Genomic DNA, 54,165 nt, shown 5'->3' with positions numbered 1-54,165 from the left:
CAGGCGATGCGTAGCACCTCGGGCGCGACATGGATCCCGTCGGCGATCAGCCCGGCATAGGCGTTGGCGGTGTCGAGCGCCGCGCCGACAAGGCCCGGCTCGCGGTTGCCGAGCTGACTCATCGCGTTGAAGAGATGCGTGGTGCAACGGGCGCCGGCGTCATAGGCGGCCCGGGCAGGGCCGAGCGCAGTATCGCTGTGGCCGAGGCTGACGACGACGCCCGCCGCTGCCAGTGCCGCGATCTGATCCGGCGTCACGGATTCGGGGGCGAGCGTGACCATCAGCGACGGCAGCTCGGCCGCAGCGCGGCAGAGCGCCGCCAAGTCCGCGCCCGTCATCGGCCGGATCAGCGCCGGGTCATGCGCGCCCTTGCGGCGGGGATCGAGATGCGGCCCCTCGATATGGAGCCCGGCGAAACCCGGCACGCCCTCGCGCGCGGCGGCGATGCCGGCGGCGAGGACCCTGGCCGTCACCTCCGGCCGGTCGGTGATCAGCGTCGGCGTCAGGTAGAGCGAGCCGAGCGGGCGGTGGGCGGCGCAGATCCGCGCGATCCCCTCGACCGAGGCGGCGTCGCCCAGCATCACGCCCCCGCCGCCGTTGACCTGCAGATCGACGAGGCCGGGCGCGAGGATGCCACCGGGAAGGCGTTCCAACGCGCCCTCGGGCGCCTCCGACTCGGGCAGCAGCGCCGCGATCTGGCCGGACTCGATCACCAGCGCCATTCCGTCGTGCAGCGTCCGCCCGTCGAACAGGCGCGCCCCGGTGAGGATGGTTCTCATACCGTCTCCGTGACCTTGTTGAGATGCGGCGGGCTGTCGGGATCGAAGCCGCGGCGGCGGGCGAGCGCCTCGATGAAGGCGTAGAAGGTGGTCACGAGGACCAGCGGCGCGACCAGCGGGTGCAGGCCGGTGACGGAGGGCAGTTCGCGTACCGGGGCTTTGGCGCCCGGGGCGGTCAGGAAGACATCGGCCCCCTGCCCCGCCAGCCGCTCTGCCGTCGCGATGACGCCGGGGAGTGCCGCATCCTCGACCCCGAGGGCAAGCACCGGGAAGCGTTCCTGCACGATGGCGGCCGGGCCGTGGAGCACCTCGGCGGCGGAATAGGATTCGGCGTGAAGTCCCGAGGTCTCCTTGCATTTCAGGGCCATCTCGTTGGCGATGGCGAAGCCCGGGCCACGGCCGAGGACATAAAGCGACTGGGCGCGCACCAGCCGGTCGGCGAGCGGCGACCAGTCGCAGGCGAGCGCCCGGGTGAAGGCGTCGGGGAGCGCCTCGACCGCCGCTTTCAGCGCGGCGTCCTGCTGCCATTCGGCGAGAAGAAGCAGCCCGGCGGCGACGGAGGTGACGAAGCTCTTGGTGGCGGCGACGCTTTTTTCCGGGCCAGCCTCCAGCGAGAGGGCGTGGCCCGCGGCGGCGGCGAGCGGCGATCCCGCGACATTGGTGAGCGCGAGGGTCAGCGCCCCGGCATCGGCGGCGCTTTTCATCATTTCCACGATGTCCGGGCTTTTGCCGGATTGCGAGATGCCGAGGCAGACGGCGCCGTCGAGCTTCAGGCGGCGGTGGTAGACCGAGGCAACCGAGGGGCCGATGGAGGCGACGGGCAGGCCGGCAGAAAGCTCGATGGCGTATTTCAGATAGGTCGCAGCGTGATCCGACGAGCCGCGCGCGACGGTGGCGACGAGGCTCGGGCCCCGGGCGCGGATGGCGGCGCCGGCTTCGGCGGCGGCGGGTCCCATGGCGGCGAGGAAACGGGCGGTGGCGGCGGGGATCTCCTCGACCTCCGCCTGCATATGGGTGGTCATGTCGCGGCTCCTTCGGCATCGCCGGCGAGGCGCAGCTCGGCGGCGAAGTCATAGGCGTCGCCCCGGTAGAGCGACAGGGTGTATTCGGCGGGTTTGCCGGTGGCGAGATAGGCGATGCGCTCGATCCGCAGACAGGCGGATCCGGCGGGCACTTCCAGCAGCCCCGCGTCGGCGGGGGAGATGTTGACGGCTGAGAGGCGCTGCACGGCGCGGACGGGCCGGTGGCCGAGGCGGCCGAGTTCCTCGTAAAGCGAGGTCTCCACCGCCTGCGGATCGGGAAGCAGGATGGCGGGCAGGCTGGCGCGTTCGATGGCGAGCGGCACCTCGTCGGCGAGGCGGACCCGGGCGAGGCGGGCGACGCGGTCATGCGCCTTGAGGCCGAGGACCATCACCTCGTCCGGCCGCGGGGAATGGATCGAGCGGTCGAGCCAGACGGAGCGGGCGGCCTTGCCGCGGCGGTGCATGTCCTCGGTGAAGGAAGTCAGCAGCGACAGCGCCTGCTCCAGCCGCTCCACCCGCGGAGCGACATAGGTGCCCGAGCCGCGGCGCTGGATCAGCTGACCGGAGGCGACGAGCGCCTGCACCGCCTTGCGGACCGTGACGCGCGAAAGGCCGGTCATCGCGGCGAGGTCGCGTTCGGGCGGCAGGCTCTCGCCGGGTTGCAGGCGGCCGGAGGAGATGCCGTCGGCGATCCGCCGGGAGAGCTGGCGGTAGAGCGGGCCGTGGCCCGCCTCGTCGAATTCGTCGGGGGCGAAGAGTTCGTTCATGCCGGCACCCCCTGCCGCGCAAGGAGGAGCGCGCCGTCAAGCGCGTTGCCGAGAGCCGGATGAATCCGGTTCCGGTAGCGGGTCTCGAGGCGGCGGGCGAAGCCGGGGCCGAGGCCGCCGAGGAAGGTGACGGGCGTGGCGGGGCCTGTCGCGAGGCGGTCGATGGCCCGCGCGATCCAGAGGTCAGCCTCTGCCAGGATCGCCGCCGCCGCCGGGTCGCGCGTCTCGAAGAGACGGGGCGCGTGGCGCGCGTAATCGGCGGGCGTGGCCGTGCGGGCGAATTCGACCAGCGCCTCGGGGCTGCCGATCTCGGTGGTGAGCGCGGCGAGGAGCGGCGTCATTTCCGCCAGGCCGTCGCGGGCGTGGAGCGCGCGGGAGAGGAGCGCGCGGCCGAGCCAGGCGCCGGAGGCCTCGTCGCCGAGCTGGAAACCCCAGCCGCCGATCTGGGTCACCTGGCCCGCGGACTGGCTGGCGAAGACGGAGCCGGTGCCGATCGTCGCTACCACGCCGTCGGCATCGCCGATGGCGCCCTTCAGCGAGATCACCGCGTCGGAGCGGATGCTGACCGAGGCGAAAGGCAGCGTTCTGGCGAGGCGCTCCGCGTAGACCGGAAGGTTGGCGCCGGCGAGGCCGAGGACGGCGTGCAGATCTTCCATCCGCGCGCCGGTCCCCGCGAGCGCCTGATCGACGGCGGCGAGGATGTTGGCTCGGGCGGTTTCGGGATCGGTCACGATATTGGCGGAGCCGCCCTGGCCCTCGCCCAGACGGCGGCCGGACACATCGGCCACCGCGGCGCGGCAGCCTGTCCCCCCTCCATCGACGCCAAGAAGAAATGACATGACGACTCCCTTCTCGAAAGATAATACCAAAAGCATACCTTTCCGCAAGAGTATGCTGATTTTCCTTATTTTTACACCGAGTTGCAAAAGTATTTGGCATATTGGTATTAGTTTGGCATTATCGACGCAAAGGGAGATTCGGATGGCCGCCACCACCGAGCAGCAACATTCCGCCGCCGCGGGCCTGCAGGTCGCCGCACCGCAAGAGGTGTTGCAGCGTCTGTTCGAGGCCCAGCTCGGTTCTGCCCGCGCGCTGGAGCACGCCCTGCCCGCGCTGGCGCAGGCGGTGGAGCTTGGGGCTGCGGCGCTCGGCGGCTCCGGGCGGCTGGCCTATGCCGGGGCGGGCAGCTCCGGCCTGATGGCGCTGGCCGACTGCCTCGAACTTTCCGGCACCTTCGGAATTCCGCCCGCGCGCACGCCGATGCTTCTGGCCGGTGGACGCGAGGCGCTGCTGCATCTCGAAGGCGCGACCGAGGACGACATCGACCTTGCCGAGGCGGATCTTCACGGCCTCAGGCTGGGGCCGGGAGACGTGGTGATCTGCGTCTCGGCCTCTGGCGGCACGCCTTACACTGTGGCGATCGCCCGCAAGGCGCAGGCAGCGGGCGCGAAGGTGATCGGCATTGCCAACGTGGAGGGCAGCCCGCTTCTGGCCTGCGCCGATGTGGCGGTGCTGGTCGATACCGGCCCCGAGGTCATCGCCGGATCGACCCGGATGGCGGCGGGCACGGCGCAGAAGATCGCGCTCAACCTGATCTCTACCGGGATCGCGGTGCGGCTGGGCCATGTCCACGAGGGCTACATGGTCAACGTCCGCGCCGATAACGCCAAGCTCAGGGACCGGGCGGCGCGGATCGTCGCCGCGATCTCGGGGGCGGGCGAGAAAGAGGCGCGCGCCGCGCTCGACGAAAGCGAGGGCGGGGTGAAGCGCGCAGTGCTTCTGGCCGCAGGAGCGGGGCCGGTCATGGCCGACACGCTTCTGGCCGCGCATGGCGGGCACCTGGGGCCCGCGCTGGAAGAGTTGAGAAAACTGTAACCAAAGGCCCCAAGGGTTCGGGGCCGCAACAGGGAGACGACAAGTATGAAAAAACCGATCAGCCTCGCCTTGGCCGGGCTTTTGCTGGCCAGCACCTCGGCCTATGCCGCGACCACGATCACGATCGAAAGCTGGCGCAACGACGACCTGACCGTCTGGCAGAAGACGATCATCCCGGCCTTCGAGAAGACCCATCCGGACATCAAGGTGGTGTTCAGCCCCTCGGCCCCGACCGAGTACAACGCCGCGCTGAACTCCAAGCTCGACGCCGGCACGGCGGGCGACCTGATCACCTGCCGGCCGTTCGACGCCTCGCTTGCGCTTTTCAAGAAGGGCCAGCTGGCGGACCTTTCCGACATGGCGATCATGAAGAACTTCTCGGATGTCGCGAAGGCCGCCTGGCAGACCGACGACGGCAAGCACACCTTCTGCGTGCCGATGGCCTCGGTCATCCACGGCTTCATCTACAACGAGGACGCCTTCAAGAAGCTCGGCATCTCGGTCCCGAAGACCGTGCCGGAATTCTACGCAGATCTCGACAAGATCAAGAAGGACGGCACCTACACCCCGCTCGCCATGGGCACGCATGACCAGTGGGAAGCGGCGACCATGGGCTACGAGAATATCGGGCCGGACTACTGGCAGGGCGAGAAGGGCCGCAAGGCGATCATCGCCGGCACCGAGAAGCTGACCGACCCGCAATGGGTGGAGCCCTTCAAGCAGCTGGCCAAGTGGGGCCAGTACATGGGCGACGGCTTCAAGGCACAGACCTATCCCGACAGCCAGAACATGTTCACCCTCGGCCGCGCCGCGATCTATCCGGCCGGCTCCTGGGAGATCTCGGGCTTCGAGAAGCAGGCCGACTTCAAGATGGGCGCCTTCCCGCCGCCGGTGCCGAAGGCGGGGGACCAGTGCTACATCTCCGACCAGCCGGACCATGCGATGGGGCTGAATGCGGCCTCCAAGCACAAGGCGGCGGCGATGACCTTCCTGAAATGGGTCGGCTCGCAGCAATTCGCCGAGCTTTACGGCAACGCGCTGCCGGGCTTCTTCCCGCTGACGAACGCGAAGGTCACGATCAAGGATCCGCTGGCCAACGAGTTCCTGAGCTGGCGGCAGAACTGCAAGTCCACCATGCGCTACACCTACCAGATCCTGTCGCGTGGCACGCCGAACCTTGAGAACGCGCTCTGGGCGGCCTCGGCCAACGTGATCAACGGCACCGAGACGCCGGAAGCGGCGGCCGCGGGGCTGCAGAAGGACCTGGCGAGCTGGTACAAGCCGCAGCAGTGACGGGAAGCCGGGCCTGACGGCCCGGCCGAGGCGGGGGGCTCTGCCCCCCGCACCCCCCCGGAGTATTTCCCCCAAGAAGAACAGGGTGTTGGAATGGCTGAGCGGAGACCCGTGCGCTGGCATATCGGCGTGTTCCTGGCGCCAGCGGTGGTGGTCTACACGCTGGTGATGATCCTGCCCCTTTTCGCCACGCTCGACCTGTCGCTTTACCGCGCGGTGGGCAAGACGACCGAGTTCGTGGGCTTGGGCAACTTCGACAAGCTCTTCGGCGATCCGAACTGGTCGGGCCATTTCTGGAACGCGCTGGCGAACAACTTCTGGTTCTTCATCATCAACATGGCGGTGCAGAACCCGATCGGGATCGCGCTCGCCGCCCTTCTCTTCTCGCCCCGGCTGCGCTTTGCCGCGGCCTATCGCACGGCGATCTTCGTGCCGACGATCCTGAGCTTCGTGATCGTGGGCTTCGTGTGGAAGCTGATCCTGTCGCCCCTGTGGGGCATCGCGCCGGATCTGCTGAAGATGGTGGGCCTGCGCCACTGGTTCGCGCCCTGGCTGGGCGATCCGCATTACGCGCTGACCACCGTCGCGCTGATCTCCGTCTGGCAGTTCATCGGCATCCCGATGATGCTGATCTATGCCGCGCTCCTCTCGATCCCCGACGAGGTGATAGAGGCCGCCGAGATGGACGGGATCACGGGCATGAGCCAGTTCTGGAAGATCAAGCTGCCGCTGATCCTGCCCTCGATCGGGATCATCTCGATCCTGACCTTCGTGGGCAATTTCAACGCTTTCGACCTGGTCTACGTGGCACAGGGGGCGCTGGCGGGGCCGAATTTCTCGACCGACATCCTGGGCACCTTCCTTTACCGCACCTTCTTCGGCTTCCAGCTGCAGCTCGGCGATCCGAACATGGGGGCGACGATCGCCACCGTGATGTTCGCGATCATCCTTGCCGGGGTCTGCGTCTATCTCTTCGGCATCCAGCGGCGGCTGCGCCGCTACCAGTTCTGAGGGCTGCGTCATGGCAAACCGCGCAAGAACCTCCCTGCCCCGCACCGCCGCCGCCCATGCGATCCTGCTGACCTATACGGTGATCGCGCTCTTCCCGGTCTTCGTCATCGTCATCAACGCGCTGAAGACGCGGCGGGCGATCTTCGGGCATCCGCTGCAGCTGCCGGGGCCGGAGACCTTCAGCCTGGTCGGCTTCCAGACGGTGCTGCAACAGGGGGACTTCCCGCTATATTTCTGGAACAGCCTTGTCGTTACGGTCGTCTCGCTGGTCTTCGTCCTGCTCTTCGGGGCGATGGCGGCCTTCGCGCTGTCGGAGTACCGGTTCCGCGGCAATACGCTGACCGGGCTCTACCTCGCGCTGGGGATCATGATCCCGATCCGGCTGGGCACCGTGGCGATCCTGCAGCTGATGGTGGCGACCGGCCTCGTCAACACGCTTTTCGCGCTGATCCTGGTCTATACCGCGCAGGGGATCCCGCTGGCGGTCTTCATTCTGGCGGAGTTCATGAAGACGGTCTCGGACGATCTGAAGAACGCCGGGCGGATCGACGGGCTGAGCGAATACCGCATCTTCTTCCGGCTGGTGATCCCGCTGGTCCGTCCCGCGATGGCGACCGTGGCGGTCTTCTCGATGATCCCGATCTGGAACGACCTGTGGTTCCCGCTGATCCTCGCCCCCGCGGAAAGCGTGAAGACCGTGACGCTGGGCGCGCAGATTTTCCTGGGGCAGTTCGTGACCGACTGGAACGCGGTGCTGGCTTCGCTCTCGCTCGCCATCATCCCGGTTCTGGTCCTGTACCTCATCTTCTCGCGGCAACTTATCCGCGGCATCACCTCGGGAGCTGTAAAATGATCCGTACGCTCGTCGCAGGTCTCGGCAACATGGGGCGCAGCCATGCGCTGGCCTATCACCACAACCCGGCCTTCGAGATCGTGGGCCTGGTCAACCGCTCTGCGCCCGAGATGGACCCCGCCCTTCATGCCTACCCGCTGAGCCGGGATTTTCACGAGGCACTGGATCGGCTGAAGCCCAACCTGGTTTCGATCGCGACCTATTCCGACAGCCACGCCGATTTCGCCGTGGCGGCGATGGAGTCGGGAGCGGATGTCTTCGTGGAGAAACCACTGGCGACGACGGTGGAGGACGCCCGCCGCGTGGCCGACTGCGCGGCACGGACGGGGCGGAAGGTCGTCGTGGGCTACATCCTGCGCCATCACCCCTCCTGGCAGCGGCTGATCGCCGAGGCCCGGGCAATGGGCGGGCCATACGTCTTCCGGCTGAACCTCAACCAGCAGTCCAAGGGGCCGACCTGGGAGGTCCACAAGGCGCTGATGAAGACGACGCCGCCGATCGTCGACTGCGGGGTGCATTACGTCGACGTGATGCTGCAGATCGCAGGCAGCGAGGCCGTCGAGGTGCGCGGCATGGGCCTGCGCATGACCGACGAGATCGCGCCCGACATGTACAATTACGGGCATTTCCAGGTTCTCTTCGAGGACGGCTCTCTCGGCTGGTACGAGGCGGGCTGGGGACCGATGATGTCGGACACCGCCTTTTTCGTGAAGGACGTGGTCTCGCCGAAGGGCGCTGTCTCGATCCGGATGCCGGAGAGCGCGCGCTCGGACGATATCGAGACGCATACCAAGACATCCTTGCTGCGCGTCCATCATGCGGGCGGGGCGGATGAGGATATCTCCATGGCCGACGAGCCCGGCCACCAGGAGCTCTGCGAGCGCGAGGCGGCTTTCGTCGCGCGCGCCATCGCCGAGGACCTCGACCTGAGCCGGCACATGCGGGAGGCGGTCGCCTCGCTCGCGATCTGCCTCGCCGCCGATGCCAGCGTCCGCTCCGGCCGGACCGTCAATCTGAAGGAGGCCCCATGGGCGCCCTGAACCTTTCCAATGTCCAGAAGTCCTTCGGCCCCGTCGATGTCATCAAGGGGGTCGACCTCGAGGTGGCCGATGGCGAATTCTGCGTCTTCGTCGGGCCGTCGGGCTGCGGCAAGTCCACGCTGCTCAGGATGATCGCGGGGCTGGAGGACGTGACCTCCGGCGAAGTGAGGATCGACGGGGCGAAGGTGAACCTGACGCCCCCGTCGAAGCGCGAGATCGCGATGGTGTTCCAGAGCTACGCGCTCTACCCCCACCTGACCGTGCGCGACAACATGGGGCTTGCCCTGAAGCAGGCGGGCGAGGCGAAGGCGGAGATCGCCGAAGCGGTGGCGCGGGCGTCCGGCATGCTGTCGCTGGAGCCGCTTCTGGAGCGGCGGCCGTCGGAGCTGTCGGGCGGGCAGCGGCAACGGGTCGCCATCGGGCGGGCGATCGTGCGCAAGCCGAAGCTGTTCCTGTTCGACGAGCCACTTTCCAACCTCGACGCGGCGCTTCGGGTGCACACGCGGATCGAAATCGCGCGGCTGCACCGCGAGCTGAAGGCGACCATGATCTACGTGACCCACGACCAGGTGGAGGCGATGACGCTGGCCGACCGGATCGTGGTGCTGAACGCGGGCCGCGTGGCCCAGGTCGGCGCGCCGATGGAGCTTTACAACGACCCCGCGAACACCTTCGTCGCGGGCTTCATCGGCTCGCCGCAGATGAACTTCCTGAAGGCCTCGGCGCTGGGGGAGACGGGCGAGACGCTGGGCATCCGGCCGGAACACCTGGAGATCAGCCGCGAGGCCGGGCGCATCCCGGGCACGATCAGCCATGTCGAGCATCTGGGCGGCGAGACCAACGTCTATATCAACACCGATGTGCACGGGCTGCTGACCGTGCGGCTGTTCGGAGAGCACCGCTTCGAGGTGGCCGAGGTGGTGCATCTGACGCCGGACGCCTCGCGGCAGTTCCTGTTCGACGCGGCGGGGGAGAGGATCCGGGTTTAGGCCGGGGTTTCAGCCCCCGGACCACCGTGGGATATTTGGCCCAAGCTGATATGAGGGCGGAATGATCCTGATCGGTATCCTTGCAGTTTTGGTCCTCGCCACGGCCGGGTTTCTCGCCTTCGGGCCCGGGATCGCGGAGGCCGGGATGAACCGGGTGCTGCCGCATCGGCTTTGGCCGGTCTCCGATCGCGCGCGGGCGCTGCATGCGCGGCTGGTGATCGGCGACTGGCATTGCGACAGCCTGCTGTGGAACCGAGACCTGACGAAGCGCGGCAAGCGCGGGCATGTCGACATCCCCCGGCTGATCGAGGGCAATGTAGCGGTGCAGGTCTTCACCACCGTGACCCAGGTCCCAGCCGGCATGAACGTGGAAGAGAACCTCCGCCTCGGGCGCGACCGGATCACGGCGCTGGCCATCGCGCAGCTCTGGCCGGTGCGGAGCTGGGGCAGTCTCTGCGCGCGCGGGCTGCACCAGGCGGCGCGGCTGCACCGCTTTGCCCGGCGGATGCCGGAGGGGCTGAGGATCCTGCGGACGCGGGGCGATCTGTCCCGGCTTCTGGCCGAACGCGCGGCCGGGGCGCAGGTGGTGGGCGGGATCCTCGGCGCCGAAGGCGCGCATGTGCTCGAGGGGCGGCTGGAGAACCTCGACCGGCTCTGGGACGCCGGATTCCGGCTGATCGGGCTTCACCATTTCCTCGATACCGAGGTGGGCGGATCGCTGCACGGGGCAAGCCGGGCGGGGCTGACGGACTATGGCCGCGATCTGGTCCGGGCGCTGGTCGCGCGGGGGTTCATCATCGACCTAACCCATTCGAGCGAGCAGACCGCGCGCGACGTGCTGGCGATGACCGATGTGCCGCTGGTGGTCAGCCATACCGGCATCTGTTCGCATTGCCAAAGCCCCAGGAATTTCCCGGACGACCTGATGGTCGAGATCATGTCCCGCGGCGGGGTGGCCGGGATCGGATACTGGGCCGAGGTGATCGGCGACCCCTCGCCCGCCGGCATCGCCGGGGCGGTCAGCGCGGCGGTCGCGCTGCTGGGCGAGGACGCGGTGTCGCTCGGGTCGGATTTCGACGGGGCGGTGCCCGAGCCATTCGATGTGAGCGAGCTGGCTGCGGTCACCGAGGCCCTGCTCGCAGCGGGCCTCGATGAGGCGGTGATCGAAAAGGTGATGGGGGGCAACATGATGCGGCTCCTCGACCGGATGCTGCCGGAGGCATGAGCCCACCGCCCGGTCAGAACATCGTGCCCCGGGTGAAGAAGGCCGGCAGCCCTTCGGCCGGGACCTCCATCAGGTCGCGCTCGATATCGAAGACCAGCCGCCGCCGCATTGTGCGCGGAAGCGCCGCCCGCAGCAGCGAGAGCACCCGCGGCGGGGCCGCGATGACCAGCCGGTCGAAGGGCGCGGAGCATGCCCGCTCGGCCAGGATCTCCGCCAGGTCGCTGGCGAAGATCTCTCTCAGCCGCTCCTCCGTCCGCGTGCGTCTTTCGTAGACATGGGGCGGAGCGCCGACGGCGATGCGGCCGACCTCCTCCTCCCGGGCCTCCTCCAGTTCCGCGCGGGTGACGGTGAAAACATCCGTCAAACCCCGCCCGGCTCCTCGATTTTCAAGGAAGCGCACCCGATCCTCATTGGCAAGAACCAGAAGCGTTACCGTTTCATACATCCCGAACTCTCCTTTCTTTGGGCGGAGAGTTCTTTGCCCGGATTCGACGGGCGGACTTTGATCGAGATCAACTTTGTGTGATCATTCTATATCCAAGATACACTTTTTACGTGCGGCCGTTTCAGGGGCGTCCGGCGGCGGCATAGATCATGTCGATCATACGCTGGTTGCCGCGGGAGAACTCCAGCGGGCAGTCGTAAGGCGCGCCGTCGAGGACCGTCGCGTTGAACGCGTCGATCTGGACGGTGTACTGGTCCACCAGCGGGAAACGCTCGATCCGGGTCGCGCCGGAGCGGTCGCGGATCTCCAGCACGTCGTCGCCGTAGAGCTTCGCGTTGAAGGGCGTCGCGACCCGGATCCAGCCCTTGTCGCCGTGAAACAGCATGGACTGGTAGGGATGCATCCGCATCGAGACGTAGAAGTCGAGCGCGAAGCCGGGGAACTGGGCCGCGACCCGGGCGGTGGCGTCGATGCCGTGGTCCCAGTCGATCGAGGCGGTGATGGCGGTGGGCTCGTGCAGGGTCACGAAGCGGGTCACCACCGAGGGGTAGACGCCGATGTCGCGCAGCGCCCCGCCGCCCTGGGAGGCGTCATTGCGGATGTTGGCCGGGTCGTCGTTGAAGAAGGAGAAGCCGCCCTGGACCTGGCGGAGTTCGCCGATCTCGCCGCGCGCGATCAGCTCGCGGACCCGGTGCCATTGCGGGTGGTGGGTGACCATGAAGGCCTCTGCCGCGTGTTTGCCGGTTTCGTCCCGGACCTTGATGAGGTGGTCGATCTCCCCCGCCTTCAGCGCGATCGGCTTCTCGCAGAGCACGTGCTTGCCGGCGCGGAGGCATTTCTCGGTCCATTCGACATGGGCGCCGTTCGGCAGCGGGATGTAGATCGCGTCCACGTTCGGATCGGCCAGAAGCGCGTCGTAATCATGATGAATGGTGACGTCGCCGTAGCGGGCGGCGAGCGACTCGGCCTTGCCCGGCGTGCGGCTGGCGACGGCGGTCAGGCGGCCGCGGTCAGACATGTGGATGGCCGGGGCGAGCCATTCGCGGGCGATCTTGGCGGCGCTGAGGATGCCCCAGCGGACGGTGTTCGGCATGCTATCCTCCATTGCTTGGCGCGAAGCCTAGTGCGCGGCGGCGGGAATGAAAACGGGGGTCGGTTCAGCGGTCGAGAAAGCCGCGGCCGGCGAGGATTTTGGGCCGGCATTTCTCCACCCGCGCGGCGCGGGTGGCCGATTGCCGGGCCCCCGCGACATGGAGGATGTGGCTGCGGCGCCGGCCCGGGGTGAGCGCGTCGAAGGCGGTCTGGAGCGCGGGGTCCTCCTCGAGCCGGGCAAGGAGCTCCTCGGGGATCTCGAGATCGTCCTTGGGCATGTCGACCTTGAGGCCGGCCTGCTCGACCGCGATGGCGCTGGTGATCAGGGCCCTGAGCGCAGGCTCGGCGTCCCGGACCGCGGCGAGACCGGTGAATTTCACCGCGCGCATGGAACGGGAGTTCTCGCCCAGCGCGACCAGAAGGCCCTCCGGATCCTCGGCGAGGACGCCCTTGAAAAGGCCGATGCCGCAGGCGTCCTTGAAGCGCCAGAGCGTGGCGATATTGCCCCCATGGGCGGTGTAGCAGGGGCCGCGCCATTTGAAGGTTTCCTCGAGCGGGAGGGAGAGGAGGATGGCGCGCAGGGCGGCAAGCTCCGCCTGCCAGTCCGGCTTTTCGAAGAAGGCCTGGGTTCTGGGATTGCTTGCGGGCATCGCGGGCTCCTCCTGCCGGGACGGGCCGAGTGTGACGCGGGGCGGCGGGGCTGTCCACCGGGGGCGGCGGTGACGAGGGCCGGCGCCCGTCCGCGGGTGGTCGCTGACCCGGCCGGCTTCGCCCCCGGTTTCGGGCCGGGGGTGGGTGGTGAGGATGCGCGTCGCAGTGCGCGATCAATGTGCACCCTACGCCCAAACGAATAAGGCCCCGGTCCGTCTGCCAACGGGCCGGGGCCAGTCCGGTCGGAGACCGTCCGGGGGAGGAAAGATCAGGCTTCGGCCATCATGCCTTTCGCCTCGGCCAGCTGGCGCATGCGTTTTTGCAGCTTCTCGAAGGCGCGGACCTCGATCTGGCGGATACGTTCGCGGGAGACGCCGAATTTCTCCGACAAATCCTCCAGCGTCACCGCCTGATCGACAAGGCGGCGCTGGGTCAGGATCTCGCGCTCGCGCTCGTTCAGCACGTCCATCGCCTCGGCCAGAAGGCCACGGCGGGCCTCCAGTTCGTCGCGCTCGGCATAATCATTGGCCTGATCGGCGTCCTCGTCTTCCAGCCAGTCCTGCCACTGCGTGACGCTGTCGCCGTCAGAGCCGACCATGGCGTTCAGAGAGGCGTCGCCGCCCGAAAGCCGGCGGTTCATCGCCACGACTTCATCTTCGGAAACGCTCAGGTCCTTGGCGATCTGGGCCACGTTCTCGGGCCGCAGGTCCCCTTCCTCCAGCGCGCCGAGCTTCGCCTTGGCCTTGCGCAGGTTGAAGAACAGCTTCTTCTGGGCGCTCGTCGTGCCCAGCTTCACCAGCGACCACGACCGCAGGATGTATTCCTGGATCGAGGCGCGAATCCACCACATCGCGTAGGTCGCGAGGCGGAAGCCCTTTTCCGGGTCGAAGCGCTTGACGGCCTGCATCAGGCCGACGTTGGCTTCCGAGATCACCTCGGCCTGCGGCAGGCCGTAGCCGCGGTAGCCCATGGCGATCTTGGCGGCGAGGCGCAGGTGCGAGGTCACCATCTGGTGCGCAGCGCTGGCGTCCTGATGGTCGGCCCAGCGCTTGGCCAGCATGTATTCCTCTTCCGGTTCCAGCATCGGGAACTTGCGGATTTCCTGCAGATAACGGTTCAGCCCCTGCTCGGGCGAGGGTGCCGGGAGGTTGGCATAGCTTGTCATTCTTGGTCCCCCTTCCGCCCGGCCTCCCTGGCCGGGCCACACTGTCAATCGGCGACTTCGAACCGATCGGTTCAGATCTCATCTAGGCAGTCGAACCGATCGGTTCAAGGCCACATCGTCTCGTTTCGATAGTACAACGCGCGAGCGGCGGAAAACCGTCGCCCTTCACGGGAAACTTACCTGCGCCTACCGCGCGGCGCTGGCCGCGGCGCGAAGTTTGGCGGCGAGATCCGCCATATCCGCCGGCAGGGGCGCGGCAAAGGAAAGCGCCTCGCCGCTGACCGGGTGGACGAAGCCGAGCGTGGCCGCGTGGAGCGCCTGGCGCGGGAAGGCGCGCGCGGCCTCGACCGCCGGGCCCATGGATTTCGGCAGGCGGCGCTGACCACCGTAGACCGGATCGCCGATCAGCCCGTGGCCGGCATAGGCGAGATGGGTCCGGATCTGATGCGTGCGCCCCGTTTCGAGCCAGCAGTCGAGCAGGCTCGCCGCCGGGGGTACGCCGAAGCTTTCGGCGGCGCGGGCGCGGGTGACGGCGTGGCGGCCCCCCTCGAAGGTGACCGCCTGGCGCTGCCGGTCGGTCTTGTGGCGGGCGATCTGGGTGGCGATCTTCAGGATCCCGCCACCCTCGAAAGAGATGCCGCGCAGCCCTGCGAGGCGGGGATCTGCGGCGTCGGGCATGCCGTGAACGAGGGCGAGGTAGTGGCGGTCCACCGTGTGCTTCTCGAACTGGGCGGCGAGACCGTGGTGGGCGCGGTCGGATTTCGCCACCAAGAGCAGGCCCGAGGTGTCCTTGTCGATGCGGTGGACGATGCCCGGCCGCTTCTCGCCGCCGATGCCGGACAGGGTGTCGCCGCAATGGTGCAGCAGCGCGTTGACCAGCGTGCCGGTCCATTGCCCCGGCGCGGGGTGGACGGTCAGGCCGGCGGGCTTGTTCAGGACGATCAGCTCGTCATCCTCGAACACGATGTCGAGGGGGATGTCCTCCGCCACCGTCTCAACCTCGGTGGCGGGGCCGAGGCGGATGGCGATCTCGTCCCCCTCCGCCGCTCGGGCGCGGGGGTCGGTGGCGGGCGCGCCGTTGACGCTCACCGCACCCTCGGCGAGGAGCCGGCCGAGGCGGGAGCGCGAGAGGGCGGCTTCCTCTGGCACATCGCGGGCCAGCGCCTTATCAAGGCGCGCGGGCGGCACGGGGCCGATCCGGAAGGTGACCAGGCGGTCGGAGGGCGGCATGCAGGACTCCCCGGTGGACGACACGATCAGCCGAGACCCCACCCTGCGCCTTCTGAGGCGGCTGGTGGTGGGGCTGACGGCCACCATGATTGCGGGGCTGATAATCGTCGTGGCGGTGATTGTCATCCGCTTCCCGTCCTCGGGCGGCGATCTGGTGCTGCCGAAGGACATCCACCTGCCCGCCGGAGAGCAGGCGAGCGCAGTGACGCAGGGCCAGGGGTGGGTGGCGATCGTGACGGTGTCGGGCAAGATCCTCGTCTTCGACGGTCGCACCGGCAAGCTTCGCCACAGCTACGCCCTGGGCAAATGAGGGGCTGCGCGGGGCGCGCCCGGCAAAGCCATCCGGGGGCCTGGCGGAGCAAGCGATCGTAGTCTGATCCCGGCCCGGATGGCCGGCCCAGCAGTCTGCCGCGGCCGGGACATGACGTCGCATGACCTTGATAAAGCTGCAAATGGTGCGCCGAAGCCGCCCTCCGCGGCAGGCAACACGTTTGCGTGAGAGCGGGCCAACTCCACGAAATCAAAGGAAAGAAATATCTTGCGAAAAGGATATTTACACAATTTTCCGGATTTTAGTTCAAAGATTTACTATTTTTCTCTTTCTTATCAATTAGTTATTGAATTTTTTTCGCCATCAGGGCAGCATCCGACAGCTCGCGGCACGGCAGGAGGAGGCCAGGCGGCGGGCACGTCGAGCAGGCCCTGGGAGGAGTTCATGCCGACGTCGAACCGATCCCGCGCGGCGCCTCGCCGCGGGAAGGTCCATATCCCCTCCCGGCCGCAGATGGCGGCGCAACCGGAACCGAACGGCCCGCGCGGCCGACACTGAAGGATAGGAACGATATGGCTGTGACCGATACGACCGCAGAGCATTCCCAGCTCGCCCCCGCGCTCGGCAACCCCGCGGTGGTGGGCCTTGCCGGCTTCGGCATGACGACGATGGAGCTGCAGTTCCACAACCTCGGCTGGATCGGCGTCGCGCCGGTGATCTGGATCGGCTTCGTCTTCGGCGGCGTCGCCCAGCTGATCGCGGGCTTCCAGGAGCAGAAGACCGGCAACAACTTTGGCTTCTGTGCCTTTTCCGGCTACGGCGCCTTCTGGATCGCGCTCTGCGCCTATCTGCTGGGCTCCACCTCGGGCGACGGGATGCTGAAGCTGACCGACCATGACCTCGGCTTCCTGCTGTTCGGCTGGACGCTGTTCACCGCCGGACTCTGGATCGCCTCGTTCAAGATCTCCAAGGCGATGTGGTTCACCTTCCTGACCCTGCTTCTGGGCTTCATCGGGCTGGACCTCACGGTCTGGGGCATCGCGAATGTCGGCACGCTGGCGGCCTGGGACCTGATCGTCTGCGCGCTGGCCGCCTGGTACATGATGTTCCATGTGGTCTTCCTGAACACCTTCGGGCGGGACGTCCTGCCGGTGGGCAAGCCGCTCGCCTGAGCGCCGCAGAATCCGAATCACACCGCCGCCGGAGCGCTGCCCGGCGGCGGTTTCCTTTTCGGCGACCTCTCCGCCAACGCCCGGCGGAGAGGCCGTGCGCGCCGACCCGCCCCGACGCCGGAGGCGATCACGGCGGCACTCACGCAAGATCAAAATCTTGTGAATCCAATGGCCTTCTGCGGGCGCGAGAAAATTAGTTTTCAGATTGTCGCCGGAAATTGTTTATAGATTTTCATAAAAATCCTTAACTTTTAAAGGGTTGTTGCCAAATTTTCGCATTCATCGCATGATCTGAAGGTCCATCACGGGACCGTGAAGCGCGGTGAGGAGTGCGCGTCACGCAAAGCTCATGGGAGGAAATTCATGATCAAGAGGGATTTCACCCGCCGAGGTCTGCTGAAGACAGGCTCGGTGGCTGCTGCGGGGCTCGCCCTGCCAACGATCTTCACGTCGCGGGCCTCCGCCTTCACCAATGAACCGAAAGGCAGCACCGTCACCTTCGGCTTCAACGTGCCGCAATCGGGCCCCTATGCCGACGAGGGCGCGGACGAGCTGAAAGCCTTCCAGCTGGCCGTGAAGCATATCAACGGCGAGGGCGACGGCGGGATGCTGTCGACCTTCTCGTCCAAGGTGCTCGACGGCACCGGCCTTCTGGGCAAGAAGGTGGCCTTCGTCACCGGCGACACCCAGACCAAGACCGATGCCGCCCGGGCCTCGGCCAAGTCGATGATCGAGAAGGACAACGTCCTGATGATCTCCGGCGGGTCGTCCTCGGGCGTGGCGGTGGCGGTGCAATCGCTCTGCCAGGAAGCCGGCATCATCTTCATGGCCGGCCTGACGCATTCGAACGACACCACCGGCAAGGACAAGAAGCGCAACGGCTTCCGCCACTTCTTCGACGCCTACATGTCTGGGGCGGCACTTGGGCCCGTTCTGGCCAGCATGTACGGCAAGGACCGGAAGTTCTACATGCTGACGGCGGACTACACCTGGGGCTGGACCCAGGCCGCCTCGATGAAGTCCTTCATGGAGAAGGAAGGCTGGCAGATGGTCACGGACGTGCGCACGCCGCTCGCCGCGACCGACTTCTCGTCCTACCTCGCGCCGGTAATCAGTTCGGGCGCAGATGTGCTGATCCTGAACCATTACGGCGGGAACATGGTGAACTCGCTGACCCAGGCGGTGCAGTTCGGCATGAAGGACAAGCAGGTCAACGGCAAGACCTTCGAGATCGTCGTGCCGCTGATCTCCGAGCTGATGGCCAAGGGCGCGGGCAAGAACATTGCCGGCATCCCCGGGTCCTCGAACTGGAACTGGAAGCTGCAGGACGCGGGCACCAAGGCCTTCGTGCAATCCTACGGCAAGGAATACGGGGTTCCGCCCAGCCAGGCGGCGCAGACCTGCTACGTGCAGACGCTTCTCTACGCCGATGCGGTGACGCGGGCGAAGAGCTTCAACCCCTGCTCCGTCGTCGAGGCGCTGGAAGGCTACAAGTTCGACGGGCTCGGCAACGGCCCGACGCTCTACCGTGCCGCCGACCACCAGTGCTTCAAGGACGTGCTGGTCGTGACCGGCAACGAGAAGCCGGAGAACGAGTACGACCTTCTGAACGTCGCGCAGATCACACCGGTCGAAAAGGTGATGTACGAGCCCGACAACGAGTTCTTCAAGGGCGGAGATCTCGGCCAGTGCAACCCGGGCGCGTAACGAGGGCCTGAGTAGGGGGCCGGCCGGCGGAGATCGCCGGCCGGCCATTTCCGGTTTCGCGGCGAGCGGCGGCTTGCCCCCTGACGGGTGGGGATATGGACGCAATCATTCTGCAAATGCTCAACGGCCTCGACAAGGGCAGCGCCTATGCGCTGATCGCGCTGGGGCTGACGCTGATCTTCGGCACGCTGGGCGTGGTCAATTTCGCGCATGGCGCGATGTTCATGATCGGCGCCTTCTGCGCGGTGACCATGCAGCGCCTGCTGCATCTGAGCTTCACCGTGCTCGACCCGACGAAGAAGGACTTCCTCGGCAACCCGATGAAGGTCTCCACCCCCTATATCGAGCACTGGTTCGGCAAGGCCACCGGCGCCGCGATCCTCGACTGGTCGGTGCCGATCTCGATCCTGCTGGCGGTTCCGGTGATGGTGATCCTCGGCGTGGTGATGGAGCGGGGGCTGATCAAGCATTTCTACAAGCGCGCGCATGCCGACCAGATCCTGGTGACCTTCGGCCTGGCGATCGTGCTGCAGGAGATCGTCAAGCAGGTCTTCGGCGCCAACCCGATCCCGACGCCCGCGCCGCATGCGCTGGCCGGCGCGCTCGACCTTGGCGCGATGCTGGGCTTTGCCGCCAACACCATCGTCTACCCGGCCTGGCGGCTGATCTATTTCCTGTTCTCGCTGGTCATCATCGGCGGCGTCTTCGCCTTTCTGCAGTTCACCACATTCGGCATGGTCGTGCGCGCCGGGATGGCGGACCGCGAGACGGTGGGGCTTCTGGGCATCAACATCGACCGGCGCTTCACCATCATGTTCGGCCTGGCCGCTGCCGTCGCGGGGCTCGCCGGCGTGATGTACACGCCGATCAACTCTCCCAACTACCACATGGGGATGGACTTCCTGGTGCTATCCTTCGTCGTCGTCGTGGTCGGCGGGATGGGCAGCCTTCCGGGCGCGGTCGCCGCCGGGTTCCTGCTGGGGATCCTTGAAAGCTTCGGCTCGATGAACGCGGTGAAGGACCTGATCCCCGGGATCGACCAGATCATCATCTACGTGATCGCGATCGTCGTGCTGCTGACACGCCCGCGCGGGCTGATGGGCCGCCGCGGCGTGATGGAGGACTGAATGCTGGGCCTTGGCAAGAGAGACCTGATCTTCCTGGCCGTCGTGCTGGCGCTGACGCTGGCGGCGCCGGTCCTGCTCAACCCCTTTGCCGAAAACTCGGGGCTGGCGCAGTTCAACGCGGGCTACCCGGACCTGATGCAGCGTATCGCGATCTTCGCGATCTTCGCGGTGGGGTTCAACATCCTCTTCGGGCTGACCGGCTACCTGAGCTTCGGCCATGCCGCCTTCCTGGGCGTGGGGAGTTATTCGGCGCTCTGGATGTTCAAGCTGCTCAGCCTCAACATCATCCCGGGCATCATCCTTGCGGTGATCATGGGCGGGGTCTTCGCGCTGGCGATCGGCTATGTCTCGCTGCGCCGCTCGGGGATCTATTTCTCGATCCTGACGCTGGCCTTCGCGCAGATGTCCTACAACCTCGCCTATTCGGTGCTGACGCCGATCACCAATGGCGAGAGCGGGCTGCAGCCCGACCTGGGCGATCCGCGGATCCTGGATGCGGCGAGCAGCTCCGGTTCCGTGCCGCCGACCAATATCTTCGGGCTGGCGATGAGCGAGACCTGGAAGGTGGATTTCCTCGGCCGGGTCTTCCAGTTCAATGCGGGCTACTATGTCTGCGGGCTGATCTCCGTCCTGATGTTCTATCTGGCGCTGCGCATCTTCCGCTCGCCCTTCGGGATGATGCTGAGGGCGGTCAAGTCGAACCAGAACCGGCTGAACTACACCGGCCTGAACACCCGCCCCTACATGCTGACCGCCTTCGTCATCTCCGGCATGTATGCCGGGCTTGCCGGCGGGCTGATGGCGGCGATGGACCCGCTCGCCGGGCCGGACCGGATGCAGTGGACGGCCTCCGGCGAGGTGGTGCTGATGACCATCCTCGGCGGCGCGGGGACGATGCTGGGCCCGGTCCTTGGCGCGGGATTCATCAAGTATTTCGAGAACATCTTCTCGAAGATCAACGACCATGTGCTGCAGGGCTGGTTCTCGGTCTTCCCGCACTGGCTGCAGGATCTGCTTGTGACGATCTTCCACCCGTTCATGGGCAAGGGATGGAACCTGACGCTGGGGCTTCTGTTCATGCTGGTCGTCATCTTCCTGCCCGGCGGGCTGATCGAGGGCGGGAACCGGCTGATGCGGCTGACACGCCGCAGGCGGCGGGATGACGGGCCGCGGCCCAGCGAAGCACCGGCGGAGTGAGCGCGATGGGGATTCTCGAGGTCAAGGGCGTGGGCAAGCGCTTCGGCGGGCTGCAGGCGCTGGGGGACGTGAACCTGTCGGTGCGGGAAAACACCGTCCACGCCATCATCGGGCCGAACGGGGCGGGCAAGTCGACGCTGCTGAACTGCCTGGTCGGCAAGCTGATCCCGGACACGGGATCGGTGCTGTTCTCCGGCCAGTCGGTGCTGGGCAGGAAGCCGCATGAGATCAACCAGATGGGCATCAGCCGCGTCTTTCAGACGCCCGAGATATTCGGCGACCTGACGGTGCTGGAGAACGTGCTGATCCCCTGCTTCGCCAAGCGCGACGGAGCCTACCGCCTGCATGCCTTCGAAACCGTCGCGCATGAGGCGGAGATCAACGCCCAGGCGGAGGCGATGCTGAAGGGCGTGAAGATGTGGGAGAAGCGCGCGGCCCATGCCGGCACGCTCTCGCGCGGCGACAAGCGGCGGCTGGAGCTGGCCATGTGCCTTGCCCAGGGGCCGAAGCTGCTGCTGCTCGATGAGCCGACGGCGGGCATGGCGCGGGCCGACACCAATGCCACGATCGCGCTTCTGAAGGAGATCAAGGCGCGTGGCGACATCACCATGGTCATCATCGAGCATGACATGGAGGTGGTCTTCTCGCTGGCGGACCGGATCACGGTGCTCGCGCAGGGCACGCCGCTGGTCGAGGACGAGCCGGAGAAGATCAAGGGCCATCCGAAGGTCAAGGAAGCCTATCTGGGCGAAGCGCATTGACCGGCGCGCGGGAGGGAAAAGCCATGACCAAGCCGTTCAATCCGAACGCCAACCATGCCGAGACGGCGCCCGCCTTCCTCTCGGTCTGGGACATCCACGCCTATTACGGCGAAAGCTACATCGTGCAGGGCGTCAGCCTGAACCTGCACGAGGGCGAGATCCTCGCACTGCTGGGCCGCAACGGGGCCGGCAAGACCTCCACCCTGCGCGCCATCGCGCGGCTCGGCAATCCACGGCTCGCGGGGGGCGAGATCTGGCTCGACCATCAGCCGCTTCACCGGATGAGCGCGCATCAGGCAGCCGTGGCCGGCATGGCGCTGGTGCCGGAGGATCGGCGCATCATCCCCGGGCTGACGGTGGAGGAGAACCTGCAGCTGGCGCAGATCGTGCCGCCCGTGGGCTGGTCGCGGGAGCGGCTCTACGAGCTGTTCCCGCGGCTCGGCGAGCGGCGCAAGCAGGAGGGCGTGACGCTCTCGGGCGGCGAGCAGCAGATGCTGGCCATCGCGCGGGCACTTGCCCGGGATATCAAGGTTCTGCTTCTCGACGAACCCTACGAGGGCCTCGCGCCGGTGATCGTGGACGAGATCGAGAAGACGCTGAACGTCATCAAGGCCCAGGGCATCACCACGGTCCTGGTGGAGCAGAACGCGATCCGCGCGCTGAAGCTGGCGAACCGGGCGATCATCCTGGACACCGGGCAGGTGGTCTTCGACGGTTCCGCAAAGGAAGTGCTGGAGAACACCGAACTGCGCCACGAATACCTGGCGATCTGACCCAGGTCAGCAGGGCGTGGTGCTATTCCGTCGCTCCGGGCGCCCTCGGTTGATCCGCGAGGAGGCCCGGCAGGGCCGGCGGGCGGATCAGGCCTCGACGCCGTAACGGCAGAGGAACATCTCCAGCGCAGCATCGACGATGCGGGCGATCTCCGCCTCGGTCGGCGGCTTGGGCAGATGGCCAAAGAGGCGGCGGCGGAAAAGACCCGCCATCGACAGCTCGAAGAACTGCGCGGCGGCAAGCTGCACGTCAGGGATGGCGAGGCGGCCGGCCGCGACCTCTTCGCCCAGAAAGTCCTGGAGGATCTTCGAGCCGCGGGTGTTGCCGCGCTCGTAGAAGCGCAGGCCCATCTCCGGCATCCGCTCTGTCACGCCGATGATCACGCGATGAGCGCGGATCACGGGGTCGGAGCAGAGCTCTGTCGTCTTGCGGATGGCGTAGCGGCGCAGGCGTTCGGCGGTGGTGCCGTCCTTCTTCAGCTCCGCGTCGAGCGCGTCGAAGATCTGTTCGCGCTTATGCGCCATCAGCGCCTCGAACATATCCTCCTTGTCGCTGAAATAGACGTAGATCGTGCCCTTCGACACGCCCGCCTCGCGCGCGATATCGTTCACGGAGGCCGCGTCATAGCCCATGCGCTCGATCACCCGGTAGGCGCCGTCGAGGATCTGAAGCCTCTTCGCCGGGTCCTGCCCCGCGGCCAGCCGCAGCTTGCAGGAGGCCTCTGCCCCGTCGCCCTTCGGCCCGCCGGCGCGGCCCGCGCCCTTGTCTTGGATATTCATGACACTAGTTCCCCTTCCAGGAAAAATCGTCGAACCGCCCGGTTCGATTTCTCTTGAAATGGCATTCGAACAGCGTTATGTCAACGCCTCGAACCAAACGGTTCGGTACATTTTTTATCGGGATACGCGCAATGGACCAAGTGACAAAACCTGCCGGGTCGGCGGAAGACGCCCGTGACGCCGAAGTCAAACCGTTCCCCGGCCGGCACGAGGCCGAAGCCCCTGCCCCGAAGCCGCAGCCCGTCGCGGCCGCGCCGAAGAAGGGCGGCCGCAGGCGCCTGATCCTGGGGGCCGTGGCGCTGGTTGCGCTCGGCTTCGCGGCGAAGGAAGGCTATTATTACTGGACGACCGGCCAGTACCTGGTGTCGACCGATGACGCCTATCTGAAGGCGGACATCACCGCGATCGCGCCCAAGGTGCAGGGCTACGTGAAGCAGATCGCGGTGCACGAGAACCAGAAGGTCAAGGCCGGCCAGCTTCTGATGCGGCTTGACGACGGCGACTTCGTGAACGCGCTGAAGACGGCGCAGAGCCAGGTCAATACCCAGGAAGTGACGATCAACCGGATCGCCGCCCAGGTCGAGGCCGCCCGCGCCGCCGTGGAGCAGGCCGATGCGCAGAAGGTTTCCGCCAAGGCCGGGTTGAAGAACGCGCAATCGAAATACGACCGGGTCCAGGCGCTGGCCAAGAGCTCCGTCGCCGCGCAATCGGCGGTGGATGACGCCTCCGCCGCGCTCGACCAGGCGCAGGCGGCGGTCACCGGCGCGAATGCGGCGATCACGGCGGCCAAGGCCAATGTGAGCGTGCTGCAGGCGCAACGGGCCGAGGCGCAGAGCCAGCTTGCGAGCCTGAAGCTCGCCGTCGACCAGGCCCAGCGCAACCTCGACCGCACGGTGCTGCGCGCGCCGGTGGACGGGAAGGTGGCGAACCTCGCCGTGCATGTCGGCGATCTCGTCTCGCCGGGGCAGAAGATCGCCGCGGTGGTGCCGACGGATGCGATCTATATCGAGGCCAACTACAAGGAAACGCAGCTTCCCGGCATCGCGCCCGGCGAGACGGTGAACGTGACGATCGACGCGCTGCCGGGCCAGCAATTCCCGGGCATCGTGGCCTCTCTGGCGCCGGCGACCGGGTCCGAGTTCTCGCTGCTGCCGCCGCAGAACGCGACCGGCAACTTCACCAAGGTCGTCCAGCGGGTGCCGGTGCGCATCAAGCTGCCGAAGTCGCTGCTCGACTCGGGCAAGCTGCAGGCCGGGCTTTCGGCCGTGGTCAGCGTCGACAGCCGGTCGCGCCCCTAAGCGCGGCCGCAACCGGTTCAGGAAAGGAAGCACGTCATGGCGCCCGAGGGTTCCCTTACGCCGCGCCGGGTCTTCGCCTTCATGGCGATGGTCTTCGGCATGTTCATGGCGATCCTGGACATCCAGATCGTCGCGGCCTCGCTGAGCGAGATCCAGGCAGGCCTTTCCGCCTCGCAGGAGGAGGTGGCCTGGGTCCAGACCGCCTATCTGATCGCCGAGGTGGTGATGATCCCGCTGTCCGGGATCCTCGGGCGGATCCTGTCGACGCGGGTTCTCTTCACCGTTTCGGCGCTGGGGTTCACGGCGGCCTCGTTCCTCTGCTCGACCGCGACGACGATCGACCAGATGATGATCTATCGGGCGATCCAGGGCTTCATCGGCGGCGGCATGATCCCGTCGGTCTTCGCGGCGGCCTTCACCATCTTCCCGCCGTCCAAGCAGAACATCGTCTCGCCCCTGATCGGCCTGATCGCGACGCTGGCGCCGACCATCGGGCCGACCATCGGCGGCTACCTGTCGGACACCTATTCCTGGCACTGGCTGTTCCTGGTCAACGTGCCGCCGGGGATCTTCGTGGCCTTCGCGGCCTGGAACCTGATCGATTTCGACCAGCCGGAGCCCGGACTTCTGAAGCAGTTCGACTGGTGGGGACTGATCGGCATGGCGGGCTTCCTGGGCGGGCTGGAATACGTGCTTGAGGAAGGGCCCCAGCACGACTGGCTGTCGGACGGCATGGTGCGGACGATGGCGGTCATCTCCGTCGTCGGCTGCGTGACCTTCTTCGTGCGGACCTTCACGGTGAAGCTGCCGGTGGTGGATTTCTCCGCCTTCCGGAACGTCAACTTCGCCATGGGCTGCGTCTTCTCCTTCGTGCTCGGCATGGGGCTTTACGGGCTGACCTATCTCTACCCCGTCTACCTGGCCGAGATCCGGGGCTACGACAGCCTGATGATCGGCGAGACGATGTTCGTCTCGGGCCTGGCGATGTTCTGCACGGCGCCCTTCGCGGGGATGCTGTCGTCCAAGCTCGATCCGCGGATCATGCTGATCGTGGGGTTCCTCGGCTTCGCGCTGTCCTGCTGGCAGCTGACCTATATGACCGACCAGTGGGATTTCTGGGAGCTTCTGGTGCCGCAGATCCTGCGTGGCATGTCGCTGATGCTCTGCATGGTGCCGATCAACAACCTGGCGCTGGGAACCCTGTCGCCGATGAAGCTGAAGGGGGCCTCGGGGCTTTACAACCTGATGCGGAACCTCGGCGGCGCGGTGGGGCTGGCGATCATCAACACGCTGCTGATCAAGCGCGGCACGCTGCATTACGAGCGGCTGTCGGAGGGGCTGAACTGGGCCAATGCGCAGGCGATGGGCACCTTGCACACGATCCAGCAGGGCATGACCGCGGCCGGCGTGGCGGATCCCAGGATGGGGGCGCTTGCGCAGCTGTCCGGCATGGTCCGCAAGCAGGCGACGGTGATGTCGTTCATCGATATCTTCACGCTGCTGACGGCGCTCTTCGCGGCCCTGTCGCTGCTGGCGATCGCGATGCAGAAACCCGCCCCGCGCGGGGCCGGAGCGGGCGGCGGGCACTAGCCCGCCCGCCCCTTCCCAGCACACCCCCCATGGCCCCTCAGCCCTGCGCACAGCGTCGAGGCCATGCGTCGGAAGCATGACGGGAATGCTCTTTATCCCCCTTCGATTTCCTGTGGAAAAGCCTATTTCTGCAGTGCAGAAAAAAGACTGCAGAAACGGAAATGACGATGACCACCCTGACCACCAACCTGCCGGCAAACTCCGGCCTCGGGCTGTTCGCCCAACTGCGCGCCAAGCTGCGCCGCCACGCGGTCTATGTCCGCGTTTACAATGAGCTTTCGGCCCTGAGCGACCGCGAGCTGGAAGACATCGGACTGGTCCGCGGCATGCTTCGCGACGTCGCCTCCGAAGCGTCCGCCGAAGCCTGAACCCGGAGGATCGCAAGATGACTGCTACCACCACGACGCTGAGCGAAAACCGCGGCTCGATCACCCACAAGATTGCGGCCCTCCGCGAGACCTGGCGTACTGCCCGGGCGCGGCGCCGGATCTACGAGCGGGCGCTTTCGGAACTCAGCCAGCTTGACGAACGCGAGATGATGGACCTGGGCATCAGCCCCTCGATGTTCCATGAGATCGCCCTGCAGGAAGTCGCGCGCAAGCTGCCGCGGGCTGCCTGAAGACGGCCGGGGCCCGAAAGGGCCCGAGGCACGATACCACGATACCACGATACGACCGGGTTTCCCGCAGGCGGGGGCCCGGTCGATCCATTTTCGGGGGTCGGCACGCGGCGTGCGCAAGGCGCTGATGCGGCCTGAAAAATCCCCTGCCGATTCAGCACAGATTTCACACCGCTTTCGCACCGTAAAATACCGAAAACCGGGACGGTGGGGGGCCGGTTTGCGCAACACCCCTCTCGACGCCCGCCCCGGCGCCCCGCCCCTGAGCGTCCGGCCCGGCCGGGCCGGTCAGGCGAGGAAGGGGATCGGCACGCCGACGACCTGGGCGATCAGCACGGCGTTCAGCAGCAGCACCGCCCCGGCACCGATTACCGCCAGAACCCGCACCGCCGGGCCGTTGGCGAAGTCGCCCATCAGGTCGCGCCGGTTGGTGAAGATCACCAGCGCCACCATCGGCACCGGCAGCGCGATGGACAGAACCACCTGGCTCATCACCAGCGCGCGGGTCGCGTCCACCCCGAGGGCGACCACCACGAAGGCCGGGATCATCGTCACCAGACGGCGCAGCCAGATCGGGATCGTGAAGCGCACGAAGCCCTGCATGATCATCTGCCCCGCCATCGTGCCGACGACCGAGGAGGAGATGCCCGAGGAGATCAGCGACACCAGGAAGACCGCCGCCGCGAAGCCGCCCAGAAGCGGGGTCAGCGAATGATAGGCGGTCTCGATCTCGGCCACCTCGGAATGGCCGGCGTGGAAGGCGGCGGCGGCCATCATCACCATCGCCATGTTGATCATGCCAGCGACACCGAGGGCGAGGACGACCTCGACATTGGAGAAGCGCACGAGCTTTCGCCGGTCGGCGTCATTGCGCGCGACCGCCCGGTGCTGCGTCAGCCCGGAATGCAGGAAGATCGCATGCGGCATGACGGTGGCGCCGATGATGCCGACCGTGATGGTCAGCGCCGCCGCGTCGGGGATCCTCGGCACGACGAGGCCGGTGCCGGCCGCGGCCCAGTCGATGGGCGCGATGAAGAGCTCCGCCAGGTAGCAGAGGCCGATGATCGCGACGAAGGCGGTTATCACCAGCTCCATCGGGCGGAAGCCGCGGCCCTCGACCAGCAGGATCACGTAGGTGACGATGGCGGTGACGCCCATCCCCGCGAGCAGCGGCAGGTTGAAGAGCAGCGCGAGGCCAAGCGCGCCGCCGAGGAATTCGGCAAGGTCGGTGGCCATTGCCGCGATCTCGCTGACGAGCCACAGCACGATCACCACGGGGCGGGAGAACTGGTCGGCGCAGATTTCGGCCAGGTTGCGGCCGGTGACGATGCCGAGCTTGGCCGAGAGCGCCTGAAACAGCATGGCGATCAGGTTCGCCATCAGCACGACCCAGAGCAGGCTGAAGCCGTAGCCGGAGCCCGCCTGGATGTTCGTCGCGTAATTGCCGGGGTCCATGTAGGCGATCGAGGCGATCACCGCCGGCCCGGCAAAGACCAGCATGGAGCGGATGCCCCCGCCCCTGCCCGCCAGCACCTCGGCAATCCGCTGCTGGGTGCGGCTGGTCATCGACGTGTCGCTCATATGCCTGTCTCGCGGTCCCGGCTGCCCTGGCTCCGAAATGTAGCCTTGGCTACAACCTTGTCAATGGGGCACCGGCATTAGCCCCGGCGTCACATTGTGGTGACAGCGTCGTTTACAAGGCCGGGCTGCCGCCGTATGGTCTCGGCCCACTCTTCCGCCGCCGGCCAAGGCCGCCCGGGGCAACCGACGGAGCGGTCATGATGACCCACGAACCCCCCGCCGATCCCGACGATCCGGCACTGGCCGCCGCCCAGGCGGAACGCTTCAGCCAGGCGCGCACCGCGCAGGCGCAGGCGCTGCTGGAAGACTACACCGAGATGATCGACGACCTGATCCGCGAGCATGGCGAGGCGCGGATCACCGACATCGCCCGGCTGATGGGCGTCGCGCATCCGACCGCGACCAAGGCCGTGGCCCGGCTGAAGCGCGAGGGGCTGGCCGTCTCCCGCCCCTATCGCGGGGTTTTCCTGACCGAGGCGGGCGCCGAGATGGCCGAGCGCGTGCGCTCTCGCCACCGGGTGGTGGTGGATCTTCTGATCGCGGTGGGGGTCCCGCCCGAATCGGCCGAGCGCGACGCGGAGGGCATCGAGCATCATGTCTCCGACGAGACGCTGATGGCATTCGAAAGATTTCTCGGCGGGCGGGGCTGAGCGCCTCTTTTTTGACCAAAGGCTTAACGGCTCGTCAGCCGCCTGCGGGTGAGTCGTTGCCCGGCAATCAAATCCGCTCTAGCGTTCGTGATGCCGGGCCCGCTCTGCCCGGCGGAAGCGACCGGCCGCGCGAAGACGGAACCGGCGCCAATGACAAACGAAACAACAGGAGAGATCGAAATGTCGGTTCATTCGCGTTCGTTGCGGGCGCTTGCGCTTGCTGCGCTCGTCACCGTCTCGGGGACGGGCCTTGCCCAGGCGGCGAAGCTGTCGATCGGGCTGTCGACCTGGGTCGGCTACGGGCCGCTCTACATCGCCCAGGCCCAGGGGTTCTTCAAGGATGAGGGGCTGGAGGTGAACCTCTTGAAGATGGAGGACCCGAAAACCCGGATGCCGGCGCTGATCGCCGACCGGATCGACCTTGCGGCGACCACCATCGACACGGTGCTGAACTTCTATTCCAAGGATCACCCGCTGACCTATGTCTTCGCGATGGACGACAGCCATGGCGGCGACGGCATCGTGGCGAAGGATTCGATCACCTCGGTGGCCCAGCTGAAGGGCAAGAAGGTCGGCTATGCCGAGGGGTCGGTGAGCCAGTTCTTCCTTGCGGTGCTGCTGAAGCGCGCCGGGCTGACGCTGAAGGACGTGCAGACCCAGAACATGACCGCGGGCGACGCGGGCGCGGCCTTCGTGGCCGGGCGGCTTGACGCGGCGGTGACCTGGGAGCCCTGGCTGACCCGCGGCAAGCAGGCCAAGGGCGGGCACCTGCTGATCGACAGCTCCACCACGCCGGGGCTGATCACCGACATCATCACCACCACCGACAAGTTCGCCAAGGCGCATCCCGAGGAGCTGAAGAAGCTCTATGCCGCCTGGGCCAAGGCCGTCGAATGGCAGAAGACCCACGTTGAAGCGGCCGACAAGATCATGGCCAAGGGCGTGGGCGGCTGGCTGGACGACCCGAAGACCTTCGCCGAGACCCGCGCGGGCGTCATCTATTACGACGCGGCGATGAACAAGTCCTTCATGGGAACCAAGGCCGCCCCGGGCACGATCACCAAGACGATCGCGGATGCAGAAGAGATCAACAAGCAGGCAGGGCTGAGCGATGTCTCCGTGCCGCCGGCGGACCTGATCACCTTCGGCATCGTTCAGTAAGGCATCGGCAGGCAGCATGGCCCAGAATTACTTCGCTCCGAAGGTCGAGATTCCTCGGCCTCTCTACGTGAGTCTCGGCATCGCCTCGGTGGCGGTCGTCTTCGGGCTGTGGTGCCTGCTCACCTACGGCGGGTTCACCCCGCCGGATTTCCTTGCCCCGCCCGACCAGGTGGCGGCGGCGGCGATCAAGCGGATCGGCAACGGTTCGCTTCTCGACAATACCGAGGCGAGCCTGACGGTGATCCTGCTGGGTTTCCTGTTCGCCTCGGTCCTGTCGGTGCCGCTGGGCATCCTGATGGGAAGCTTCAAGGTGGTGGAGGCGCTGATCGAGCCGATCACCGGCTTCATGCGCTACATCCCCGTCTCGGCGCTGATCCCGCTGCTGATCCTGTGGATCGGGATCGGGGTGGAGCAGAAGATCATGGTGATCTTCCTTGGCACGTTCTTCCAGCAACTCATCCTGATCTCTGATGTTTCCGCGCGGGTGTCGAAGGATCTGATCGACTGCTCCTACACGCTGGGCGCCACGAAACGGCAGGTGATCTGGCGCGTCCTGCTGCCGGCCTGCATGCCAGGGGTGATGGACAACCTGCGCGTCACAATGGGCTGGGCCTGGACCTATCTGGTGGTGGCAGAGCTCGTCGCCGCGAACTCCGGCCTCGGCTACATGATCCTGAACGCGATGCGCGGGCTTTTCACCGACGTGATCCTGCTTGGCGTCTTCACCATCGGGATTCTGGGTCTGATTACCGACATGATCTTCAAATTTGCCCGCCGGCGCCTGCTGCCCTGGTCGGCCGAGTTCTGATATGGCTTTTCTCGACATCACCGACGTCACCGTCCGCTTCACCCCCAAGCGCAAGCCCGCCGTGCTGGCGCTCGACAGGGTTTCCCTCGGGGTGGAGGACAACATGTTCTCTGTCATCGTCGGGCCCTCGGGCTGCGGCAAGTCCACGCTCCTGCGGCTCGTCGCCGGGCTGCAGGAGGCAACCTCCGGCCAGATGACGCTGGACGGAAAGCCGATCCGCGGGCCCTCGGCCGAGCGCGGGATGGTGTTCCAGAGCTATACGCTCTTCCCCTGGCTGACGGTGCGCGACAACGTCATGTTCGGGCCGAAGCTGAAGCGGAAGGGCCCGGCCGAGAGCGGGCGGATCGCCGACGAGCTGATCGCACAGGTCGGCCTTGCCGGCTTCGAGAAGAGCTATCCGAACGAGCTTTCGGGCGGGATGCGGCAGCGCGTGGCGCTGGCCCGCGCGCTGGCCAACGATCCGAGGATCCTTCTGATGGACGAGCCCTTCGGCGCGCTCGACAGCCAGACCCGGCAGCTGATGCAGGAGCTTCTTCTGTCGATCTGGCAGAAGCACCGCAAGACCGTGCTGTTCATCACCCATGACATCGACGAGGCGATCTTTCTTGGCGACGTGGTGCATGTGATGACGGCCCGGCCGGGCCGGATCAAACGCTCCATCCCGGTCGAGATGGAGCGGCCGCGGGGGATCGAGGCGCTGACATCGGAGCCCTTCATGGCGCTGAAGCGCGAGGTCCTGGGCCTGATGCACGAGGAGGCCGTGATCGCCGATCGCGGCTGATCCGGCCGCCCCTCGGGGCTGTCCAATTCCGAACAAATTCGAATGGGCATGGCACGGGAATTTCTTCCCGAGGCCAATTGCGCGCCATATTCCGGAGAATAAATGAAAAATTGTCAGCTTAACGGAACGAATGCATTGTGTCTTCGTTCCGCCATGATTGCGCATGACTTCTCCTAGGTCATAACAAGCGGCGCACATAATTGCGCCTCGAATCGGACGGCATAGTGGGTGTCAGAAGGCAGGCGACGGCACGGAGGCAGATGCCACCCGGAACGGCGCCAAGGCCCGAAAACGACAACAACGCCCGGGTAATCCGGGTATAACACACTGAAAACGCACCCGAACCATCTCTGCCAGGAGAACTGCCATGATCGAGAACTTTGCTGAAAAAGCCCGCCAGGGTCGCATCTCCGCCCTCCGCACGCTCGACCACAACGCCGGTGCTGGCGTCAGCCGCTCGGGCCGCAACTCGGCCAACGCGAAGCTGTTCTTCCTGTCCCGCCGGCACGACCCGAACAAGAACATCTTCGCCTTCTGAGGCGTCCCGTCATTCCCGCCACGGGAATTGCGCCGCGGAATTCCGGCGCGGGCGGGACTCGGGTTACCGAGAATTAAATTCGAATTGCCGGAAATCGCGATTCAGAGGCGCATTTCCGGCAATTCCGCCCCGCCTTCCCTCGCCTCTCCCCCCTTCCCAGCGCCCCTTCGGGGCAGATGCACGCCCGTGACCGGAGATCTCTCTCCCCGGGGTTCGGGCGGCCTCCTCCCCACCGTCCCGCCGGAAGACAGGGCAGCGCCCGGCGGGGCGGTGGGTGCGGATGTCTGCCGCGCCGCAGGGCCCCTGCGGGAGGGCTTTGACAGGTCTCGCGGCCCGTGCGACCGTGCCGAAATCGTGCAGGTGCAGCAACGGGGCAGGCAAGATGAGCGAGTGGTGGCGGGGCGCGACGGTCTATCAGATCTATCCGCGGTCTTTCCAGGACAGCACGGGCAACGGCATCGGCGACCTGCCGGGGATCACGCGGCGGCTCGACCATGTGGCGGCGCTCGGGGTGGATGCGATCTGGCTGTCGCCGATCTTCACCTCGCCCATGGCCGACATGGGCTATGACGTCTCCGATTACACCGATATCGACCCGCTCTTCGGCACGCTGGCGGATTTCGACGCGCTGGTCACCCGCGCCCATGCGCTGGGGCTGAAGGTGATCATCGACCAGGTTCTGTCGCATACCTCCGACAAGCACCCCTGGTTCGCGGAAAGCCGGGCGGACCGGACCAATCCGAAGGCCGACTGGTATGTCTGGGCCGATCCGCAGGCCGATGGCACGCCGCCGAACAACTGGCTGTCGCATTTCGGGGGCGCGGCCTGGGAATGGGACACGCGGCGGCGGCAGTTCTATCTGCACAACTTCCTGGCCGAGCAGCCGGACCTGAACTTCCACCAGCCCGCGGTGCAGGACGCGCTGCTGGAGACGATGGAATTCTGGCTGAAGCGGGGGGTGGACGGCTTCCGGCTGGACACCGTGAACTACTATTTCTGCGATGCGAAGCTGAGGCCCAACCCGCCCTATGCCCAGCCCGACGGGCGGCCGGCGATCATCCCCTATGACATGCAGGACCAGATCTATTCCAAGACCCAGCCGGAAAACATCGGCTTCCTGAAGCGGATGCGGGCACTGACCGACCGGTACGGTGCGCGCACCATGGTGGGCGAGGTCGGCGAGAACCACCGCGCGCTGCAGGTGATGGAGGAATATACCCGCGGCAGTGACCGGCTGCACATGGCCTATTCCTTCGAGATGCTGGGCCCGCGCTTCACGGCCGGGCATTTCCGCAAGCTGATCGAGGGGTTCTTCACCGGCGCGCCGGACGGCTGGCCGTGGTGGAGCTTCTCCAACCACGACGTGATCCGCCATGTCAGCCGCTGGGAGAAGCACGGCGCAAGCCCCGAGGCGCTGGCGAAGCTCGCCATCGCCATGCTCATCGGCTTCGAGGGCACGATCGGCATCTACCAGGGCGAGGAGCTGGGGCAGACCGACACGGACCTTCTTTACGAGGAGCTGACGGATCCGCCGGGGCTGAAGTTCTGGCCCGAGAACAAGGGGCGCGACGGCTGCCGGACGCCGATGGTCTGGGAGGCCGCGGCGCCGAACGCGGGGTTTTCGGCGGCCCGGCCCTGGCTGCCGGTGAAACCGCCCCAGGCGGCGCGGGCGGTCGATGCGCAGGCGGCCGATCCGGGATCGGTGCTGGCGGCCTATCGCGCGGCGCTGGCCTTCAGGCAGGCGGAGCCGGTGCTGCGGCAGGGCAAGACGCGGTTCCTCGACCTGGCCGAGCCGGTGCTGGGCTTCCAGCGCAGCCTGGGCGAGCGGACGCTGACCTGCCTCTACAACCTCTCGCCAAGGGCGCAGACGCTGTCCTTCGCTGGCGCGGGCGACTGGGTCGGGCCTTCCTGCGGCGTTGCGCTGGCGGAGGGGCGGCTGACGCTTGGCCCGAACGGCTACGGCTTCTTCGCGACCACGGCCGGGGCGCTGCCCTCCGTGGGGGGCTGAGGGCCGCGGCCGCGGCGGTCCGTCGGCGGGGGGTCCTGCAGCGACCAGGCGGTGGCGCGGCTGCGGCCGCCGGATTTGGACGCATAGAGCGCGCGGTCGGCATCGCTGAGCATGCGATCCGCCTCCGGCTTGGCATAGAGGCTGGAGACGGTCATGCCGATGCTGGCGGAGAGGCGGCAGGGCTCGCCGCGGTAGTCGATGGGCTCCGACAGGCGGGCGATGATGCGTTCGGCGATGGGGCCCATGGCCTCTATCTGCGCAAGCCCCGGGAAGATCAGCACGAATTCGTCGCCGCCGACCCGGGCGACGATGTCGCCGGTTCGCGTCTCCTCGGTCAGGACGCGGGCGACGACCTGCAGCACGCGGTCGCCCGCGCCGTGGCCGTGGCTGTCGTTGACCTGCTTGAAATGGTCGAGGTCGAGATGGGCGAGGCCGAAGGGCGCGGACCGCCCGATCAGCCGGTCCAGCGCCTGATCCATCGCGCGGCGGTTGGCGAGGCCGGTGAGCGTGTCGGTGAGCGCCTGCTCCTCCGCCGCGACCTTGGCCTGCTGCAGGCGGCGGTTCATCGCGCGCAGCTCCTGCAGGACGGCGGACTTGGCCTCTGACAGGTAGAGCATCTCCACCGTCAGGTCGGTCGGTGCGAAATCGGCATCGGTCAGGTCGTGGATGCGCACCGCCTCTGCCACGCCGATGCCGAAGGAGAGGTTGAGGAGGATCCCCTGCCCCTCCGCCAAGGCAACGGCGATGCCGCGAAAGCTGGTGGCGGGCGGGGATTTAAGCTGCAGCTGCAGGCGGACGCCGGTGAGGGTGGCGAGATCCGCCCCGTCGCCCAGCGCGCGCGGGGGGCGCAGGGTGAAGAGCGCGGAGAGGTTCTGGCCCAGCGGATTGCCGGGCAGGAGCTTTCCGAGCGTCGGCCCGGCGCCGCGGATCACCCCCTCTGCCGAGAGCCAGAGATACATCGGCATGAGCTGCGCCAGCGCCTTCGGCGGAAGGCCCAGCGGGGCGGCGGGCGTGAGCGGCCGGCCCGCCATCAGGGGTGGGTCCCGGAGATCAGGCTGAACGGGCGGCCAGCGGCGAAGCGCGCCTCCAGCAGTTCGATCGAGATCGACTCCACCCCGGCCAGGCGGCCGGCATAGTCGAGCATGGCCAGCGCACCGTAATCGTCGGCCATGGCGCGCAGCACGCCCACCATGACATGGCCGAAGCCGGGCGGCTCTGCCCTGCAGCGCAGCACGAACTGGTTGGGGGCGTAGGAGACAAGCGCGAACTGCGGCAGGTGCAGGTCCGGCACGGCGAGGCGGCCGCGTTCGGGCAGATCGTCCAGCGAATGCAGGAAATCGACGAAGCTGACGCCGCCGAAGCGGAGAAGCCGGCGCAGCGGTTCGAGGTTCGGATGCGAGACGAGATAGGTTCCGAGGTCTTCCAGCAGCGCTTCCCTCGGCCGGTCGAGGGCGGCCGTGGCGGCGTTGAGCACCGCCTCGGTCAGCGCGTCGTCATAGGCGAGCATGGCTTCGAAATTCTCGAAGCCGAGGCGGGCGTCCTGCGCCACGCGCAGCCAGAGCGGCTGGCCGTAGGTATCGCGCAAAAAGCTCTGGATCGAGCGGTTGATCAGGCCGTGCATCTGTCGGGTCCCCTGGCTTCCCGAAGGATCGGCGTTGGAGTTTAATAATTGGCTTATCGGCCTCCGGGCAAGATGACGATGCGGTGACCGGAGAGCGTCAGCGCGTTGATCGGCGCCGGGGCAAGGCGCGCGGTGCCGTCGAGCGCGGCGGCGATCACGGCGCCGGGGTCGGCGGCGGGGCCGACGGGATTGGCCAGGTCCATCGCCGGGGCGCGGGTGAGCGATCCGTCGGGATCGAGAACCACACCCTCGGCCCGCAGCACGCCGGTCTGGGTGCGGTAGAGGAACAGCGCCTGGCTGCCGGCGGCATCGGGCAGGAACGCGCCGGAGAGCAGGACGCAGCCGGGCTTGCCGTCGGGCAGCGGGTGGCGGCAGGCCTGCAGCCATTCCCTCAGATCCGCCGTGCTGGCGCGGGCGAGCATCGCCGCAAGCAGCGGCTGACGGCTGCCGGGCTTCGCCTCGGGGCGCAGCGGCAGGGCGCGGCGAAGCTCGGCCGCGAGCGCCTTGCGAGCGGCGTCGCGATCGTCCGCGCCGGGCTGGGCCGCCGCGGCGAGCCGGGCCTTGAGCGCGGCCTGACCGGGCTTCTGCGCCTCTGCCGTGAGCCGGGCAAGCGCCGCGGCGCCGGGCCGGCCCCAGCGGTCGCGCAGTGCGGCGACGTCGAGTTCGGCCAGGCTGCTCTTGCCGGCGAGGTAGCGCGAAAGCTGGCTTTGCGCCGAGATCCGTTCGGCGTTCAGCGCCGGCGTGAAGGTGAGCGCGAGAACGGCGATGACGAGGACGGCCATGACCGCGTTGCCGGCGCGGATGCGGGCGGCCCATCCGGCGCCGCGCAGCACGGCGAGGGCGTAGATCCCGCCGTAGCCCAGCATGATCGCGGCGATCAGTGCCGAGGCGAGGCGCGGCGGGGTCCAGCCATATTGCGCGACGCGGATCCAGACGGCCGACGCCCCCAGCCCCGCCAGCACCGGCAGCACCAGCGCAAGGCCCTGGGTCGTTCGGCGGAGAAGCCGCCCCGGCGCCACGTCCTCGTCGCTTTCGGCAAGCGCGGCGGAGACCAGCGTGGCGCATCCGATGGCCATGGCCAACAGCGTCTGGGCCGAGGAGATTCCGCCGAAGAAGCTCGACAGCCCATGCAGCGGCAGCGCGGCCAGGAAGGTGAGCGAGACGGCGAGCGCGACCGGCATCAGCATCCGGAGGAAGCGCAGCGTGAGGAAGGGGGAGACGTAGTCCACCACCTCGTTCACCACGGCGAGGCCGAGGCCGAACATCGCGCCGGTCACCGCCCAGGCGGCGCCGTCGACCTCCAGCAGCCGCGCGATGGCGCGGACGCCGACGAGCTGCAGCAGCGTGTTCGACAGGAACAAGAGAAGCCAGAGCGCGCCGACGAAGACCCAAGCGCCCAGCGCGCGGATCAGAAGGCTCCAGGCCTGGGCGAAGAGCGTCGGGTAATGCCGCCAGCCGGGGCCGTTGGCGGCGATGATATAGGGCAGCGGCAGCACGAAGAGGAGCGCCGCCGCCATGAGGCGCTCGGGCGTGGAGAGATAGGCCGCGAGGCTGTCGAAACGCAGGCTCGCCCAGGTGAAGAGCGCGGCGAGGATCAGCGCGAGGGCAAGCGCCGAGGGCAGCGCGCGGCGCAGGCGCAGCGGGCCGATGATCATCAGCGCGGCGGAGAAGAAGGTCGCGGCGAAGGCGGCGGTGAAGAGGAAGGTCTGCGGCGCGCTGGCGGCGAGCGCCATGTTCCGCACCAGCGCCCAGGCCGCAAGCCCCGCCGCCGTGCCGATGAGCGCGAGTCCGACCCGCGCCCGGAATGCCTGACCGAACCACATACCCTGCGCCTCCTGCCTCGGGCCCAGCCTACCCTCCCCGCCCGGGCGGCGCCAGAGGAGTGGGCGGGCATTGGCGGGCAATGCCCCCGCCCGATGCGCGGCACGAAGGGCCGCCGGGCAGCGCCCGACCGCCCGGAGGGGCGGGCGATGCCCTCCTCTGCGCGGGGTGGGTGGGCCGCTCAGAAGTCGGTGGGCGCGCCGCCTTCGGTCTTGCGGCGGGCGACGAAGTCCAGAAGCGCCTCCTTGTGGCCCTCGTCCATCGGCGGCGGGGTGAAATCGTTCAGGATCGCCTTGTAGATCCGGTGCGCCCGCTCCGGGGTCCAGACCGCGCCGTCGAGGCTCCAGGCCTCGAAGTTGCGCCAGTCGGAGACGAAGGGGGCGTAGAAGGCGTCGGTATAGCGCTCCTGCGTGTGCTGGCAGCCGAAGTAATGGCCGTTGGCGCCGACCTCCTTGACCGCCTCGAAGGCGAGGTCGTCCTCGCCCGTGGCCCAGGTCGCCTCTTCGAAATAGCGCTGGATCATCTGCAGCACTTCGCAGTCCATCACGAATTTCTCGGGGGACGCGATCAGCCCGCCCTCGAGCCAGCCGGCGGCGTGGTAGACGAGGTTCGTCCCCGATTGCACGGCCGCCCAGAGCGAGTTGCAGGTCTCCCACATCGCCTGCCCGTCGGGCACGTTGGCGGCGCAGACGCCGGAGGAGCGGAGCGGCAGCTTGTACTTGCGGGCGAGCTGGCCGGTCATCTGCGTGGCGCGCATGTATTCCGGCGTGCCGAAGGCGGGGGCGCCGGATTTCATGTCGACGTTCGAGGTGAAGGTGCCGATGCCCACGGGGCAGCCGGGATTGATGTATTGCAGGAGCGCGATCGCGGCCAGCCCCTCGGCCAGGCTCAGCGCCACGGCCCCCGACATCGTCACCGGCGCCATCGCGCCCGCGAGCGTGAAGGGCGTCACGATCACCGGCTGGCCGCGGCGGGCCAGCCGCATCGCGCCGTCAAGCATCGGGAAGTCGTGCTTCAGCGGCGAAACAGAGTTGATGTTGGTGTACATCCGGGGCGCCGCGTCGAATTCCTCGTGGCTGAGGCCGGCGGCGAGGCGGGTCATCTCCATCACGTCCTCGACCCGCTCGCGGCCGAGCGAGTAGGCGTGGACGACCTTGTCGGTGGTGATCAGCTTCTCGGCGACGCAGTCGAGGTGGCGGATGGAGGGGTGGATGTCGATCGGCTCCACCGGGTAGCCGCCCGCCACGTGGATGCAGTTGAAGTACTGCGTGAGCTTCATGAACTCCTGGAAGGTGGCGAAATCGCCGGGGCGCTTGCCGCGCTCCATGTCCCAGGCGTTGGGCGGAGAGGAGACGTTGACGAAGGCCATGTGCCGCCCGCCGATCGTCACCGCATGGGCGGGGTTGCGCGGCGTGATGGTGAAGCTGTCGGGCGCGTGGCCGACCATCTCCATCACGAAGTCCTCGTCCATCCGGACGTTGGTGCCCTCGACGCGGCAGCCGGCCCGGGTGAGGATCTCGACCGCCTCGGGGTTGAGGAACTCGATGCCGATCTCGCTCAGGATCCGCATCGCCGTCTTGTGGACGCGCTCCACCGCCTCGCCGTCGAGCGGCTCGACGGGGCGGTCGGGGTTCACGGGGATGCGCCAGGGCATCTGCTCGATCACCGATCGCGAGGCCCGGCTCTTGTTGGCAGCATGGCCGCCGGCGCGGCGGCGCCGGCCCGCATCCTCATTCATCGCAAGTCTCCCTTTTGAGGAGATGTGCCAGCAGCGCGGGCGCCGGAGATTTCAATTCGCGACGGGATGCGTCGTTTTTGGGCCGCAGCTCAGCTTTCGACGCGCAGCTGGGCGTCCACCCAGCCGGGCAGATAGCCGATGTCGGGCAGGACGGCCTCGGCCAAGGGCGCGAGATCCTCCTCGCGCGCGGGGCCGGTCAGCACGCCGATGCAGCGCATGCCGGCGGCGCGGCCGGCGACGAGGTCGTGCCGGCTGTCGCCGACCATGGCGATGCCGGCCGGGTCGAGGCCGTGGGCGCGGGCGAAGGCCAGGAGCATCCCCGGCGAGGGCTTGCCTCCATGGCCGCTGTCGAAGCCCGCGACATAGTCGAAGCTGTCCTCTGCCCCGATCTGGGCGAGCTGGGCGCGGGCCGCGCCCTCGGCATCATTGGTGACGACGCCGAGCTTCAGCCCCTCGCGCCGCAGCCGCGCCATCAGCGGCACCAGCGGCACGGCCTGCACCGTGGGCGCGGTGGCCGAGAGCGTGTTCATCTGCGAGACCAGCGCGGCCAGGCTCTTGCCCGGCAGCTGCGGCAGGAGCGCCAGCGCGATCTCTTCCGGCGTATGGGCGATCACCGGGCTGTCGGGCGCGAAATGCCCCGTCTCCATGTCGTAGCCGACCGCGGTGGCGAGGCTGGCCGCGCGCAGCGGCTGGCCCTCTGCCAGATCGGTCAGCAGGGCCCGCGTCCAGCCGCTCCAGGTCTGGTGGAAATCGAAGAGCGTGCCATCCTTGTCGAACAGGATACCGGTGATCATCGCGCGTCCTCCTTGCCGCAACTTCGCCGAGCCGGCGCGGCTTTGCAAGTTGCGATCGCCCCGCTGCGCCGCCGCGCGGCAGGGAGTGGCCGATGCATTGACAGGGCGGTGAACTTGCCCGACACATCCGGGATGGCCATGTCCTACCGCCTTCACAGCTCTATCATGTATCAGCTCACGCTGACCTCGCGCATCCAGGAGCGGCGCCTCGAGGAGGGGCTGCGCCGGCACGGGCTGACCCGGCTGACATGGTGCGTCCTGCTTGCCGTGCAAGTGGAGGGGCTGACGCAGCCCTCGGAAATCGCCCAGTTCATCGGCATCGACCGCACCGCGACCTCGCGCGCGCTGCGGCATATGGAGGCGAAGGGCTGGGTCGCCCGCCATGCCGGCGAGGGTGACCGGCGCACCACCCGCGTGGCCGTCACGCCGGAGGGCGCGGCGCTTCTGGACCGTGCGGTGCCGGTGGCCGAGGACAATGCGCGGCATTTCCTGTCCAAGCTCGAAGGCCAGGGGCCGGAGGCGCTGCAGCAGCTTCTGGCCGAGCTGCGCCAGGGCGAGGCGCACAACCTCGTTCATTTCTGATCGGGCGCGTTCAGTCCTGATGGGGCGCGGCGGGCGCCGTCAGGTCCAGTTTACCGCGGCGCCGCCCGGAAGCTGCTGGCGCGCGGACAGCGGCGCGTCATAGGCAAGCCCGGCGCTGTCGCAGAAGGCGCAGACCCAGGCATCGTCCAGCAGCAGGAAATCCAGCACGGCGGCGAGGAAGGACGGGTCCGAGGCGGCCTCGCGCAGGTTGCCCGGCGCGGCGCCGGTGGTGCCGAGGAACACCGGCAGCAGTTCTTCGTTTCCGGCGAGCCAGGCCAGGGCCTGCAGCGCCAACACCTCGGCTTTCTCCGGGCCAATCACGATTTTTTTCCTCCGCGGCGGGACGTTCGAAAGGTTTTGTTAACCATTTGGCACGGACACTCTGCACTGAACAGGCGCGATCCGCCAGCGCGGGTCTGGCCGCTGGGCCGCACGGGCGGCGGGTGCGAAGGAGAGACCATCGGTGTCGGGGCGAATCCTCATCATCGACGATGTGGCCACCAGCCGGATCGTGCTTCGGACCCGGCTGCAGGCCTGCTGCTACAGGGTAATGGAGGCCGCCTGCGGCGCGGCCGGGCTGCGGCTGGCGCGGGAGCATGCGCCGGATGCGATATTGCTGGACCTCGACCTGCCCGACCTCGACGGAATCTCGGTCTGCCGGCCGCTGCGCGCGGATCCGGCGACGCGGATGATCCCTGTGGTGATGGTGACCGGCAACCCCGACCCGGGCGCGCGGCTCAGGGCGCTGGCGGCGGGGGTCGACGATTTCATGCCGCGCCCGGTGGACGAGCCGCTGCTGCTGGCGCGGCTGCGCAGCCTGCTGCGCGCGCGGGAGACGGAGGCCGAGCTGAGCCTGCGCGAGACCACCGGCCGGGCGCTGGGCTTCGCCGAAGAGGTGCCGGCCTTCGACGGCCGCCGCGCGGTGATCGCGGTCGTGGCCCCCGAGCCGGAGGCGGCACGGGCCTGGCAGGCGGCGCTGGCACCGCATTCGGCGCATCGGATCACCGTGCCGGGGCGGGCCGAGGCCGTGTTCTGCGGCGCGGTGGTGCCGGATGCCTTCGTTCTGGCCGCCGACCTGGCGCGGCCGGGCGACGGGCTGCGGCTGATGTCGGACCTGCGCTGCCGCACCGCCACCCGCCACGCCGCGATGTGCATCGTTCTGCCCGAAGGCCAGGCCGAGCTTGCCGCGATGGCGCTTGACCTCGGCGCCGGGGAGGTGGTCACGGCGCCCTTCGATCCGCGCGAGCTGGCGCTGAGGCTGGACGCGCTGGTGCGGCGCAAGCGGCTGGGCGACCGGCTGCGCGCCTCGCTGCGCGACGGCATGCGGCAGGCGGTGCGCGACCCGCTGACGGGGCTGCACAACCGCCGCTACATGCTGCCCCATCTCGCCCGCATCGCCGAGCGTGCGGGCCAGACCGGCGCCCGCTACGCGGTGATGGCGCTGGACCTCGACCGCTTCAAGACGGTGAACGACCGCTGGGGCCACGGCGCCGGCGACGCGGTGCTGGTGGAACTGGCCCGGCGGCTGACCGACAACATGCGCGCGGTCGACCTTCTGGCTCGGATGGGGGGCGAGGAGTTCCTCGTCGCCCTGCCCGACACCGGCCTCGCCGAGGCGCAGGCGGTGGCCGAGCGGCTTTGCCGGGTGGTGGAGGAACAGCCGGTCCCCCTGCCCACCGGCGGCACAGCGTCGGTGACGCTGTCGATCGGGCTTGCCATCGGCGGCGGCGCAAGACCGGTGGGCGAGGTGCTGGACCAGGCCGACCAGGCGCTGCTGCTGGCCAAGGCGGCCGGGCGCAACCAGGTCACCGTGCACCAGATGACCGCCGCCTGAACCCCGGCCCGGCAGCCGCGCCAGATCAGCCGGGCGCGGCGGACGCGCGGATCAGTTGCCCTGAGCCGGGGGTTGCTGTGCCGGGGGCTGCTGGGCCGGCGGGTTCTGGGGCGGGTTCCGAGGCGGCGGCGGGCGGCGATGCTCGCGCTCGCGCTCATGTTCGCGGTGGCGGGTGACCTCGGTCTCCAGCCGCTTGGCGAAGGCGGCGCGCTCGGCCGGGGTCATGGCGGCGATACGCTCGGCCAGAAGGGACTGGCCCAGCGCCATCCATTCATCGGTCCGGGTCTTCTGCCGCGCCATCAGCGCGGCGAAGCGGGCCGGGTCGTAGGGCGTGGCGTTCAGCGCCTCGATCAGGCTGCGGAAATCCGACCGCATCTGGCGGCGCTGCTCCGAGAAGCCCTTGGCCTGGACCATGAAATCCCGCATCAGCGCCCGCCGGTCCGCGGGCGAAAGCGCCTGGGTGAAGGGCCCGAAGCCGAGCGCGCGCACCGGCGGCGGACCGTGCAGGGCGCGCGACAGCTCGTGCCCGCCGAAGAGGCCGAGGATCACCAGGTTGAAGCCCAGCGATGCGATCAGCAGGATCCGCGTCCAGCGGCGCGGGCTGCGGTCTGGGGTCGGGCCGGAGGGGGTGGTCTGCGTGTCGGTCATTCTCAGCCCTGGGTGGTCAGCACGGTGTCGATCGAGGGGATCAGGTCCAGCCCGTCGAGGCTGGTGGAGGAGCCCAGCACGCTTTGCGTCACGCTCTGCGTGAGCGTGGCGAGCCCCTGCGGCGGGCTGAAGCCGAGCCAGAGCCCGGCGAGCGTGGCGCTCAGAAGCCCGGCCACGGCCCCGCGCCCGCCGAGCGCGGCGCTGATGCCCTGCCAGATGCCGGCGCGCCGGTGCCGGGCCGGGGGCGTCGCCCGCCCCCGCGCAGCGCCGGTCCCCGGCTGCCGCTCTGCCGCGACGCGCAGCGCATCCGCCTCGATCCGCGCCAGAAGCGCCGCTGACGGTTCGGGCGCGGTCTTCCGCGCCGCCGCGAAGACGGCGTCGAGATCGTCGAACTCAGCCTTGTTCTCAGCCATCGCCATACCCCAGATCCTCACGCCGGCCGGCCAGGGCTGCCGCCAGTGCCCGTTTTCCCCGGGCGGTCAGACTTTCGACCGCCTCGACCCCGATGTCCATCACCTCGGCAATCTCGGGGTTCGAGAGCCCCTCGATATGCCGCAATACAACTGCCTGCCGCTGCCGGTCCGGCAGCCCGTCGAGCGCCTGCTGCAGGGCCGAGACGCGATCCGCCTCGATCATGCCCTCCACCGCGCTCGCCTGTCCGTCCTCGATTTCCGGCACCGCCTCGATATCGACCGTGCGGCGCCGCCGCAGCCTGTCGGTGCAGAGGTTCGAGGCCACCCGGTAGAGCCAGGTCGAGACCTGCGCCTCGCCCTGCCGCCACTCTGCCGCGATGCGCCAGAGCCGCAGCATCGCTTCCTGCGCGACGTCCTCTGCCTCGGCCGCATCGCCCAGCATCCGCGACGCGAGGCGAAGCACCCGCGGGGTCAGCCGAAGCGTCAGCGCCCGCGCGACCTCCGCGTCGCCGTTCGCGTAGAGCACGAGCAGCGCGTCGTCGGAGACCTCGGACAGGGCATCGTAGGGCATCGTCATCCGGCCTCAGGTACCGCGAAATCACACCTCCTACAATTGGCCGCGCCCGGGGCACGTGCCCCCGGGCGCGGCCATTGGCTCAGTTGCCCTGCCGGGCATCCCCGCCGGCCGCCGGCGGCGGCACCATCGCCCCGCCCCAGCCGCCGCGGTGGTGGCCGCGCCAGCCGTCATGCCCGTGCCAGCCGCCCGGGCCGCCCATGTGCAGGAAGGCCTGCTCGGTCACGTTGCCGTTCTTGTCGGTCGGCAGGTGGGCGAACATCATGTCGAAGGGCGCCGCGGCCAGCTCCTCGATCGAGACCTTGCCGTCGCCGTTCAGGTCCAGCTTCTTCACCAGCGCGTCGGCCCGCTGCTGGATGCGCGGCTGCATTTTCGCGACCGCGTAATCGGCGAATTCCGCCGGGGTGACGAAGCCGTCGCCGTTGGTGTCGATCGCCTTCACACGGGCCAGCTTGTAGGCCTGGTATTCGTCGGCGGTGATAACGCCGTCATGGTTGGCGTCGATCTCGGCGAACTTGGGCAGGCCGCCCATCATCGCCCCCATGCCGTGGTGACGGCCGCGCATCATGCCCATTCGGTCGTGACCGGCGCCGCCGCGGCCCATCCAGCCCTGGCCGTCCCGGCCCATCGGGCCCTGTTCGCCCCGGGCCATCCAGCCCTGCCCGTCGTGGCCCATCCAGCCGTGGCCGTCCATGCGGGCGCCCATCCGGCCATAGCCCTGGCCCATATGGTCGCCCATCCAGCCCTGCGGCCCGTGATCGCCCATCCGGCCGCCCCTGCCGTCCCGGTGCTCGCCGCGGTGATGGTGGGACTGGAAGCCGCCCATGACCTCGACCGCCTCGAAGGTGGCCTGGCTGACCTTGCCGTCGCCGACCTTCAGCATGCGGGCCATCACCCGATCCATCGGCAGGGGCATCTTGGCCAGATCATCCACGCTCACCTTGCCGTCCTTGCCGATCCGGTCGGCGATGCGGGTGGCGAAGTCGGTGATCCGCTCCTTGTCGAGCTGCGACATCTTCGCTGCGATCTCATCGGCGGTGAGGAACCCGTCGCCGTTGGCGTCGAGGCCCTTGATCTGGCCGGCGACGTAGGCGCGGATCTCCGCCGGGCTCAGAACCTTGTCGCTGTTGGTGTCGATCTTGGCGAAGGTCGCCTTGCTCATCGGCCCCATCAGGGGACCCCCCATCGCGCCAGCCCGCATGCCTTGCCCCAGCGCGACCGTCGCGACGCTCGTCACCAGCGCGGTGCCAAGGGTGAGCGCGGCCAGCTTGCTCTTGAAAGTCATTGTTCTCTCCTTTTCAGGAACCACGGCCTCGCGCCGCGATCTCATCCTTCATACGGAGGGGGCCGGAACTTCCGTCGCCGGCGTGAAAATCAGCGCCGGAGGCCACGCGACATCGGGACGCAAGGCCGCCGGGATGCGGCAGGCGCCTGCATGCGCTATGTTAAGCGGATCCTGCAAAGGCGCGACCACGATGACCGATCTGTCTCTGGAAGAGGAAGACCGCCCCGTGAAGCCCGCCGTGCTGCGGGGCTGGCGGCGCTGCTGTCCGGCCTGCGGCTCCGGCCCGCTGCTGCGCGGCTACCTGACCGTGCGCGAGAGCTGCCCGGTCTGCGGCGAGGAACTGCACCACCAGCGCGCCGACGACGGGCCAGCGTACCTGACCATCCTGATCGTCGGGCACCTGATGGCGCCGCTTCTGCTGATCATCTTCATCGAGTACCGGCCGGATCCGCTGGTCCTTGCCTCGATCTTCTCCGTTGGCACGGTGGCGCTGTCGCTTTACCTTCTGCCGCGACTGAAGGGGGTCATGGTGGCGATCCAATGGGCGAAGAGGATGCACGGCTTCGGCAGGCGCGAGGTGGAGGCGGCGTGAGTGCCCCCACCGCCCCGGGCCCGGCCACGGAGGCGCCGATCCGCGCCGCGGCGACGGTGATCCTTCACCGGGCGGGGCCGGAGGGGCCAGAAGTCCTGATGGGTCTGCGCGGTGCGGGCGCGGCCTTCATGCCCTCGAAATTCGTCTTTCCCGGAGGCGCGGTCGATCCGGGCGATGCCGGGGTGGCGCTGGCCGCCCCCGTCGCCGGCCCGAGCGCTTCGCGGCTTCTCGACGGCGCCGGGCCGGCGCTGGCCCATGCGCTGGCCGTCGCCGCGATCCGCGAGCTTTGGGAGGAGACGGGGCTGGCGCTCGCCCGCCGCGGGGACTGGCCCGGCGACGTGCCGCGCGACTGGGAGAGCTTCGCCGCCGCGGGCCTGCTGCCCTCGGCCGAGGCCCTGAGCTTCGTCTTCCGCGCGATCACCCCGCCCGGGCGGCCGCGCCGCTTCGATGCGCGCTTCTTCCTGGCCGGGGCCTCGGCCCTCGCGGGGGACCCTGACGATTTCTCGCGCGCGTCGGGGGAGCTGACCCATCTGCAATGGGTCCCCCTGCCCCGCGCGCGGAGCTTCGATCTGCCCTTCATCACCGAGGTGGTGCTGGCCGAGGTGGCGGCGCTGCTCGGCCCGGGCGCGCACGAGGCGACGGTGCCGTTCTTCGACAATTCGGGGCCAAGCCCGGTCTTCCGCCGGATCCCCTGAGGCCGGTCCGCGCCCCGAGAAGGGCCATAGGACCGGCGGTCAGCTCTGCGAGATGATCATCACGATCCCGGCGGCCAGGAGCGCGATGCCGGCAAGCTCTCCCTTCCGGACCTTCTCGTGAAAGACCAGCAGCGAGATCAGGAAGGAGAAGATCAGGTCGATCTGGCCGACGCTGCGGACATAGGCCGCGTTCTCAAGCGTGAAGGCGGTGAACCAGCCGAGCGAGCCCAGCATCCCCGTCAGCCCGATCAGCGCCGTGGCGCGCCAGTTCCGCACGACGCGCGCCACCTCTCCCGGTTCGCGCCAGGACAGCCAGGGGATCATCACCAGGGTCTGGAAGGTCGTCACGCAGGCCAGCGCCAGCGCGGCGCGCAGCAGGGGATCGGCGCTGGCAATCTCCAGCGTGGCGCCGCGGTAGCCGATGGCGGAGGCGCCGAAGAAGGCCCCGGCGAGCAATCCCAACAGCGTCGCACGGTTGAAGATACTGCCGCGCTTGCCCTCCAGCGAGCGCGGCGGGACGGAGAGCAGGAGGACCCCGATGAACCCCACCAGGATCGCCGCGAAGCCGAAGGCGGAGATGTGGTCGCCCAGCACGAGGCCGGAGACGAGCGCGACCTGAACCGTCTCGGTCTTGGTGAAGGCTATGCCGACGGCGAAGCTGCGCTCGGAAAACAGCGCGACGGTGCAGAGCGTGGCGATGATCTGGCTGAGGCCGCCGGCCACCGCGAAGGCCCAGAAGCGCGCGTCGAGCCCCGGCATCGGCTGGCCGGAGGCCCAGATCAGCGCCGCCGAGCCCGCCGCCGCGAGGGGGGCCGCGAAAAGAAACCGCGAGAAGGTGGAGCCCCCCGTCGACAGGCCGAGACCCTTCACCCCCTTCTGCAGGGAGAACCGCACGGTCTGCACCGCGGCAGCCGCGATCGTGACGATGACCCAGAGTGACATGGGCGCCTTCTGGCACGCCCGGGCGCGGGGGTCGAGAGGCGATCAGCGGGGACGGTAAAGCGGGTGCGGCACCGGGTCCTTCGGCTTCAGCAGATGGGCGCGGATGACCTCGGCATAAGAGCCGTAGCGGTACCCCTCGTTGCGCTTCAGGTAGCGCTCGCGCCCGGCGCGGTAGGCGGCGGGAAGCCGGTACCACGGGACCTGCGGATGCTGGTGGTGGACGGCGTGCAGGTTGATGTTGAGAAAGAGCAGCGCCAGCGGCCCGCGATCCTCGACGATGGCGGACCGGGCGCGGGGTTTTTCATGCGCGCGGTGTTCCAGAAAGGTCCGGATCTTCAGCAGCGCGTAGCCGAGATAGGAGGCCAGAAGGTAGGCCCCGAGCGACATCGAGCCCACCGTCCAGAGCCAGACAAGGACCAGGGCGAGGCTCGGGACATGCCAGAGCCAGGCGTCGCGGATCGCCCGGTCGCCGGCGCGGGCCTTGCGCCAGTCGTCGCGCACGAAGGCGACGGTGCCGATGACGGGGCCCAGGACCATTCGCCCCAGAAGCGTGTTGTTCAGCCGCAAGAGGTAGCGGACCGGGCGCGAAAGCCGGGCCCAGACCGCCGGGTCGAGGTAGTTCGTCTCCGGATCGTCATAGGGATCGGTCAGCATCGGGTCGTGGTGATGCGCCAGGTGGGTGTCGCGGAACCGGATATAGGGCACCCAGACGGTCAGGCCGGGGAAGACCAACGCCTCGTTCAGGCGGCGGTTGCGGAACGGGTGGCCGTGCAGGATCTCGTGCTGGAGCGAGGAGAACTGCGCGATGGCCACGGCGGCGACGAGCACGGCAAGCGGCGGCGCCCAGCGCGCGAGCGCGGTCGTAGCGAAGCCCCAGACGAGGTAGGTCGCGACGAGGAGCGACAGCGTGGGCCATTCGATGCCGTCGTTGCGGCTTCGGAAGCGGTCAGCCATGGCGGCCCCAGCCGATATTGGCCCAGAGGCGCTCGTAGCCGATATAGAACAGGAAACCGATCGCGGTGTTGATCAGCGCCATCGCGCCGCCGACGGCCGCCGATCCGGTGGCCACGAGGCCGACGAGGCTCATCACGATGAGCCCGAGCGCATTCCACACCACCGCCTTCACGACGGTTCTCATTTTTGTCTCTGATTTCAATTTCATAGGATGAAATTAACCGAAGCCCCCGGGGGTTGGGGATTCTGAATTTGATTAACATTTTTCATCACATGTGGTATTCAGTGAACAAATGCCGCAAAGACTCGACAAACGCAGACGAGCGGAGCTGTTCCGCGAGCGCCTCGCCCGGGCGCTGGCGGAGCGCGCGATGAGCCAGAGCGCGCTGGCCCGCGCGGTTGGCGTCGACCGCTCCACCGTCTCGCAGCTTCTGGCCACGGGCGAGGCGCGGCTGCCGAACGCGCAGGTGGCGGCGGAATGCGCCGCAGCGCTGGGGGTTTCGGCCGACTGGCTTCTGGGGCTGACCGAGCGGCCGGAGCAGCTTGCGGACCTGATGGCGGCCTCGCTCTCGCTGACCGAGGCGCCGCGCGCGCTGGTCGACGAACGCATCTTCGCCTGGCACCAGGAGGCGGCGGGCTACAAGATCCGCCATGTTCCGGCGAGCCTTCCCGACATGCTCAAGACCCACGAGATGCTGCGCTGGGAATACACGCCCCACCTGGGACGGACGGCGGAGCAGGCGATCGGCGCCTCGGAGGACCGGCTGGCCTGGATGCGGGGCGCGCGCTCGGATTACGAGATCGCCCTGCCCCGCCACGAGATCGAGAGCTTCGCCGCTGGGACCGGCTATTACGACGGGCTGCCGGTGGCGCTGCGCCGCAGCCAGCTCGACCGGCTGATCGGGCTTCTGTCGCAGCTCTACCCGGCGCTCAGGCTGCACCTGTACGACGCGCGGCGGGTCTATTCCTCGCCCGTCACCATCTTCGGGCCGCTGCTCGCCGTGCTCTACCTCGGCCGCTATTACCTGGCGTTCCGCGACCGCGACCGGATCGACCGCTTCACCCAGCAGTTCGACGGGCTGGTGCGCGAGGCGACGGTGGAGTCGCGCGACGTGCCGGCCTTTCTGACCGAGCTCCGCGAGGCGCTGCCGGAGTGAGGCGGGCCTGAGGGGGAGGCCGGACGTTATGAGACGGGCCGGAGAGCGGGGTCAGTGCGTCTCCGCCCTGAGCCTGTGCAGGTCGTATCCATTGAAGTCGAGGATCTGGCGGGCGGCGAGCGACAGATCGTGGCGCAACTGCGGGCTGCGGCTCAGGATCGCGCCGAAGCGGCCCGAGGGCGTGCCGATCACCATCACCCGGTAATCCCAGTCGACCCAGAGCACCCACCAGGGCTGGCCGAGGCGGCCCGGCAAGGGAACGCTGTAGCGGCCGGGGTATCTGCCCCGCGTGGCGATGACGGTGCGGGGGCCGAGCCCGGCGCAGGGGGCCAGCGTCAGGCGCAGCCGCTCGGCCGGCAAGGGCTCCACCTTCGTCAGGCCCAGCGCGCAGCCGGAAGCGGCCGGGTCGTAGAAGCCCGCGACCTCGTGCCAGGTTCCGGCGAGGCGGGCGGGTTCCAGCACCGCGCGGGTCGAGATGTCGACGCGGGTATCGCGGTAGCCGGCATTCGGGCCGAAACCCGGGGCGCACGCGGCGAGCGCCAGCAGAAGCGCAAGGCTCAGTTTACGCATTGCTTCACCACGCGCCCGCTTTCGTCGAGCAGGTCCTGGCAGCCGATCAGGGGCGTGACCGGCGAGCAGGTGCGGCTTTTCGCGAGGCAGCCCGACGTGCAGTCGGAGGCGCGGCGGCAGAGCTTGCCGGCGTCGGGCGGGGTGCGGAAGCAGAGCATGCCGGCGCCGGGCTTGCCCGCCCAGCGCCCGCCCGTCGCCTCGCAGCGCGATTTCGAGGCGGCGACGCTGGCCGCGCCGACGGGGGGGAGCTTCGGCGGCCCCTCGCCCATGCAGCCGGCAAGGACGAGGCAGAGAAGGGCGGCAAGGCTGGTGCGGATCATCGGCATCTCGGTCCGGGTCGGTGGCGCGCGTCGGGTGCAGGCCCGTTCCTATCCGACCCCGAATCCCCGCGCCGTTCAAGCGTCATGCGCGGGGGGCCGGGCGACCTGTCGTCGCTGACCACGGTCCCGAGTTTGTCGAGCGCGAGGGTCATCACCGTCGCCTCGTTCCGGCCGATCCGGAAGGCGATGGGATGGCTCTTGCCGGTGGAGTGGTAACCGTGCGGAGGGCCTGCGCCAGTCCGTCCTGGCGGAGGGGCGCAGCCCCGGCAGGCTGCACCCCTGTTTCGGGCCGGGGCGCGCGGGGTGGCGCGCCCTCGCCCTCAATAGGGCATCGGATGGGCCTTGTGGGCCGTCTCGATCTCTTCCAGCACCCCTGGGGCGAGGGTGAGATCGGCGGCCCCCAGTGCGGTCTCCAGCTGTTCGAGTGTCGTGGCGCCGAGGATCGGGACCAGCGGGAAGGGCCGGGTCTTCAGCCAGGCCAGCGCCATCTGCGCCGGATCGAGCCCGTGGCGTGTGGCGATGCCGAGATAGACCGAGACCGCCTCCCACACCCGCGGCGTGATCCGGCCGCCGAGGTCGGGCGTGCGGGCGCGGCGCGAGGTCTCGGGCGTCACGTCGCCGGCGTATTTGCCGGTCAGAAGGCCCGTCGCCAGCGGCGAGAAGCCGAGCATCGGCAGCGCCTCGTTGTGGCAGAGTTCGGCCATGTCGGTATCGGCGATGCGGCAGAGCAGCGAATACTCGTTCTGGATCGTGGCGACACGGGGAAGCCCGTTCTCCTCGGCCAGCCGCAGCCAGAGGGCGGTGCCCCAGGTGGTTTCGTTCGACAGCGCAAAATGGCGGATCTTGCCGGCGGCGATGAGCTTCTGGGCCGTCTCCAGCATATCGGTCATATGGGCGACCGTCTCGGCCCGGTCCTGGCTCGAGGGGTCGTAGCCCCAGCTGCGGCGGAAGTGGTAGCCGGCGCGGTTGGGGACGTGGAGCTGGTAGATGTCGATCACGTCGGTCTTCAGCCGCTTCAGCGAGCCCTCGACCGCCGCCGTCATGCTGGCACCGGAGGCGGGCGCGCCGCCGCGCACCGCGCTCTGCCCCTTGCCGGAGACCTTGGTGGCGAGGACGAACGCATCGCGCCGCCCGGTCTTCGCGATCCAGTTGCCGAGGATCTCCTCGGTCCGGCCCACCGTCTCGGGGGTGACCGGGGCGACGGGATACATCTCGGCCGTGTCGATGAAGCTGATGCCGGCGTCGAGCGCCCGGTCGATCTGGGCGTGGGCCTCGGCTTCCGGGGTCTGGTTGCCCCAGGTCATGGTACCGAGGCAGAGCTCGGAAACGGTGAGGCCGGTGCGGCCGAGCGGGATGGTCTTCATTGGGTCCTCTTCTCTCAGTCCGGCGGACCCTAGCGCGGGGGGCGGCGGGAGCAAGGGCGGGATTGAGAACATATAGCGAACATCCTAGACTTGGGGGATGACGACTCACATGCTCAGCCGCCGGGGGGACCGGGTGCGCGCGGCGCTGCCGGTGCTGGACGGCGTGGCGCTGGAACGCGCGCGGGTGCATGAGATCTGCGGCCCGGCGCGGCGGACGCTGGCCGCCCTGGCGGTACGGGCGGCGGTGGAGGAGGGGGCGGCAGGTGCCAAGGCGGCGGAGGTGATGTGGATCCGCCCGGCCTGGATGGCAGAGCGGCCCTATCCCCCGGGGCTGGCGGAACTGGTCGCGCCCGCGGGGCAGATGCCGGGGCGGCTGGCCCCCGGACGGCTGATCCAGGTCGCGCCGCGGCGGGCGGAGGACCTACTCTGGACGGCGGAGGAGGCCCTGCGCTCGGGGCTGCTGGCGCTGGTGGTGGTGGATCTCTTCGGCCCGCCGGGGCTGGTGGCGGTGCGGCGGATGCACCTGGCGGCGGAGACCGGAGCCGCGGAGGGGCGGCAGGCGCCGGTCGGGCTGCTGCTGACCCCGGGCGACGGCGGCGCGCCGGGGGTGGAGAGCCGCTGGCACATGGCGCCGCGGCATGGGCGCGAGGCGAGTGCCTGGCAGATCGAGCGCCGCCGCGCCCGGGTGGCCCCGCCGAAGGCCTGGCGGGTGGAGCTGGGGCCGGATGGCGCGCCGCGGGCGGGGAAGAGTGCGGAGGAGCACGCGGCGCCATAGGGGCGGAAGAGGGCCAGCGCCCGTCCGCGGGTGGGCGCTCTCGGCGGCTGAGGTCTGTCCGTTTATGGCGCAAGGAACCCCTTGGTCTTGCCGGGGCGGTGCGGCGCCAGAAGCGCCCATCCGTCCGGGCGGGCGGGCGCTGGCCCGGCGGTGCTGCGCACCGCTGTTTCGGGCCCGGGGGGACAGGGAGGGGTTGGAACGCTTCGGGCGGTCGGCAGGGCGCGCCCTGCCGGCCCTTCGCGTGCGCTTCGGGCGTTCGGCGGGGAAACGCTCCACTGGAGCGTTTCCTGATCCGCCCTGCCGGCCCTTCGCTTGCGCTCCGGGCGTTCGGCGGGGAAACGCTCCACTGGAGCGTTTCCTGATCCGCCCTGCCGGCCCTTCGCTTGCGCTCCGGGCGTTCGGCGGGGAAACGCTCCACTGGAGCGTTTCCTGATCCGCCCTGCCGGCCCTTCGCTTGCGCTCCGGGCGTTCGGCGGGGAAACGCTCCACTGGAGCGTTTCCTGATCCGCCCTGCCGGCCCTTCGCTTGCGCTCCGGGCGTTCGGCGGGGAAACGCTCCACTGGAGCGTTTCCTGATCCGCCCTGCCGGCCCTTCGCTTGCGCTCCGGGCGTTCGGCGGGGAAACGCTCCACTGGAGCGTTTCCTGATCCGCCCTGCCGGCCCTTCGCTTGCGCTCCGGGCGTTCGGCGGGGAAACGCTCCACTGGAGCGTTTCCTGATCCGCCTCACCCCCTTGCATCCCCGCTCGATTTCTGGCCACGTCCCGGCGCAACGACAGGAGGCCCCCATGCGCATCGCGGACCGTATTTCCCATATCGCCGGCGACGGCTCCGACGGCTGGGAGATCTACCACCGCACGCTGGAAATGCAGGCCCGTGGCGAGCGGATCCTGCCCCTCACCATCGGCGAGCACGATATTCGTACCGATCCGGCGATCCTCGAGGCGATGAACGCCTCTGCCCGCGCGGGCAACACCGGCTATGCCTTCGGCCCCGGCCACCGCGACCTGCGCGAGGCCATCGCCGCGCGCACCGAGGCCCGCACCGGCGTGCCGACAAGCTGGAAGAACGTCGTCGTCACCGCCGGCGGCCAGGCGGCGCTTTTCGCCAGCCACATGGCGCTGCTCGACGCGGACAGCACGGGCCTGCATTGCGATCCGTTCTACGCCACCTACCCCGGCACGATCCATGCCACCGGCGCCCGGTCGCGGCGCGTGCCGACCACCTCGG

Annotated in this window: 58 protein-coding genes (2 of these 58 running past the window's edge); 31 read left to right on the top strand and 27 right to left on the bottom strand. The window is 68.4% G+C overall.

The window, feature by feature from the left end; translation table 11 throughout:
* The 4 genes in view from nagA to EIP85_RS02750 are tightly spaced (each overlapping or abutting the next) and all read right to left on the bottom strand, a layout consistent with a single transcriptional unit that may run on beyond the window.
* Positions 1-779 carry the 5' portion of an N-acetylglucosamine-6-phosphate deacetylase gene (nagA, locus tag EIP85_RS02765; RefSeq protein ID WP_127900624.1) on the bottom strand. It extends 358 nt beyond the left edge of the window, so 779 of the gene's 1,137 nt are visible here — the first part of the coding sequence; it begins with the start codon at positions 777-779; its stop codon lies beyond the left edge, outside the window.
* Positions 776-1,801: an SIS domain-containing protein gene (locus tag EIP85_RS02760; protein ID WP_127900623.1), complete on the bottom strand. Its 1,026-nt coding sequence runs from the start codon at positions 1,799-1,801 to the stop codon at positions 776-778. The genes nagA and EIP85_RS02760 overlap by 4 nt, the downstream gene beginning before the upstream one ends.
* Positions 1,798-2,568 (bottom strand): GntR family transcriptional regulator, encoded by a 771-nt coding sequence (locus EIP85_RS02755; RefSeq protein ID WP_127900622.1) that lies wholly within the window; start codon positions 2,566-2,568, stop codon positions 1,798-1,800. Before EIP85_RS02755 ends, EIP85_RS02760 begins: the two co-directional genes overlap by 4 nt.
* On the bottom strand, positions 2,565-3,407 hold the full coding sequence (locus tag EIP85_RS02750; protein WP_127900621.1) for a glucosamine kinase nucleotide-binding domain-containing protein: 843 nt from the start codon (positions 3,405-3,407) through the stop codon (positions 2,565-2,567). Before EIP85_RS02750 ends, EIP85_RS02755 begins: the two co-directional genes overlap by 4 nt.
* A gap of 142 nt (positions 3,408-3,549) precedes the next feature.
* Here EIP85_RS02750 and EIP85_RS02745 point away from each other — a divergent pair, with 142 nt between their 5' ends.
* The 7 genes from EIP85_RS02745 (at position 3,550) to EIP85_RS02715 (ending at position 10,854) form a co-directional block, all read left to right on the top strand.
* Positions 3,550-4,443, top strand: a complete 894-nt coding sequence (locus EIP85_RS02745; RefSeq protein WP_127900620.1) for an N-acetylmuramic acid 6-phosphate etherase — start codon at positions 3,550-3,552, stop codon at positions 4,441-4,443.
* Between the two features lie 45 nt (positions 4,444-4,488).
* Positions 4,489-5,736, top strand: a complete 1,248-nt coding sequence (locus EIP85_RS02740; RefSeq protein WP_127900619.1) for an ABC transporter substrate-binding protein — start codon at positions 4,489-4,491, stop codon at positions 5,734-5,736.
* Between the two features lie 93 nt (positions 5,737-5,829).
* The gene (locus EIP85_RS02735) at positions 5,830-6,747 is read left to right on the top strand and encodes a carbohydrate ABC transporter permease (RefSeq protein WP_127900618.1); all 918 of its coding nucleotides are present in this window, start codon (positions 5,830-5,832) and stop codon (positions 6,745-6,747) included.
* A 10-nt stretch (positions 6,748-6,757) separates the two neighbouring features.
* Positions 6,758-7,600 carry a carbohydrate ABC transporter permease gene (locus tag EIP85_RS02730; RefSeq protein ID WP_127900617.1) on the top strand — a complete coding sequence of 281 codons (843 nt, stop codon included), beginning with the start codon at positions 6,758-6,760 and terminating at the stop codon, positions 7,598-7,600.
* Positions 7,597-8,640 carry a Gfo/Idh/MocA family protein gene (locus EIP85_RS02725; protein WP_206615435.1) on the top strand — a complete coding sequence of 348 codons (1,044 nt, stop codon included), beginning with the start codon at positions 7,597-7,599 and terminating at the stop codon, positions 8,638-8,640. Before EIP85_RS02730 ends, EIP85_RS02725 begins: the two co-directional genes overlap by 4 nt.
* Positions 8,628-9,629, top strand: coding sequence for an ABC transporter ATP-binding protein (locus EIP85_RS02720; protein WP_127900616.1), 1,002 nt, complete (start codon positions 8,628-8,630; stop codon positions 9,627-9,629). Before EIP85_RS02725 ends, EIP85_RS02720 begins: the two co-directional genes overlap by 13 nt.
* Positions 9,630-9,690: 61 nt before the next feature.
* Positions 9,691-10,854, top strand: coding sequence for a dipeptidase (locus EIP85_RS02715; RefSeq protein ID WP_127900615.1), 1,164 nt, complete (start codon positions 9,691-9,693; stop codon positions 10,852-10,854).
* Between the two features lie 13 nt (positions 10,855-10,867).
* On the opposite strand, the gene EIP85_RS02710 is transcribed toward EIP85_RS02715, so the two are convergent.
* The 5 genes from EIP85_RS02710 to EIP85_RS02690 all read right to left on the bottom strand — a co-directional run bounded on the left by EIP85_RS02710 (position 10,868) and on the right by EIP85_RS02690 (position 15,437).
* Positions 10,868-11,299: a baeRF12 domain-containing protein gene (locus EIP85_RS02710; protein WP_127900614.1), complete on the bottom strand. Its 432-nt coding sequence runs from the start codon at positions 11,297-11,299 to the stop codon at positions 10,868-10,870.
* A 121-nt stretch (positions 11,300-11,420) separates the two neighbouring features.
* Positions 11,421-12,392 (bottom strand): Gfo/Idh/MocA family protein, encoded by a 972-nt coding sequence (locus EIP85_RS02705; RefSeq protein WP_127900613.1) that lies wholly within the window; start codon positions 12,390-12,392, stop codon positions 11,421-11,423.
* A gap of 64 nt (positions 12,393-12,456) precedes the next feature.
* Positions 12,457-13,041, bottom strand: coding sequence for a YdeI/OmpD-associated family protein (locus EIP85_RS02700; RefSeq protein ID WP_127900612.1), 585 nt, complete (start codon positions 13,039-13,041; stop codon positions 12,457-12,459).
* Between the two features lie 269 nt (positions 13,042-13,310).
* A complete protein-coding gene (rpoH, locus tag EIP85_RS02695) occupies positions 13,311-14,207 on the bottom strand; it encodes an RNA polymerase sigma factor RpoH (protein ID WP_127900611.1) in 897 nt (298 codons plus the stop codon).
* A gap of 186 nt (positions 14,208-14,393) precedes the next feature.
* Positions 14,394-15,437 carry an RluA family pseudouridine synthase gene (locus EIP85_RS02690; protein WP_127900610.1) on the bottom strand — a complete coding sequence of 348 codons (1,044 nt, stop codon included), beginning with the start codon at positions 15,435-15,437 and terminating at the stop codon, positions 14,394-14,396.
* Here EIP85_RS02690 and EIP85_RS02685 point away from each other — a divergent pair.
* The 7 genes from EIP85_RS02685 to EIP85_RS02655 all read left to right on the top strand — a co-directional run bounded on the left by EIP85_RS02685 (position 15,436) and on the right by EIP85_RS02655 (position 22,445).
* Positions 15,436-15,747, top strand: coding sequence for a DUF6476 family protein (locus EIP85_RS02685; protein ID WP_127900609.1), 312 nt, complete (start codon positions 15,436-15,438; stop codon positions 15,745-15,747). The two genes, EIP85_RS02690 and EIP85_RS02685, sit on opposite strands and share 2 nt — an antisense overlap.
* 533 nt (positions 15,748-16,280) lie before the next feature.
* Entirely contained in the window at positions 16,281-16,880 is a 600-nt protein-coding gene (locus EIP85_RS02680) for an acetate uptake transporter (protein WP_127900608.1), read from the top strand.
* Positions 16,881-17,243: 363 nt separating this feature from the next.
* On the top strand, positions 17,244-18,587 hold the full coding sequence (locus EIP85_RS02675; RefSeq protein ID WP_127900607.1) for a substrate-binding protein: 1,344 nt from the start codon (positions 17,244-17,246) through the stop codon (positions 18,585-18,587).
* A 95-nt stretch (positions 18,588-18,682) separates the two neighbouring features.
* Complete coding sequence (locus EIP85_RS02670) at positions 18,683-19,714, top strand: branched-chain amino acid ABC transporter permease (RefSeq protein ID WP_127900606.1); 1,032 nt, start codon at positions 18,683-18,685, stop codon at positions 19,712-19,714.
* Positions 19,715-20,911 carry a branched-chain amino acid ABC transporter permease gene (locus tag EIP85_RS02665; protein WP_127900605.1) on the top strand — a complete coding sequence of 399 codons (1,197 nt, stop codon included), beginning with the start codon at positions 19,715-19,717 and terminating at the stop codon, positions 20,909-20,911. It abuts the gene before it with no gap.
* Between the two features lie 5 nt (positions 20,912-20,916).
* Complete coding sequence (locus EIP85_RS02660) at positions 20,917-21,672, top strand: ABC transporter ATP-binding protein (RefSeq protein WP_127900604.1); 756 nt, start codon at positions 20,917-20,919, stop codon at positions 21,670-21,672.
* Between the two features lie 23 nt (positions 21,673-21,695).
* Positions 21,696-22,445 carry an ABC transporter ATP-binding protein gene (locus EIP85_RS02655; protein WP_127900603.1) on the top strand — a complete coding sequence of 250 codons (750 nt, stop codon included), beginning with the start codon at positions 21,696-21,698 and terminating at the stop codon, positions 22,443-22,445.
* 87 nt (positions 22,446-22,532) lie between these two features.
* Here the strand turns inward: EIP85_RS02655 and EIP85_RS02650 are convergent, their stop codons facing one another.
* Positions 22,533-23,225, bottom strand: a complete 693-nt coding sequence (locus EIP85_RS02650; RefSeq protein WP_127900602.1) for a TetR/AcrR family transcriptional regulator — start codon at positions 23,223-23,225, stop codon at positions 22,533-22,535.
* A 131-nt stretch (positions 23,226-23,356) separates the two neighbouring features.
* Here EIP85_RS02650 and EIP85_RS02645 point away from each other — a divergent pair, with 131 nt between their 5' ends.
* The 4 genes from EIP85_RS02645 to EIP85_RS02630 all read left to right on the top strand — a co-directional run bounded on the left by EIP85_RS02645 (position 23,357) and on the right by EIP85_RS02630 (position 26,732).
* On the top strand, positions 23,357-24,523 hold the full coding sequence (locus EIP85_RS02645) for an HlyD family secretion protein (protein WP_127900601.1): 1,167 nt from the start codon (positions 23,357-23,359) through the stop codon (positions 24,521-24,523).
* Positions 24,524-24,559: 36 nt separating this feature from the next.
* The gene (locus EIP85_RS02640) at positions 24,560-26,113 is read left to right on the top strand and encodes a DHA2 family efflux MFS transporter permease subunit (RefSeq protein ID WP_127900600.1); all 1,554 of its coding nucleotides are present in this window, start codon (positions 24,560-24,562) and stop codon (positions 26,111-26,113) included.
* Between the two features lie 167 nt (positions 26,114-26,280).
* A complete protein-coding gene (locus tag EIP85_RS02635; protein ID WP_241559869.1) occupies positions 26,281-26,481 on the top strand; it encodes a DUF1127 domain-containing protein in 201 nt (66 codons plus the stop codon).
* A gap of 17 nt (positions 26,482-26,498) precedes the next feature.
* Complete coding sequence (locus EIP85_RS02630; protein WP_127900598.1) at positions 26,499-26,732, top strand: YjiS-like domain-containing protein; 234 nt, start codon at positions 26,499-26,501, stop codon at positions 26,730-26,732.
* 288 nt (positions 26,733-27,020) lie between these two features.
* On the opposite strand, the gene EIP85_RS02625 is transcribed toward EIP85_RS02630, so the two are convergent.
* Positions 27,021-28,313: an Nramp family divalent metal transporter gene (locus tag EIP85_RS02625; RefSeq protein ID WP_127900597.1), complete on the bottom strand. Its 1,293-nt coding sequence runs from the start codon at positions 28,311-28,313 to the stop codon at positions 27,021-27,023.
* 200 nt (positions 28,314-28,513) lie between these two features.
* On the opposite strand from EIP85_RS02625, the gene mntR reads away from it, so the two are divergent.
* The 6 genes from mntR to EIP85_RS02600 all read left to right on the top strand — a co-directional run bounded on the left by mntR (position 28,514) and on the right by EIP85_RS02600 (position 34,259).
* Positions 28,514-28,963 carry a manganese-binding transcriptional regulator MntR gene (gene mntR, locus EIP85_RS02620; protein WP_127900596.1) on the top strand — a complete coding sequence of 150 codons (450 nt, stop codon included), beginning with the start codon at positions 28,514-28,516 and terminating at the stop codon, positions 28,961-28,963.
* A gap of 180 nt (positions 28,964-29,143) precedes the next feature.
* A complete protein-coding gene (locus tag EIP85_RS02615) occupies positions 29,144-30,124 on the top strand; it encodes an ABC transporter substrate-binding protein (protein WP_127900595.1) in 981 nt (326 codons plus the stop codon).
* Positions 30,125-30,140: 16 nt separating this feature from the next.
* Positions 30,141-30,932, top strand: coding sequence for an ABC transporter permease (locus EIP85_RS02610; RefSeq protein ID WP_127900594.1), 792 nt, complete (start codon positions 30,141-30,143; stop codon positions 30,930-30,932).
* A 1-nt stretch (position 30,933) separates the two neighbouring features.
* Entirely contained in the window at positions 30,934-31,713 is a 780-nt protein-coding gene (locus EIP85_RS02605; protein WP_127900593.1) for an ABC transporter ATP-binding protein, read from the top strand.
* Positions 31,714-32,080: 367 nt separating this feature from the next.
* On the top strand, positions 32,081-32,251 hold the full coding sequence (locus EIP85_RS22720; protein WP_164871624.1) for a hypothetical protein: 171 nt from the start codon (positions 32,081-32,083) through the stop codon (positions 32,249-32,251).
* A gap of 382 nt (positions 32,252-32,633) precedes the next feature.
* On the top strand, positions 32,634-34,259 hold the full coding sequence (locus EIP85_RS02600; RefSeq protein WP_127900592.1) for an alpha-glucosidase: 1,626 nt from the start codon (positions 32,634-32,636) through the stop codon (positions 34,257-34,259).
* Here EIP85_RS02600 and EIP85_RS02595 read toward each other — a convergent pair.
* From EIP85_RS02595 to EIP85_RS02575, 5 genes are all read right to left on the bottom strand, one after another.
* Entirely contained in the window at positions 34,208-35,290 is a 1,083-nt protein-coding gene (locus EIP85_RS02595) for a GGDEF domain-containing protein (protein ID WP_127900591.1), read from the bottom strand. The two genes, EIP85_RS02600 and EIP85_RS02595, sit on opposite strands and share 52 nt — an antisense overlap.
* The gene (locus EIP85_RS02590) at positions 35,290-35,880 is read right to left on the bottom strand and encodes a heme NO-binding domain-containing protein (RefSeq protein ID WP_127900590.1); all 591 of its coding nucleotides are present in this window, start codon (positions 35,878-35,880) and stop codon (positions 35,290-35,292) included. The genes EIP85_RS02595 and EIP85_RS02590 overlap by 1 nt, the downstream gene beginning before the upstream one ends.
* Before the next feature lie 53 nt (positions 35,881-35,933).
* Entirely contained in the window at positions 35,934-37,703 is a 1,770-nt protein-coding gene (locus EIP85_RS02585) for a DUF4153 domain-containing protein (protein ID WP_127900589.1), read from the bottom strand.
* A 179-nt stretch (positions 37,704-37,882) separates the two neighbouring features.
* The gene (locus EIP85_RS02580) at positions 37,883-39,439 is read right to left on the bottom strand and encodes a trimethylamine methyltransferase family protein (protein WP_127900588.1); all 1,557 of its coding nucleotides are present in this window, start codon (positions 39,437-39,439) and stop codon (positions 37,883-37,885) included.
* An 89-nt stretch (positions 39,440-39,528) separates the two neighbouring features.
* Positions 39,529-40,233 carry an HAD family hydrolase gene (locus EIP85_RS02575; protein ID WP_127900587.1) on the bottom strand — a complete coding sequence of 235 codons (705 nt, stop codon included), beginning with the start codon at positions 40,231-40,233 and terminating at the stop codon, positions 39,529-39,531.
* Positions 40,234-40,347: 114 nt separating this feature from the next.
* Between EIP85_RS02575 and EIP85_RS02570 the strand changes: the two genes are divergently transcribed.
* Complete coding sequence (locus tag EIP85_RS02570; RefSeq protein WP_241559868.1) at positions 40,348-40,815, top strand: MarR family winged helix-turn-helix transcriptional regulator; 468 nt, start codon at positions 40,348-40,350, stop codon at positions 40,813-40,815.
* Between the two features lie 39 nt (positions 40,816-40,854).
* On the opposite strand, the gene EIP85_RS02565 is transcribed toward EIP85_RS02570, so the two are convergent.
* Entirely contained in the window at positions 40,855-41,139 is a 285-nt protein-coding gene (locus EIP85_RS02565; protein WP_127900586.1) for a DUF3572 domain-containing protein, read from the bottom strand.
* 139 nt (positions 41,140-41,278) lie between these two features.
* On the opposite strand from EIP85_RS02565, the gene EIP85_RS02560 reads away from it, so the two are divergent.
* Complete coding sequence (locus tag EIP85_RS02560; RefSeq protein WP_127900585.1) at positions 41,279-42,649, top strand: diguanylate cyclase domain-containing protein; 1,371 nt, start codon at positions 41,279-41,281, stop codon at positions 42,647-42,649.
* Positions 42,650-42,700: 51 nt separating this feature from the next.
* Here the strand turns inward: EIP85_RS02560 and EIP85_RS02555 are convergent, their stop codons facing one another.
* The 4 genes from EIP85_RS02555 to EIP85_RS02540 form a co-directional block, all read right to left on the bottom strand.
* Entirely contained in the window at positions 42,701-43,297 is a 597-nt protein-coding gene (locus EIP85_RS02555) for a periplasmic heavy metal sensor (protein WP_127900584.1), read from the bottom strand.
* 2 nt (positions 43,298-43,299) lie between these two features.
* Positions 43,300-43,710 (bottom strand): dihydroorotate dehydrogenase, encoded by a 411-nt coding sequence (locus EIP85_RS02550; protein WP_127900583.1) that lies wholly within the window; start codon positions 43,708-43,710, stop codon positions 43,300-43,302.
* Positions 43,703-44,287 (bottom strand): RNA polymerase sigma factor, encoded by a 585-nt coding sequence (locus EIP85_RS02545; protein ID WP_127900582.1) that lies wholly within the window; start codon positions 44,285-44,287, stop codon positions 43,703-43,705. The genes EIP85_RS02550 and EIP85_RS02545 overlap by 8 nt, the downstream gene beginning before the upstream one ends.
* A gap of 79 nt (positions 44,288-44,366) precedes the next feature.
* Positions 44,367-45,569, bottom strand: coding sequence for an EF-hand domain-containing protein (locus EIP85_RS02540; RefSeq protein ID WP_164871623.1), 1,203 nt, complete (start codon positions 45,567-45,569; stop codon positions 44,367-44,369).
* A 190-nt stretch (positions 45,570-45,759) separates the two neighbouring features.
* Between EIP85_RS02540 and EIP85_RS02535 the strand changes: the two genes are divergently transcribed.
* Entirely contained in the window at positions 45,760-46,161 is a 402-nt protein-coding gene (locus EIP85_RS02535) for a DUF983 domain-containing protein (RefSeq protein ID WP_127900580.1), read from the top strand.
* Positions 46,158-46,856, top strand: a complete 699-nt coding sequence (locus EIP85_RS02530) for an NUDIX hydrolase (protein ID WP_127900579.1) — start codon at positions 46,158-46,160, stop codon at positions 46,854-46,856. Before EIP85_RS02535 ends, EIP85_RS02530 begins: the two co-directional genes overlap by 4 nt.
* A gap of 39 nt (positions 46,857-46,895) precedes the next feature.
* On the opposite strand, the gene EIP85_RS02525 is transcribed toward EIP85_RS02530, so the two are convergent.
* From EIP85_RS02525 to EIP85_RS02515, 3 genes are read right to left on the bottom strand one after another with little or no spacing between them, the layout of a single operon-like run.
* Complete coding sequence (locus EIP85_RS02525; RefSeq protein ID WP_127900578.1) at positions 46,896-47,798, bottom strand: DMT family transporter; 903 nt, start codon at positions 47,796-47,798, stop codon at positions 46,896-46,898.
* A gap of 42 nt (positions 47,799-47,840) precedes the next feature.
* On the bottom strand, positions 47,841-48,752 hold the full coding sequence (locus tag EIP85_RS02520; protein WP_127900577.1) for a fatty acid desaturase: 912 nt from the start codon (positions 48,750-48,752) through the stop codon (positions 47,841-47,843).
* Positions 48,745-48,936: a DUF2061 domain-containing protein gene (locus EIP85_RS02515; protein WP_241559867.1), complete on the bottom strand. Its 192-nt coding sequence runs from the start codon at positions 48,934-48,936 to the stop codon at positions 48,745-48,747. Before EIP85_RS02515 ends, EIP85_RS02520 begins: the two co-directional genes overlap by 8 nt.
* A 109-nt stretch (positions 48,937-49,045) precedes the next feature.
* Between EIP85_RS02515 and EIP85_RS02510 the strand changes: the two genes are divergently transcribed.
* Entirely contained in the window at positions 49,046-49,909 is an 864-nt protein-coding gene (locus tag EIP85_RS02510; RefSeq protein ID WP_127900575.1) for a helix-turn-helix transcriptional regulator, read from the top strand.
* A 51-nt stretch (positions 49,910-49,960) separates the two neighbouring features.
* Here EIP85_RS02510 and EIP85_RS02505 read toward each other — a convergent pair whose 3' ends face one another.
* The 3 genes from EIP85_RS02505 to EIP85_RS02495 form a co-directional block, all read right to left on the bottom strand.
* Entirely contained in the window at positions 49,961-50,479 is a 519-nt protein-coding gene (locus EIP85_RS02505) for a lipocalin family protein (RefSeq protein ID WP_127900574.1), read from the bottom strand.
* Entirely contained in the window at positions 50,467-50,799 is a 333-nt protein-coding gene (locus tag EIP85_RS02500; protein ID WP_127900573.1) for a hypothetical protein, read from the bottom strand. Before EIP85_RS02500 ends, EIP85_RS02505 begins: the two co-directional genes overlap by 13 nt.
* Positions 50,800-51,119: 320 nt before the next feature.
* The gene (locus EIP85_RS02495) at positions 51,120-52,163 is read right to left on the bottom strand and encodes an aldo/keto reductase (protein ID WP_127900572.1); all 1,044 of its coding nucleotides are present in this window, start codon (positions 52,161-52,163) and stop codon (positions 51,120-51,122) included.
* Between the two features lie 97 nt (positions 52,164-52,260).
* Here EIP85_RS02495 and EIP85_RS02490 point away from each other — a divergent pair, with 97 nt between their 5' ends.
* Both EIP85_RS02490 and EIP85_RS02485 read left to right on the top strand, forming a co-directional pair.
* A complete protein-coding gene (locus EIP85_RS02490; RefSeq protein WP_127900571.1) occupies positions 52,261-52,938 on the top strand; it encodes an ImuA family protein in 678 nt (225 codons plus the stop codon).
* A gap of 785 nt (positions 52,939-53,723) precedes the next feature.
* On the top strand, positions 53,724-54,165 hold the start of the coding sequence (locus EIP85_RS02485) for a pyridoxal phosphate-dependent aminotransferase (RefSeq protein ID WP_127900570.1). It continues 731 nt past the right edge of the window; 442 of the gene's 1,173 nt are visible here — the first part of the coding sequence; it begins with the start codon at positions 53,724-53,726; its stop codon lies off the right edge, out of view.

This window comes from Solirhodobacter olei (assembly GCF_004010155.1).
Taxonomy (GTDB): Bacteria; Pseudomonadota; Alphaproteobacteria; order Rhodobacterales; family Rhodobacteraceae; genus Solirhodobacter; species Solirhodobacter olei.
The sequence above is the reverse complement of the archived record's forward strand: the minus strand, read 5'-3'. Positions and strand labels throughout refer to the sequence as shown.

Bases quoted from the DNA above. Each gene is read 5' to 3' on its own strand.
- EIP85_RS02675 (WP_127900607.1), top strand. From the start codon at position 17,244: ATGATCAAGAGGGATTTCACCCGCCGAGGTCTGCTGAAGACAGGCTCG.
- EIP85_RS02490 (WP_127900571.1), top strand. From the start codon at position 52,261: ATGACGACTCACATGCTCAGCCGCCGGGGGGACCGGGTGCGCGCGGCG.
- EIP85_RS02605 (WP_127900593.1), top strand. From the start codon at position 30,934: ATGGCTTTTCTCGACATCACCGACGTCACCGTCCGCTTCACCCCCAAG.
- EIP85_RS02535 (WP_127900580.1), top strand. From the start codon at position 45,760: ATGACCGATCTGTCTCTGGAAGAGGAAGACCGCCCCGTGAAGCCCGCC.
- EIP85_RS02625 (WP_127900597.1), bottom strand. From the start codon at position 28,313: ATGAGCGACACGTCGATGACCAGCCGCACCCAGCAGCGGATTGCCGAG.
- EIP85_RS02580 (WP_127900588.1), bottom strand. From the start codon at position 39,439: ATGAATGAGGATGCGGGCCGGCGCCGCCGCGCCGGCGGCCATGCTGCC.
- EIP85_RS02685 (WP_127900609.1), top strand. From the start codon at position 15,436: ATGCAGGACTCCCCGGTGGACGACACGATCAGCCGAGACCCCACCCTG.
- EIP85_RS02495 (WP_127900572.1), bottom strand. From the start codon at position 52,163: ATGAAGACCATCCCGCTCGGCCGCACCGGCCTCACCGTTTCCGAGCTC.
- EIP85_RS02505 (WP_127900574.1), bottom strand. From the start codon at position 50,479: ATGCGTAAACTGAGCCTTGCGCTTCTGCTGGCGCTCGCCGCGTGCGCC.
- EIP85_RS02745 (WP_127900620.1), top strand. From the start codon at position 3,550: ATGGCCGCCACCACCGAGCAGCAACATTCCGCCGCCGCGGGCCTGCAG.
- EIP85_RS02720 (WP_127900616.1), top strand. From the start codon at position 8,628: ATGGGCGCCCTGAACCTTTCCAATGTCCAGAAGTCCTTCGGCCCCGTC.
- EIP85_RS02725 (WP_206615435.1), top strand. From the start codon at position 7,597: ATGATCCGTACGCTCGTCGCAGGTCTCGGCAACATGGGGCGCAGCCAT.
- EIP85_RS02615 (WP_127900595.1), top strand. From the start codon at position 29,144: ATGTCGGTTCATTCGCGTTCGTTGCGGGCGCTTGCGCTTGCTGCGCTC.
- EIP85_RS02635 (WP_241559869.1), top strand. From the start codon at position 26,281: ATGACCACCCTGACCACCAACCTGCCGGCAAACTCCGGCCTCGGGCTG.
- EIP85_RS02645 (WP_127900601.1), top strand. From the start codon at position 23,357: ATGGACCAAGTGACAAAACCTGCCGGGTCGGCGGAAGACGCCCGTGAC.
- EIP85_RS02735 (WP_127900618.1), top strand. From the start codon at position 5,830: ATGGCTGAGCGGAGACCCGTGCGCTGGCATATCGGCGTGTTCCTGGCG.
- EIP85_RS02705 (WP_127900613.1), bottom strand. From the start codon at position 12,392: ATGCCGAACACCGTCCGCTGGGGCATCCTCAGCGCCGCCAAGATCGCC.
- EIP85_RS02730 (WP_127900617.1), top strand. From the start codon at position 6,758: ATGGCAAACCGCGCAAGAACCTCCCTGCCCCGCACCGCCGCCGCCCAT.
- EIP85_RS02555 (WP_127900584.1), bottom strand. From the start codon at position 43,297: ATGACCGACACGCAGACCACCCCCTCCGGCCCGACCCCAGACCGCAGC.
- EIP85_RS02650 (WP_127900602.1), bottom strand. From the start codon at position 23,225: ATGAATATCCAAGACAAGGGCGCGGGCCGCGCCGGCGGGCCGAAGGGC.
- EIP85_RS02700 (WP_127900612.1), bottom strand. From the start codon at position 13,041: ATGCCCGCAAGCAATCCCAGAACCCAGGCCTTCTTCGAAAAGCCGGAC.
- EIP85_RS02590 (WP_127900590.1), bottom strand. From the start codon at position 35,880: ATGCACGGCCTGATCAACCGCTCGATCCAGAGCTTTTTGCGCGATACC.
- EIP85_RS02575 (WP_127900587.1), bottom strand. From the start codon at position 40,233: ATGATCACCGGTATCCTGTTCGACAAGGATGGCACGCTCTTCGATTTC.
- EIP85_RS02715 (WP_127900615.1), top strand. From the start codon at position 9,691: ATGATCCTGATCGGTATCCTTGCAGTTTTGGTCCTCGCCACGGCCGGG.
- EIP85_RS02630 (WP_127900598.1), top strand. From the start codon at position 26,499: ATGACTGCTACCACCACGACGCTGAGCGAAAACCGCGGCTCGATCACC.
- EIP85_RS02510 (WP_127900575.1), top strand. From the start codon at position 49,046: ATGCCGCAAAGACTCGACAAACGCAGACGAGCGGAGCTGTTCCGCGAG.
- EIP85_RS02585 (WP_127900589.1), bottom strand. From the start codon at position 37,703: ATGTGGTTCGGTCAGGCATTCCGGGCGCGGGTCGGACTCGCGCTCATC.
- EIP85_RS02610 (WP_127900594.1), top strand. From the start codon at position 30,141: ATGGCCCAGAATTACTTCGCTCCGAAGGTCGAGATTCCTCGGCCTCTC.
- EIP85_RS02500 (WP_127900573.1), bottom strand. From the start codon at position 50,799: ATGATCCGCACCAGCCTTGCCGCCCTTCTCTGCCTCGTCCTTGCCGGC.
- EIP85_RS02710 (WP_127900614.1), bottom strand. From the start codon at position 11,299: ATGTATGAAACGGTAACGCTTCTGGTTCTTGCCAATGAGGATCGGGTG.
- EIP85_RS02520 (WP_127900577.1), bottom strand. From the start codon at position 48,752: ATGGCTGACCGCTTCCGAAGCCGCAACGACGGCATCGAATGGCCCACG.
- mntR (WP_127900596.1), top strand. From the start codon at position 28,514: ATGACCCACGAACCCCCCGCCGATCCCGACGATCCGGCACTGGCCGCC.
- EIP85_RS02680 (WP_127900608.1), top strand. From the start codon at position 16,281: ATGGCTGTGACCGATACGACCGCAGAGCATTCCCAGCTCGCCCCCGCG.
- EIP85_RS02740 (WP_127900619.1), top strand. From the start codon at position 4,489: ATGAAAAAACCGATCAGCCTCGCCTTGGCCGGGCTTTTGCTGGCCAGC.
- EIP85_RS02655 (WP_127900603.1), top strand. From the start codon at position 21,696: ATGACCAAGCCGTTCAATCCGAACGCCAACCATGCCGAGACGGCGCCC.
- rpoH (WP_127900611.1), bottom strand. From the start codon at position 14,207: ATGACAAGCTATGCCAACCTCCCGGCACCCTCGCCCGAGCAGGGGCTG.
- EIP85_RS02595 (WP_127900591.1), bottom strand. From the start codon at position 35,290: ATGGCGGGCCGGCCGCTCACGCCCGCCGCCCCGCTGGGCCTTCCGCCG.
- EIP85_RS02670 (WP_127900606.1), top strand. From the start codon at position 18,683: ATGGACGCAATCATTCTGCAAATGCTCAACGGCCTCGACAAGGGCAGC.
- EIP85_RS02660 (WP_127900604.1), top strand. From the start codon at position 20,917: ATGGGGATTCTCGAGGTCAAGGGCGTGGGCAAGCGCTTCGGCGGGCTG.
- EIP85_RS02690 (WP_127900610.1), bottom strand. From the start codon at position 15,437: ATGCCGCCCTCCGACCGCCTGGTCACCTTCCGGATCGGCCCCGTGCCG.
- EIP85_RS02665 (WP_127900605.1), top strand. From the start codon at position 19,715: ATGCTGGGCCTTGGCAAGAGAGACCTGATCTTCCTGGCCGTCGTGCTG.
- EIP85_RS02755 (WP_127900622.1), bottom strand. From the start codon at position 2,568: ATGAACGAACTCTTCGCCCCCGACGAATTCGACGAGGCGGGCCACGGC.
- EIP85_RS02760 (WP_127900623.1), bottom strand. From the start codon at position 1,801: ATGACCACCCATATGCAGGCGGAGGTCGAGGAGATCCCCGCCGCCACC.
- EIP85_RS02640 (WP_127900600.1), top strand. From the start codon at position 24,560: ATGGCGCCCGAGGGTTCCCTTACGCCGCGCCGGGTCTTCGCCTTCATG.
- EIP85_RS02750 (WP_127900621.1), bottom strand. From the start codon at position 3,407: ATGTCATTTCTTCTTGGCGTCGATGGAGGGGGGACAGGCTGCCGCGCC.
- EIP85_RS02515 (WP_241559867.1), bottom strand. From the start codon at position 48,936: ATGAGAACCGTCGTGAAGGCGGTGGTGTGGAATGCGCTCGGGCTCATC.
- EIP85_RS02600 (WP_127900592.1), top strand. From the start codon at position 32,634: ATGAGCGAGTGGTGGCGGGGCGCGACGGTCTATCAGATCTATCCGCGG.
- EIP85_RS02525 (WP_127900578.1), bottom strand. From the start codon at position 47,798: ATGTCACTCTGGGTCATCGTCACGATCGCGGCTGCCGCGGTGCAGACC.
- EIP85_RS02545 (WP_127900582.1), bottom strand. From the start codon at position 44,287: ATGACGATGCCCTACGATGCCCTGTCCGAGGTCTCCGACGACGCGCTG.
- EIP85_RS02550 (WP_127900583.1), bottom strand. From the start codon at position 43,710: ATGGCTGAGAACAAGGCTGAGTTCGACGATCTCGACGCCGTCTTCGCG.
- EIP85_RS22720 (WP_164871624.1), top strand. From the start codon at position 32,081: ATGATCGAGAACTTTGCTGAAAAAGCCCGCCAGGGTCGCATCTCCGCC.
- EIP85_RS02540 (WP_164871623.1), bottom strand. From the start codon at position 45,569: ATGACTTTCAAGAGCAAGCTGGCCGCGCTCACCCTTGGCACCGCGCTG.